The sequence below is a fragment of the Hymenobacter sp. YC55 genome, assembly GCF_029433095.1.
Taxonomy (GTDB): Bacteria; Bacteroidota; Bacteroidia; order Cytophagales; family Hymenobacteraceae; genus Hymenobacter.
Genome location: NZ_JARNTX010000001.1, coordinates 2,362,316 through 2,419,986, shown reverse-complemented (window position 1 = coordinate 2,419,986; position 57,671 = coordinate 2,362,316). Strand labels below are relative to the sequence as shown.

General features: G+C 56.9%; 42 protein-coding genes (1 of these 42 cut by a window edge). 22 read left to right on the top strand and 20 right to left on the bottom strand.

The features are described from left to right. The first annotated feature begins 185 nt into the window (after window positions 1-185). Complete coding sequence (locus P1X16_RS10255; RefSeq protein ID WP_277228368.1) at window positions 186-1,388, top strand: lactonase family protein; 1,203 nt, start codon at window positions 186-188, stop codon at window positions 1,386-1,388. 76 nt (window positions 1,389-1,464) lie between these two features. Here P1X16_RS10255 and P1X16_RS10250 read toward each other — a convergent pair whose 3' ends face one another. Next, window positions 1,465-1,968 carry a hypothetical protein gene (locus tag P1X16_RS10250; RefSeq protein ID WP_277228365.1) on the bottom strand — a complete coding sequence of 168 codons (504 nt, stop codon included), beginning with the start codon at window positions 1,966-1,968 and terminating at the stop codon, window positions 1,465-1,467. A 121-nt stretch (window positions 1,969-2,089) separates the two neighbouring features. On the opposite strand from P1X16_RS10250, the gene P1X16_RS10245 reads away from it, so the two are divergent. Both P1X16_RS10245 and P1X16_RS10240 read left to right on the top strand, forming a co-directional pair. After that, complete coding sequence (locus P1X16_RS10245; RefSeq protein WP_277228363.1) at window positions 2,090-3,067, top strand: NAD(P)H-quinone oxidoreductase; 978 nt, start codon at window positions 2,090-2,092, stop codon at window positions 3,065-3,067. Between the two features lie 190 nt (window positions 3,068-3,257). Then, on the top strand, window positions 3,258-3,917 hold the full coding sequence (locus P1X16_RS10240; protein ID WP_277228362.1) for an NAD(P)H-binding protein: 660 nt from the start codon (window positions 3,258-3,260) through the stop codon (window positions 3,915-3,917). 78 nt (window positions 3,918-3,995) lie between these two features. On the opposite strand, the gene P1X16_RS10235 is transcribed toward P1X16_RS10240, so the two are convergent. Both P1X16_RS10235 and P1X16_RS10230 read right to left on the bottom strand, forming a co-directional pair. Continuing rightward, the gene (locus P1X16_RS10235; RefSeq protein WP_277228359.1) at window positions 3,996-4,616 is read right to left on the bottom strand and encodes a thioredoxin family protein; all 621 of its coding nucleotides are present in this window, start codon (window positions 4,614-4,616) and stop codon (window positions 3,996-3,998) included. A gap of 50 nt (window positions 4,617-4,666) precedes the next feature. After that, on the bottom strand, window positions 4,667-5,146 hold the full coding sequence (locus tag P1X16_RS10230) for a TlpA disulfide reductase family protein (protein WP_277228356.1): 480 nt from the start codon (window positions 5,144-5,146) through the stop codon (window positions 4,667-4,669). Between the two features lie 184 nt (window positions 5,147-5,330). Here P1X16_RS10230 and ispG point away from each other — a divergent pair, with 184 nt between their 5' ends. The 3 genes from ispG to P1X16_RS10215 all read left to right on the top strand — a co-directional run bounded on the left by ispG (window position 5,331) and on the right by P1X16_RS10215 (window position 8,891). Further along, the gene (gene ispG / locus P1X16_RS10225; RefSeq protein ID WP_277228353.1) at window positions 5,331-7,322 is read left to right on the top strand and encodes a (E)-4-hydroxy-3-methylbut-2-enyl-diphosphate synthase; all 1,992 of its coding nucleotides are present in this window, start codon (window positions 5,331-5,333) and stop codon (window positions 7,320-7,322) included. A gap of 516 nt (window positions 7,323-7,838) precedes the next feature. After that, the gene (locus tag P1X16_RS10220; RefSeq protein WP_277228350.1) at window positions 7,839-8,522 is read left to right on the top strand and encodes an HAD family phosphatase; all 684 of its coding nucleotides are present in this window, start codon (window positions 7,839-7,841) and stop codon (window positions 8,520-8,522) included. Between the two features lie 48 nt (window positions 8,523-8,570). Next, a complete protein-coding gene (locus P1X16_RS10215) occupies window positions 8,571-8,891 on the top strand; it encodes a hypothetical protein (protein ID WP_277228347.1) in 321 nt (106 codons plus the stop codon). Between the two features lie 75 nt (window positions 8,892-8,966). On the opposite strand, the gene P1X16_RS10210 is transcribed toward P1X16_RS10215, so the two are convergent. Then, window positions 8,967-9,422, bottom strand: coding sequence for a nuclear transport factor 2 family protein (locus P1X16_RS10210; protein WP_277228344.1), 456 nt, complete (start codon window positions 9,420-9,422; stop codon window positions 8,967-8,969). 282 nt (window positions 9,423-9,704) lie between these two features. On the opposite strand from P1X16_RS10210, the gene P1X16_RS10205 reads away from it, so the two are divergent. The 3 genes from P1X16_RS10205 (at window position 9,705) to P1X16_RS10195 (ending at window position 12,232) form a co-directional block, all read left to right on the top strand. Next, the gene (locus P1X16_RS10205) at window positions 9,705-11,471 is read left to right on the top strand and encodes a long-chain fatty acid--CoA ligase (RefSeq protein WP_277228341.1); all 1,767 of its coding nucleotides are present in this window, start codon (window positions 9,705-9,707) and stop codon (window positions 11,469-11,471) included. Between the two features lie 87 nt (window positions 11,472-11,558). After that, window positions 11,559-11,729: a DUF6728 family protein gene (locus P1X16_RS10200; protein ID WP_277228338.1), complete on the top strand. Its 171-nt coding sequence runs from the start codon at window positions 11,559-11,561 to the stop codon at window positions 11,727-11,729. 134 nt (window positions 11,730-11,863) lie between these two features. Further along, a complete protein-coding gene (locus P1X16_RS10195) occupies window positions 11,864-12,232 on the top strand; it encodes an MmcQ/YjbR family DNA-binding protein (RefSeq protein WP_277228334.1) in 369 nt (122 codons plus the stop codon). A gap of 312 nt (window positions 12,233-12,544) precedes the next feature. On the opposite strand, the gene P1X16_RS10190 is transcribed toward P1X16_RS10195, so the two are convergent. Further along, window positions 12,545-13,402 carry a helix-turn-helix domain-containing protein gene (locus tag P1X16_RS10190; RefSeq protein WP_277228332.1) on the bottom strand — a complete coding sequence of 286 codons (858 nt, stop codon included), beginning with the start codon at window positions 13,400-13,402 and terminating at the stop codon, window positions 12,545-12,547. A gap of 404 nt (window positions 13,403-13,806) precedes the next feature. Between P1X16_RS10190 and P1X16_RS10185 the strand changes: the two genes are divergently transcribed. Both P1X16_RS10185 and P1X16_RS10180 read left to right on the top strand, forming a co-directional pair. Next, window positions 13,807-14,724, top strand: coding sequence for an SDR family oxidoreductase (locus P1X16_RS10185; RefSeq protein WP_277228329.1), 918 nt, complete (start codon window positions 13,807-13,809; stop codon window positions 14,722-14,724). A gap of 69 nt (window positions 14,725-14,793) precedes the next feature. After that, the gene (locus P1X16_RS10180) at window positions 14,794-16,041 is read left to right on the top strand and encodes a putative sensor domain DACNV-containing protein (protein WP_277228325.1); all 1,248 of its coding nucleotides are present in this window, start codon (window positions 14,794-14,796) and stop codon (window positions 16,039-16,041) included. Window positions 16,042-16,313: 272 nt separating this feature from the next. On the opposite strand, the gene leuS is transcribed toward P1X16_RS10180, so the two are convergent. Continuing rightward, complete coding sequence (gene leuS / locus P1X16_RS10175) at window positions 16,314-19,097, bottom strand: leucine--tRNA ligase (protein ID WP_277228322.1); 2,784 nt, start codon at window positions 19,095-19,097, stop codon at window positions 16,314-16,316. Between the two features lie 277 nt (window positions 19,098-19,374). Here leuS and P1X16_RS10170 point away from each other — a divergent pair, with 277 nt between their 5' ends. Together P1X16_RS10170 and P1X16_RS10165 are read left to right on the top strand one after the other, a co-directional pair. Beyond that, window positions 19,375-22,899, top strand: coding sequence for a PAS domain-containing protein (locus tag P1X16_RS10170; protein ID WP_277228318.1), 3,525 nt, complete (start codon window positions 19,375-19,377; stop codon window positions 22,897-22,899). Window positions 22,900-22,979: 80 nt separating this feature from the next. Continuing rightward, window positions 22,980-23,396, top strand: a complete 417-nt coding sequence (locus P1X16_RS10165) for a response regulator (protein ID WP_277228315.1) — start codon at window positions 22,980-22,982, stop codon at window positions 23,394-23,396. 292 nt (window positions 23,397-23,688) lie between these two features. Here P1X16_RS10165 and P1X16_RS10160 read toward each other — a convergent pair whose 3' ends face one another. Further along, window positions 23,689-25,467, bottom strand: a complete 1,779-nt coding sequence (locus tag P1X16_RS10160; RefSeq protein ID WP_277228313.1) for an ATP-binding protein — start codon at window positions 25,465-25,467, stop codon at window positions 23,689-23,691. Between the two features lie 215 nt (window positions 25,468-25,682). Continuing rightward, window positions 25,683-27,044 carry a sigma-54 dependent transcriptional regulator gene (locus tag P1X16_RS10155; protein ID WP_277228312.1) on the bottom strand — a complete coding sequence of 454 codons (1,362 nt, stop codon included), beginning with the start codon at window positions 27,042-27,044 and terminating at the stop codon, window positions 25,683-25,685. 475 nt (window positions 27,045-27,519) lie between these two features. On the opposite strand from P1X16_RS10155, the gene P1X16_RS10150 reads away from it, so the two are divergent. Further along, window positions 27,520-27,915, top strand: coding sequence for a YbbC/YhhH family protein (locus P1X16_RS10150; RefSeq protein WP_277228309.1), 396 nt, complete (start codon window positions 27,520-27,522; stop codon window positions 27,913-27,915). 5 nt (window positions 27,916-27,920) lie between these two features. Here the strand turns inward: P1X16_RS10150 and P1X16_RS10145 are convergent, their stop codons facing one another. The 7 genes from P1X16_RS10145 to P1X16_RS10115 all read right to left on the bottom strand — a co-directional run bounded on the left by P1X16_RS10145 (window position 27,921) and on the right by P1X16_RS10115 (window position 35,156). Beyond that, entirely contained in the window at window positions 27,921-28,754 is an 834-nt protein-coding gene (locus tag P1X16_RS10145; RefSeq protein ID WP_277228307.1) for an ATP-binding cassette domain-containing protein, read from the bottom strand. Window positions 28,755-28,978: 224 nt separating this feature from the next. Then, entirely contained in the window at window positions 28,979-29,755 is a 777-nt protein-coding gene (locus P1X16_RS10140) for a hypothetical protein (protein ID WP_277228305.1), read from the bottom strand. A 195-nt stretch (window positions 29,756-29,950) separates the two neighbouring features. Then, a complete protein-coding gene (locus P1X16_RS10135) occupies window positions 29,951-31,729 on the bottom strand; it encodes an OmpA family protein (RefSeq protein ID WP_277228302.1) in 1,779 nt (592 codons plus the stop codon). Between the two features lie 193 nt (window positions 31,730-31,922). Then, on the bottom strand, window positions 31,923-32,084 hold the full coding sequence (locus P1X16_RS10130; protein ID WP_277228299.1) for a hypothetical protein: 162 nt from the start codon (window positions 32,082-32,084) through the stop codon (window positions 31,923-31,925). A 10-nt stretch (window positions 32,085-32,094) separates the two neighbouring features. Next, on the bottom strand, window positions 32,095-33,084 hold the full coding sequence (locus P1X16_RS10125; protein ID WP_277228297.1) for a hypothetical protein: 990 nt from the start codon (window positions 33,082-33,084) through the stop codon (window positions 32,095-32,097). A gap of 554 nt (window positions 33,085-33,638) precedes the next feature. Then, complete coding sequence (locus tag P1X16_RS10120) at window positions 33,639-34,358, bottom strand: spheroidene monooxygenase (protein WP_277228294.1); 720 nt, start codon at window positions 34,356-34,358, stop codon at window positions 33,639-33,641. Window positions 34,359-34,649: 291 nt separating this feature from the next. Further along, the gene (locus P1X16_RS10115) at window positions 34,650-35,156 is read right to left on the bottom strand and encodes a pyridoxamine 5'-phosphate oxidase family protein (RefSeq protein ID WP_277228291.1); all 507 of its coding nucleotides are present in this window, start codon (window positions 35,154-35,156) and stop codon (window positions 34,650-34,652) included. Between the two features lie 151 nt (window positions 35,157-35,307). Between P1X16_RS10115 and P1X16_RS10110 the strand changes: the two genes are divergently transcribed. Further along, entirely contained in the window at window positions 35,308-35,946 is a 639-nt protein-coding gene (locus P1X16_RS10110) for an acyl carrier protein phosphodiesterase (RefSeq protein ID WP_277228289.1), read from the top strand. Window positions 35,947-35,999: 53 nt separating this feature from the next. On the opposite strand, the gene P1X16_RS10105 is transcribed toward P1X16_RS10110, so the two are convergent. Continuing rightward, on the bottom strand, window positions 36,000-36,515 hold the full coding sequence (locus P1X16_RS10105) for an FKBP-type peptidyl-prolyl cis-trans isomerase (RefSeq protein ID WP_277228286.1): 516 nt from the start codon (window positions 36,513-36,515) through the stop codon (window positions 36,000-36,002). Between the two features lie 216 nt (window positions 36,516-36,731). Between P1X16_RS10105 and P1X16_RS10100 the strand changes: the two genes are divergently transcribed. Together P1X16_RS10100 and P1X16_RS10095 are read left to right on the top strand one after the other, a co-directional pair. After that, window positions 36,732-37,871 (top strand): hypothetical protein, encoded by a 1,140-nt coding sequence (locus P1X16_RS10100; protein ID WP_277228283.1) that lies wholly within the window; start codon window positions 36,732-36,734, stop codon window positions 37,869-37,871. A gap of 315 nt (window positions 37,872-38,186) precedes the next feature. Then, entirely contained in the window at window positions 38,187-39,728 is a 1,542-nt protein-coding gene (locus tag P1X16_RS10095; protein WP_277228280.1) for a glycosyltransferase family 39 protein, read from the top strand. 112 nt (window positions 39,729-39,840) lie between these two features. Here the strand turns inward: P1X16_RS10095 and P1X16_RS10090 are convergent, their stop codons facing one another. From P1X16_RS10090 to P1X16_RS10080, 3 genes are all read right to left on the bottom strand, one after another. Next, window positions 39,841-41,841 (bottom strand): AAA domain-containing protein, encoded by a 2,001-nt coding sequence (locus P1X16_RS10090; RefSeq protein ID WP_277228277.1) that lies wholly within the window; start codon window positions 41,839-41,841, stop codon window positions 39,841-39,843. Between the two features lie 112 nt (window positions 41,842-41,953). Next, on the bottom strand, window positions 41,954-42,439 hold the full coding sequence (locus P1X16_RS10085; RefSeq protein ID WP_277228274.1) for an Imm51 family immunity protein: 486 nt from the start codon (window positions 42,437-42,439) through the stop codon (window positions 41,954-41,956). A gap of 158 nt (window positions 42,440-42,597) precedes the next feature. Then, window positions 42,598-43,443 (bottom strand): AraC family transcriptional regulator, encoded by an 846-nt coding sequence (locus P1X16_RS10080; protein WP_277228272.1) that lies wholly within the window; start codon window positions 43,441-43,443, stop codon window positions 42,598-42,600. 609 nt (window positions 43,444-44,052) lie between these two features. Between P1X16_RS10080 and P1X16_RS10075 the strand changes: the two genes are divergently transcribed. The 3 genes from P1X16_RS10075 (at window position 44,053) to P1X16_RS10065 (ending at window position 51,227) form a co-directional block, all read left to right on the top strand. Beyond that, window positions 44,053-47,136 carry a SusC/RagA family TonB-linked outer membrane protein gene (locus P1X16_RS10075; protein ID WP_277228269.1) on the top strand — a complete coding sequence of 1,028 codons (3,084 nt, stop codon included), beginning with the start codon at window positions 44,053-44,055 and terminating at the stop codon, window positions 47,134-47,136. Between the two features lie 24 nt (window positions 47,137-47,160). Beyond that, a complete protein-coding gene (locus tag P1X16_RS10070) occupies window positions 47,161-48,777 on the top strand; it encodes a RagB/SusD family nutrient uptake outer membrane protein (protein WP_277228266.1) in 1,617 nt (538 codons plus the stop codon). Window positions 48,778-49,085: 308 nt separating this feature from the next. Then, window positions 49,086-51,227 (top strand): glycoside hydrolase family 97 protein, encoded by a 2,142-nt coding sequence (locus P1X16_RS10065; protein WP_277228263.1) that lies wholly within the window; start codon window positions 49,086-49,088, stop codon window positions 51,225-51,227. 208 nt (window positions 51,228-51,435) lie between these two features. Here the strand turns inward: P1X16_RS10065 and P1X16_RS10060 are convergent, their stop codons facing one another. Further along, window positions 51,436-52,530 (bottom strand): glycoside hydrolase family 43 protein, encoded by a 1,095-nt coding sequence (locus P1X16_RS10060; RefSeq protein ID WP_277228260.1) that lies wholly within the window; start codon window positions 52,528-52,530, stop codon window positions 51,436-51,438. Between the two features lie 503 nt (window positions 52,531-53,033). On the opposite strand from P1X16_RS10060, the gene P1X16_RS10055 reads away from it, so the two are divergent. Together P1X16_RS10055 and P1X16_RS10050 are read left to right on the top strand one after the other, a co-directional pair. Next, on the top strand, window positions 53,034-56,180 hold the full coding sequence (locus P1X16_RS10055) for a TonB-dependent receptor (RefSeq protein WP_277228257.1): 3,147 nt from the start codon (window positions 53,034-53,036) through the stop codon (window positions 56,178-56,180). A 64-nt stretch (window positions 56,181-56,244) separates the two neighbouring features. Continuing rightward, window positions 56,245-57,671, top strand: partial view of a RagB/SusD family nutrient uptake outer membrane protein gene (locus P1X16_RS10050; RefSeq protein ID WP_277228254.1) — the 5' portion only. Its footprint extends 148 nt past the window's final position; 1,427 of the gene's 1,575 nt are visible here — the first part of the coding sequence; it begins with the start codon at window positions 56,245-56,247; the stop codon falls past the right edge of the window.

Genomic DNA, 57,671 nt, shown 5'->3' with positions numbered 1-57,671 from the left:
GGACAGGTAGTGCGGTAATGTGAGCAAGAGCGTTTCTTGGAATCCTAGCTGGATTTCAATGGTGATTTCAGGTGATAGGTGGGTAGGTTGGAGATTTTTGTAGTTTGCTTCCGTGTCACGAAAGCCCGGCTATTGCTTTTGCGCTTTGGTGGCAAGCCAACGTCCCATTCACTTCATTTGCTCTAATGACTCGACAATCGTACTCGCGCCGCAGTTTTCTTAGAAACACCGGGCTGGGCCTGGTGGTGGCTTCTTTCTCCGTTTTTGGTTGCGCCCGGGTTGCGCCTACTACCGACGCGTCGGGGTACCTGGTTTATATCGGTACCAACGTAAATTCAGAAACCGAGAATACGATTTTCCTGTACCGGCTCAACCCCACTACCGGCGCCTTAACGCCAGTAAGCGGCCTGAAAGGGGGCGCAAGCCCAACGTATCTGACCCTGGACGCCAAGCGGCAGCATCTGTATGCTGTTAACGAAACTAGTACGTTTCGGGGAGCACCGAGCGGGGCCGTCAGTGCCTTTGCTATTGACCCTAAGACCGGCAACCTCACGCTGCTAAGTCAGGAGCCTTCGCAAGGAGGCTCGCCGTGCTACATCAGCCTCGACCGTAGCGAAAAAGCGGTGCTGGTGGCCAACTATATGGGCGGCAACGTGAGCGTGCTGCCCGTGCAGGCCGATGGCCGAGTAGGAGCGCCTACTGCTATGGACCAGCACCAAGGCACTGGGCCGCATAAAAACCAGACCGCGCCGCACGCTCACTGCATTCTCCCTGACCCGGCCAATAAGTACAGCTTTGCTGTGGACCTCGGCACCGACAAGGTATACGGCTACCAACTAGACCCCGCGACGGGCAAGCTCACGAGCAACGCGGAACCCGCTTTTACTACTAAACCCGGTGCGGGACCTCGCCACCTCACGTTTCACCCCAACGGCCGCAATGCCTACCTCATCAACGAGCTTAATTCTACGGTAACTTCCCTGGCTTACGACGCAGGGAAAGGCACCTTCACTGAAATACAGACCGTCTCGACGTTGCCGACTGGCTTTGTGGGCGACAATTCTTGCGCCGACATTCACGTTTCGCCTGATGGTAAATTTCTGTATGCTTCCAACCGGGGGCACAACAGCATTGCCGTCTTCGCCATCGACAACAGCAGCAACCTAACCCTGATTCAGCATGAAAGCACGCAGGGCAAGACGCCCCGCAATTTCACGCTCGACCCGGCCGGCCGCTTGCTGCTGGTAGGCAACCAGAACTCCAACAACGTCTTCACGTACCACGTCGACCAGAAATCAGGCAAACTGCGCCCCACTGGCCAGTCTATCGAGATTCCCTCGCCGATGTTCTTGTTTGTTACGGCCGATTTCACGCAGGGCAGTAAGTAGCATACAGTAGGCGCGGCAAGACGAGCAGTAGTAGGCTGTAGCCCGTCTTGTTGCGCTAGCCGTAGGTTTCCCATCCTCAAACTGGTAGCTGACGGGGTGGCTCGACGTCGTCATCTTCCAGAACCTGGGCACCCGTGCCATGGTCGGGTACAAGGCGTTTCCAGACGGCTTCCTTTAACTCTTCAAGGCGAAGCAGGCTGTCCTGTACGGTAGGGTTGGCGCGGAGCTTGTCGAAGAGGCCGGTGCGCTGCCCAACTTTCACCATTTGTTCGAGCACGAAGGGCAAGATCCAGCCGATAACGTTGGAAGCCAAGGCGCCCCGCAAGCCTAAGCGTACCAGCAGCCGGGCCGTCATGCGTTCCAGCAGCAGAGCGCGGGCGGCGGGCAGGGCCTTGTCGGTGAGGAAGTCGGCGACGAGTTTGGCGTTGCCCTTCTTAACTTCTGCCCGCAGCACTTCCTGGATGGATTCCAGGGCCGAGGCAGCCGCTTTGCGAAACAGCCGGCCGGTCTGCCAGGCCGCCATACCGGTTAGTTGGCCGGCGGTGCGAAAGAGTTGGGGGAGTAGGGTCAGCTTCTTCATCGAAGACAAGAAACGGAAAATGCCGCAGGAAAGCAGCGCGGAGCTTTTGGTTCGCGTAGTAGTAGGTCATCCTGCAGTTGCCATAAGGCCTGGTCACCTATCTATTCGCCACTCCTTCCTTATGAATTCTATTATCATCAGCAAAGCCGGTGGCCCGGAAGTACTCCGTCTGGAAGCTCAACCCACACCAAAGCCATCAGCCCACGAAGTGCTGGTGCGCGTGCACGCCGCCGGGGTCAACCGCCCCGACGTGCTGCTTCGGCAAGGCAAATACGCCGGTTCCGGCGATGTCAGTGGCAGCATACCGGGCCTGGAAATAGCGGGCACTGTGGAGCTATGCGGTGCCAGCGTCACGCACTGGCAGCCCGGCGACCAGGTATGTGCCTTGCTAGCCGCTGGTGGCTACGCCGAATACGCCGTGGTAGATGCTCGGCACTGCCTGCCCGTACCAACCGGCTGGAGCTTTGTGGAAGCTGCCAGTTTACCGGAAACTGTGTTTACGGTGTGGCACAACGTATTTCAGCGGGGGCAGTTGCAACCCGGCGAAACGCTGCTGGTGCACGGGGGGAGCAGCGGTATTGGCGTCACGGCCGTGCAGTTAGCCCACGCGCTTGGTAGCCGCGTGGTGGCTACGGTAGGGAGTGCCGCCAAAGCCGAAGCCGTGCGGGCATTGGGGGCCGATGTAGTGGTCAACTACAAAGAGCAAGACTTCGAAGAAGCGGTGCAAGCCATGGGCGGGGCCGATGTGGTGCTGGATATGATAGGCGGCGACTACACTCCCAAAAACCTGCGGCTGCTACGCGACGACGGTCGCCTGGTGTTCATCAACGCCATGCGGGGCGGCACCGCCGACTTCAACGCGCTGGAGGTAATGCGCCGCCGCCTCACCATCACGGGCAGCACGTTGCGCCCCCGGTCCGCCGATTTCAAAGCCGCCTTGGCAACGGAAGTGGAGCGCCATGTGTGGCCGCTGCTTTACGCAGGCAAGTTTCGGCCGGTACTCTTTCGCACGTTCCCTTTGGAAGAAGCGGCGGCTGCCCACCAACTTCTGGAAAGCAGTGAGCACATTGGCAAGATTGTGCTGACTGTGGCCGAGTAGCATCAGGGCGAAGCGAGTGGCCGCGCACAGGTGGTCCTGAATGGGGGTTAGTAAGAAAAAGAGATTATAGATAAGTTATTGAATAACAGCCACCAATAGCCCATCTGCGTAGAAGCTCAACAGGAACAAGATTTTCTTTGTTTTATTTGAAATAAGCTCGCCCTTCCCGCTTCACACCTCTTTGCGCTTAATGAAAACTGCATTACTCATTGGGGCTACTGGCCTCGTAGGCGACTACTTACTCCGCCAATTGCTCTCCGACGCCCGTTTTGCTACCATCAAGGTATTCACTCGCCGGCCTACGGGCTATCAGAATCCTAGCAAGCTGGAAGAGCATTTGATAGATTTCGATGAGCCAGAGAAATGGCAGCACTTGTTGGTGGGAGACGTTTTGTTTTCGGCCTTAGGTACTACGCTCCATCAAGCAGGCAGCCAAAGCGCCCAATATAAAGTAGACTACACCTACCAATTTCGGACGGCCGAAGCTGCTGCCCAAAACGGCGTGGTAACCTACGTGCTGGTATCCGCCGCCTCGGCCGATCCTGACGCGTTTGTGTTTTATACTCGCATGAAAGGCGAGTTGGAGCGGTCAATCAAGCGGCTGCCGTTTCAGCGTATCCGCATCATTCAGCCCGGCATGCTGACCGGAAACCGCCGGGAGCCCCGGCTAGCCGAGCGAATTGCGCTGCCGCTGGCCGCGTTGGTAGCGCACGTGCCCGGCCTGGCTCCCTACCGCCCCATCCACGGCCGGGAAGTAGCGCAAGCCATGATCAACGCCGCCCTGGACGAAAAGCCGGGCATTCAAATCGATTCCCTAGAGGGGGTATTCAAGCGCGCCGGCAACCAGTAAGTTGGCAGCGTCAAAAAAAGAAGTGCCCGCTGGCAACGCGCTGCCAGCAGGCACTTCTTTGGCACTCAGGAGTCTAGTTTACGCCTTTCTCCACTTGATGCCGCAGCCTACAGCTTTCGTGGAACTAGTGGAGGCGGGTTTGCCGGCCAAGATTTCAGTCATGGCGTTTTCCAGGTATTTGGTTTTCACTTGCTTGGCATCCTCGGAGTTGTCGTCGATGGCGCCGATGTAGCTGATCTTGAACTCGTTGCCGGTGCCTTGGCGCGTGAGTACGTAGAGGTGGGGCGTGCGGGTGGCACCGTAGGTTTGAGCTACCTGCTGGGTTTCATCGACGAGGTAGGGGAAGGGGTAGTTTTTGCTTTTGGCCCGCGCCTGCATGGCAGCGAAAGATTCGCCGGGGGCAATACCGGCGTCGTTGGGGTTGATGGCCACGACAGGGTAGCCCTGGCTAGCATACTTCTGGTGCAGTGCAATAATGCGGCTTTCGTAGGCCTGGGCGTAAGGACAGGTGTTGCAGGTAAACACCACGATGTAGCCTTTGGTGGACTTATTGTCGGCCAACGAAACCATCTTGCCGTCCACGTTCTTGAGCTTGAAATCAGCGGCTTTGTCGCCCACCTGGTAGCCTGCCAGCGGACGGATGTAGCTGCTCAGCACCAGCAGGAAGCAGGCAGCCAGAAAAGGAACAAGCTTTTTCATAGCAGTGAAAGGTTAGAGTTTGAATAACAGCAACTTGTTGCTAGCTGAAGTTACTTAAGAAATTGCTGTAAAGCAGCTGTTAGCTCGGGCTGCGTGAATTCCTTTTCGTAGGCGGCGCGTTTCTGCTTGCCGTTGTTGATGATGAGCGTAAACGGCAGGGCGCCCGTCCATTTGCCGTCCACCTTGTCCATCCAGGTGTTGGGGTCGGTTTCGTTGAGCAGCACCACTTCCGATTTCAAGCCGCGCTTGAGCACAAACGGCTTTACTTTCTTGTCGAGCTGCGAGGCGTAGTCCATGCTTACCAGCAGCACTTTCACTTTCTGCTTGGCGTAGGTGGCATTTACCTGCTCGAAATACGGCAGCTCCTTGATGCAGGGCGCGCACCAGGTGGCCCAAAAATTGATGACGTAGGTGGTGTCGGTTTTGCGGTTGAGGCGCTTTTGCAGTTCTGGTAGCTTAATCAGGGCCACTTGCTGGGCTTGGCTAGGGAGCACCAGAAGCATGGCCGCGGCCAGAAGAAGGTATTTCACAGGATTCATGTAGAAGAAAAGAAGCGTGAGTTTTCTATAGACAGTCACTACTAGGCAGAAGTTGCGGCTACCGAATTGGCAGGCAATAGTAGTGAGTGAGCAGCCAGGAAGGCTTTTCAAATACGCAGTCAACAACGAACCTTCCGTACCTTTGTTATTACAAGAAACAGCTCCCCTTCGGGTTATGAACAAGACCTATTGCCCTAGCCTCACCGAATACAAGCGCCGCCTCTCCCGCGAAGTGAAGATTGGAGACCTGCCCATGGGCGGGCTCAACCCCATTCGGGTGCAGAGCATGACCACCGTTGATACCATGGACACCTTGGGATCGGTGGAGCAAACGCTGCGCATGGTAGAAGCGGGCTGCGAGTACGTGCGCATCACGGCACCGAGCGTGAAAGAGGCGCAAAACCTGCTCGAAATCAAGAAGGAGCTACGCAAGCGGGGTTGCAACGTGCCCCTCATTGCTGATATTCACTTCACGCCCAACGCCGCCGAGTTGGCTGCCCGCATCGTGGAGAAAGTGCGCGTAAACCCCGGCAACTACGCCGACAAAAAGAAGTTCGACTTCATCGAGTACACCGATGCCACCTACCAGGCCGAAGTAGACCGTATTCGGGAGCGGTTCCGGCCGCTGGTACAAATCTGCAAGCAGTACGGCACGGCCATGCGCATTGGCACCAACCACGGCTCCTTGTCCGACCGAATCCTGAGCCGCTACGGCGACACGCCCCTTGGCATGGTGGAATCGGCGCTGGAGTTCTTGCGCCTCTGCGAGGAAGAAAACTACTATGATGTGGTGCTGAGCATGAAGGCTTCCAACACGCAGGTGATGGTGCAAGCCTACCGCTTGCTGGTACAGAAGCTCGATGAAGAAGGCCTGCAACCCTACCCACTGCACCTTGGCGTAACGGAAGCCGGCGAAGCCGAAGACGGACGCATCAAGTCGGCCGTGGGTATTGGTACGCTGCTTGAAGATGGCCTCGGCGACACCGTGCGCGTAAGCCTCACCGAGGCACCCGAAGCGGAAGCCCCCGTTGCCAAAGCCCTGATTGATCGGTACACCAACCGCGCTGCCACCGCCGACCCCATTCGGCCGCTGCTGGAAGAGGAGCCGCTCGACCCGTTTCAGTATCACCGGCGCGTTACGCACGAAGTAATGAACTTCGGGGGCCTGAACGTGCCTCGCGTGGTGGCGGACCTCTCGCGCCTGCCGCGCCTCGAATACGCCGATCTGCGCGCGGCGGGCCACCTGTACTCGTCGTTTCTGGACAAGTTTCAGATGAGCGACTTGGGGGCCGACTACATCTACACCGGTGAGCGGCCCGTGCCGTTTATGCTGCCCAACGGCCTCAAGGAAATCGTGACGCACAGTGCGTGGGTGGACGGCGGCCAGCGCCTCGACCATTACCCTCTGCTCACGGCCGATACCTACTTGGCAGATTTCACGAAGCTCCACCCACAGCTCAACTTCCTGGTAGTTGAATTGGATACGCTGGATGCCGGGCTGCTAGAGCGCCTGCGCACCGAAACCCGCGTGGTACTCACCTTGAGTACCACCAACACCCACGCCATGCCCGAGTTGCGGCGGGCCTTCTTCGACTTGCTCGACTACGGCGTCACGTGCCCGGTAGTGGTTCGGCGCATGTACACGGCGCACAACATGCCCCAAACGCAGCTTGATGCGGCTACCGACGTGGGGGGCCTGCTGATTGATGGCCTCGGCGACGGTATTGCCCTCTGCACCGACCTGCTGCCCGAGCAAGAGCAGGACGCCTGGCTACACGACATCGACCAGTTCAACCAGCTTAGCTTCGGCATCCTGCAAGCGGCTCGCACGCGCATGTCCAAGACCGAGTACATCAGCTGCCCAAGCTGCGGCCGGACCCTGTTCGACCTCCAGGAAACCACGGCCATGATCCGCAAGCGCACCGACCACCTCAAGGGCGTGAAAATCGGCATTATGGGCTGCATCGTGAACGGTCCCGGCGAAATGGCCGACGCCGATTATGGCTATGTAGGCGTTGGCAAAGGCAAAATTGCCCTCTACCGCGGCCAGGAAGTCATTAAGAAGGCCGTACCCGAAGCTCAAGCCGTAGACGAACTCATCGAACTCATGCGCGAAGACGGCCGCTGGATCGAGAAAGAGGTACTGGAAGAGCCGGTAGGGGCGTAACAGTAAAGCGAAACGGGCAGGCCATATAAGCCTGCCCGTTTTATGTACAGAGCATGCTGGATTTCTTTCTGATTCACGATAGTCAAAACCCATCAAGCAAAGGGCTGGTCCAGGAGCGAGTAGGAGGCGCTGAGGATGATCTGTTTTTCCAGCTCCAGCACGAGGGTATACTAGAGCCGTGGTTCGACTACTATAGCAAATTCCGCTGGGGTAGCGAGGTGGTGGCTCGAATGCATCTGAAGCTACAACGGCAACCACACGCAACAGCTTTGCAGAAAGAACGGATGGCCTTCACAGAGATACTGCGGAAAGCCGTAGACACAAAATGCGGACTTATGGGATTTGGTGATTAGACGGACGGACTTCATACCTAATAGCGTGGTAGGTGTGCGAGCTTAGTCAATCGAAGCTTATACAGGCGTGCAATTCACCGGCTACTGGAATTCAAAGGATGAGGCGTGAAAACCGCGCAACTAGGTTCCTTACCTTTACCGCGTTCTTCACATCCGCTTCAGCATGATTCGCACTGTCATTTTCGATATGGACGGGGTCTTGGTTGACACCGAGCCGCTGCACCACGACGCCTTTTTTCGGCACTTCGCCGAGCTAGGCCTTACAGTATCCGACGAGCTATATGGCACGTTTCTGGGCGCTTCTACCCGCAACGTATACCAGCAGGTCAAGCAGCATTTCAATTTGCCGCAGGACCTAGACGAGTTGATGGACCGGAAGCGGGAGTTGTTTGCTAAGGCCTTCGACGAATCCAAGGAGCTGGACTTGCTGCCCGGTGCCCGCCAACTGGTGGAAGACCTACACGGGCAGGGTGTGCCGTTGGTGGTGGCGTCGTCGGCCTCCAGGGGTACTATCGACCGGGTGTTTACTCGTTTTGGGCTGTACCCGTTCTTCGCGCATATCGTTAGCGGCGAGGACTTCAAGAAGTCAAAACCGGATCCGGCCATCTTCTTGCGCGCGGCCGAGCTAACCAACACGCCGCCAGCGGAATGCCTGGTAATAGAAGATGCCGCCAACGGCGTGGCCGCGGCCAAAGCCGCGGGAATGTACTGCATCGGCTTCCTGAGCGAGCATTCACAAGGCCAGGATTTGCACCAGGCCGACCGTATTGTGGCCAAGCTGGAAGAACTGGATGCGGCCACAATTCTGGCGTTTCCAGGGCCTACTGATCTTGCCAGGGCCGTATAACGAGTTCGGCGCTTCCGCGGGTGACCTAGCTGCGGAGGCTCCTGCACTATGACCACTCGTTCACTTAAACTGCCGGAACTCGGCTTGCTTGTCTTCCTGCTCCGCGGTAAACCCGGTGCCGAACGCTTGCTGGCGTTGCTGCACACGGTGGAAGTAGCAGAGATAAAACCTGGGGAAATAGGTGGCTTGCGGTTCACCAGCGGCCAGCCACATCGGCGCCTAGGCGAGCGAATTGCCAACACCCAATTCCTGGACGAGGATGGCGTGCTGGTGTTTGCCTCGCTCTACCTAGACCAGGAAGGCGAGCTATATGAGCTGGATTATTGGAAAACAGACGACAGTCCGCTCAGGCGCATTCCTGCTTTCTAGGTAGTAAGCCGGGATGCGCCGCAAGGTCTCGTGAGAAGCAAAGAGAAACTCACCGAATACGTTGGTATTCAGCTCTTACTTACACTTTTCCTTGCGTCGGGTGTCAATTACATGCGCAATCTTCCAGCCGCCCGCCAGCTTCACCAACTGAAACGAGTTGTAGCCGCAGTGGCTGAAGGTACTGCCGAGGTAAAACTCGTAGGGCGTCCAGACGCTGGCCAGGTTGGCGTCAATCAGGACTTTGTCGAAGGTGATGCGCTCATCCCACACCTCCTTGTGCGGCTTGCCAACGGCCTTCACGAAGTCCGATGGATTTTCGGGCAGGAGCTGGGTGGTGCCGTTGCGGTTGGCAATGGTATGAAAAACGGCGCCGGGGGCGAAAGTGGAGCGCACCAGCGTGCTGTCGCCCTTGCGCATGCCTTCAAAAAATGTCTGGATGGTTTTCTTGACGGCTTCGGTTTCGGTGGTCGCAGTTTGCGCCGAGGCGTAGGTAGCAGGCAGCAGCAGGGCAGAGAGTAGCAGGTATTTCATGGGCAGGAAGTTAAGCGGAAGCAAGGACACCAACAGACCCGCGCCGTTGCGGCCGCTTTTAGGCGTTTGGGTAAAAAACTGTCCCGCTTGCTTGAAAGGCTATCGGCCGAGTTCCTGCGCTCTTATTGCAAACTGTAGCATTAGCCCCAGTACTCTCGTATGAAAATGTGTGCTGGTACGTACCTAGCTCCTACAGTAAGATTGTGGCTTGGCTCCGGTAGTAGCGCACGGTCAAGCTATTTTTGTTGTTGCAACTGATCTGATTGCTGCCTCTACCCATCCATGGAAATTCGTCGCACCTTTGATTTACTAACTCGCCTGGCCACTACCACGCCCCAAGCTGATTGCTTGGTGGAAAAAAAAGCGGGCACTTGGCAGCCGCTAAGTGCCGCACAGGTGCAAGAGCAAAGCAACCGCGTTAGCTTAGGGCTGCTGCAACTAGGCATCGGGCACGGCGACAAAGTGGCCATCATTTCCGCCAACCGTCCCGAGTGGATCATAGCCGATTTTGGCATTGCGCAGCTCGGGGCCGTGAGCGTGCCCATGTATCCCACCATCACCGTGCAGGATTATCGCCACATCTTTCAGGATGCGGGCGTACGGGTGGTGCTGGTGGAAAATAGAAAGCTGCTGAGCCGGGTACAGGAAGCAGTAGCAGTAATGCCCAACGGCCCCGAGCATATCTTCACGTTCGATAAACTGGAAGGTGTACGCTCTTTCGCTGACCTGCTGGCGCTAGGAGAAGCCGCCGATGCCACAGGCCTAGCGGCACTAAAAGCAGCCGTACAGCCCGATGATTTGCTGACGCTTATTTATACCTCGGGCACCACCGGGCAGCCCAAGGGCGTGATGCTCAGCCACCGCAATATCCTGTATAACTGCGAAAACCTGACCAGCTACCTTCCGCTGCCCGCCGGCCAAAAGGCGCTCAGCTTTCTGCCCCTAAGCCATATTTTCGAGCGTACTGCCACCTACCTGTACTTGCTGCTAGGCTTCAGCATTTGGTACGCCGAGGGCGTGGAGCGCATCTCCGACAACCTGCGGGAAGTGCAGCCACAGGTGTTCACAACGGTGCCGCGTCTGCTGGAAAAAATCTACGACAAGATTGTGGCCAAAGGCCAGGAGTTGACGGGCGCAAAGAAAAATCTGTTCTTCTGGGCCCTGAACTTGGGCTTGCGCTATGACACGCAAAAGGATCAGGGAATCTGGTACAACACGCAGTTGGCCTTGGCCAATAAGCTCATATTCAGTAAGTGGCGCGAAGCCTTGGGCGGGCAGGTGCGCTACATCGTGAGCGGGGGCGGGGCTTTGCAGCCGCGGCTGGCGCGCGTGTTCTGGGCAGCCGGTATCCGGGTGATGGAAGGCTACGGCATGACAGAAACTTCGCCCGTCATTGCTGCCAGTCGGCCCGAAGCCAGCGGCAATCTCATAGGGGCCGTAGGGCCCGTGATACCGGGAGTAGAAGTGAAGCTGGCCCCCGATGGCGAAATCCTGACTCGTTCGCCTTCCGTGATGCAAGGTTACTACAACCGCCCCGACCTCACAACCGACACCATCGATGCCGACGGCTGGCTGCACACCGGCGACATCGGGGAACTGGTGCAGGGGAAGTTCCTGAAAATTACGGACCGCAAAAAAGAGATGTTCAAGACGTCCAACGGCAAGTACATTGCCCCGCAGCCACTAGAGTCGCGGCTGGCGGAATCGCCGCTGGTAGAGCAGGTGATGGTGGTGGGCGAAGGGCAGAAATATGCGGCGTGCTTGCTGGTACCGGCCTTTGCGGAACTGCGCGCCTGGGCGCGAAACCACAACCTGCCCGCCGACCTCTCAGATGCGGCATTGGCTGCCCACGCACAGGTGCAGCACCTCTACGACCAGTTGGTGCACCAAGCCACTGCTGCCTTCGCGCAGTGGGAGCAAATCAAGAAAGTGGCCTTAGTACCAGCGCTTTGGAGCGTGGAATCGGGGGAGCTAACCCCCACTTTGAAGGTGAAGCGCAAGGTTGTCAGCCACAATTATCAGCAGCTGATTGAGGGATTGTATCGGTGATAAATAAATAAGAATATAGGCAGAAAAGTAAATCATTCCGGGGGTCGGAGTGTTATATAGGCACACTAGAAGACTTGTATTATGCGCATGAAAGGCTTGTTTAACCTGGGTCCTGTTTTCGGTTATTTCTTCCGCAAAAACGATCCGAACCGCACTTCTAATTTCAACTTGCGGACGATGCACTTCATTAATAAACTCTCCATGGCCATGTTCCTGGTGGGGTTTATCGTGCTACTCTACCGCTGGTTTCTTCGCTAGATAATCCCTTCTTTTGCAACGCCAACTGAGGAGTTGGTAGCTTTTTAGAGCAGGGCCGCAGGGCCTAGTTCTGGAAGCTGCTAGCTGCCGGTTGGCGTTGCCTTTTTTGCTATTATTTCTAGCTGTAGCGCTGCATGAACATCGAAGACTTCCGCGACTATTGCCTGCTGAAGGCCGGGGTAACCGAAGAAACCCCCTTTGGCCCCACTACCTTGGTTTTTAAAGTCGGTGGCAAAGTTTTCGCCCTTACCGATATCGATACGTTCGGTAGCGTCAACCTAAAGTGTGACCCGGAGCGCGCCGTAGAGTTGCGCGAGCAATACGACTACGTGCTGCCCGGCTATCACATGAACAAGAAGCACTGGAACACAGTGCTGATGGGCACCGGCATTTCGAACGGACAGTTCAGTGAGTTGATCGACCATTCCTATGACTTAGTGCGCGCCTCGCTGCCGAAAAAGCTGCGCGAAGAATTAGCCCAAAGCGAGCAGCTAGAGCGCTAGAATCCGTTGGTGTTCTGCTTCCATAAAAAGGGTGCAGCACAAGAAGGCTCATCAGCGTCTCTTCCTGTACATCAAATTGGTGGTGTCATGCTGAGCTTGCCGAGGCATCTCGCGTGCTGGCATTGTAATACTATTGTCATGCTGAGCGCAGCCGAAGCATCTCGCTCGACTCGTTGGGCAAGCGTTAGGGTTTACCACACTAGCGAGATGCTTCGGCTGCGCTCAGCATGACGGACTAAGTTGTACTCTCAACGTCTGGTCTGCATGCAAGCTGATTTGCTGTCCTCTGAATAACAGTCCTTGAAACGGAGTTTACTCCACTAGCTCGGTGCGTGTGAAGCAGATGGCGTCGCCTTGCAGCAGCTGCATTGATACTTTGGTGGGCGACTGCTGAAGGAAGTGCGTGAAATCGTGAATTAGATGACTTTGGTCGTAGTAGCCGTGCTGTTCTAGCAGAGCCAGCCAATCTTCTTTCTCACTTACTGCGCGCTGTTCCAGTTTGCCGAGCAGCCGGCGAAAGCGCATAAACCGGGACGCTTCTTTCACCGAGAACCCTAAGTATTTCTGGAACCGCAGCTGCCAAGTCCTTTCCGATACTTTGGTGGCAGCTGCCATGACTTTCAAGGGGTTCAGGTGCCGGCTCTCGGCAAGAAGCGGCAACTGAGCCATGAGTTCAGCTTGTGGTTTTTCCAAGGCCCGCAGGTAAGGCAGACTGAAATCAACAATGGCCTGTACCAGGTCGGTGGGGTTGTGAAGCAAGCGGAGCTGCTGCCAGAGCTGCGCGAATGGGCGGTGGGGTAGTAGGTCGTCGGGGTCGGTAAAATCGTCGGTGAGGTGTTCTACCGGAACTTGGAACAGGCGGAAGAACCCTTCGAGCGTGAAGTTTACGGCCAGCACGCGGCCATTTTCCGGCAAGCGGTACTGAAAGGCTTTTTTGAGCGGAGCCGTCACTACTATGCCATCTACCCGATGCACCTGCACGAGGGCGCCGCCCTCGTGCCATATTTCGGCCGTGGGACCGAGGTTGATTAGCATCACAATCTGGAACGTAGGCAGCAGCGTGCGCACGACGGGCGCGGCACCTTCTTCCACCGTCAAGAGCACAAAATACTGGAGCACCTGCTGCAAAGCGCGAGGGGGCACAATGAATTGCTCTTGTAACACACTCATCGGCATTAGCATCTTTAAGGTCAACAAAAGATAGCAGGTGCTAAGCTATTCGATATTCACACAAACCAGAAGCAGCTTACGCAGTTGCTAGCCTGTGCCTAGCGAGGCAAAACACTCAGCGTGACTTTGTGCCCATGAGGCAGACGCTTAGCAATAAACAGGGAAGGACAAGCTCTGTTGCGAGCAACGAAGTTGAACGGCTTATAAAGCAAACAGGAAAGGCTACGGCAAAGCTGTTTCGTTTTCTTACAATTTTCCAGAGAAGAAGGCCGGTAGGTTTGCATCAGTTCTACCAGGCAGGCGGACCAACGCGCTGGTATTCGGATGCTTCTTAAGGGCGAGAATTTGCCAGAAGCAGCGTGTGGGGCCTGCCGTAGCTACGCCACCTTACATTACTTCTTTCCATGGAAAACCTTCCTTCTTCCGCCTCCACTACCTCTGCTGGTCGTTCCGTGCCAACTATTCTGCTAACCGGTGCTACAGGTACTATTGGCACTGAAGTAAGCAAACTGCTGTCAGCCGCAGGTGTCCCGTTCCGCGCCTTGGTTCGTTCCCTACAAGACCCCAAAGCACAGCAACTACAGGCTCTGCCCGGCGCGGAGCTGATAGTCGGCGACTTAAATAAGCCGGAAACAGTGGCGTCGGCTCTGATTGGGGTCGAGCGGGCCTTCCTGCTAACCAACTCTTCCGAGCAAGCGGAAACGCAGCAACTGGCTTTCGTGGATTTGGCCCGGCAAGCAGGTGTGCGCCATCTGGTGAAGCTTTCGCAGTGGGCCGCCGACCGGAATTTGCCGGTGCGGTTTCTGCGCTATCACGCTGTGGTTGAGGAGGCTGTTCGGGCGAGCGGCATGACGTACACTTTCCTAAGGCCCAACCTGTTTATGCAGGGCCTGCTGGCCTTCCGGGATTCTATCAAAACCCAAGGCCAGTTTTTTGCAGCTATCGGCGAGGCCAAAGTAAGCGCTGTGGATGTCCGCGACATAGCCGCAGCCGCCGCTGCTGCCCTCACAGAACCCGGTCACGAAAACAAAATCTACAACCTGACCGGCCCCGAAGCCTTAACTCACGCCCAAATAGCCGCCAAACTCTCCACGGCCCTGGGTAAGCCTGTCCGGTTTCAGGATGTGCCACCGGAGGTGATGCACGCTGCCCTATTGGGGGTAGGGTTTCCGGTCTGGCAAGCCGATGGGTTACTGGAAGACTACGCCCATTATTCCCGCGAGGAAGCCGCCACCGTGACCAACGGCGTGCAAGAAGCCACGGGCCGTGCGCCCCGGCCCTTCGCAACTTTCGCGCACGACTATGCGCCGGCGTTTGCCTGAGGCGTCGGATGGGCTGTCACGCCAATTAAGTGTTGAGTTGTATTTCACGGCATTTTTGATTTCCGCTCGATGGCTACTCATTATTATCCAAGTGATTTAGCGGCAGCGCTGCAGCAACGCTGGCCCGAAACCGTGGCCATCAGCGCGCCGCTGCCCGAGCAACAGGTGCTAACGCAGCTGATTTCCACGCTCTACCAAGCGAGTATGCTGCAAGAGGAGGGGCGTCCGGTGGAGTGCCACGTAGTTTTTGCCCCGGCCCACCAACTAGAAGCCCACCCCGCAGCCGTGACGGGTTTTCATCTGATGACGTTCGACCCGCCGCGCGCCTGCAACGAGCAGGAAATTCGGCGACTGAGTCCGGCGGTGCAGCGGCAGTCGAGCTTGCTGGCTGTGAGCCTAGCAGCCGATGGTAATTTGCAATTGTGGGGCATGCTGTTCACTCACCACGAGTGGGACCGATTAGAGGAAACCCCGCGCTTGTCGTCGGCTAGTCCGCCATTGGCGCTGATGGTGCACGTTCGGGGACCTGGCAACCTGGTTTTTTATTGCGGCAACACCCGGGTGCTGACCCTGCAGCACGGCCGCATCGACGGCCACGGCTTCCTGCAGTTTCCCAACGCCTGGGGCCAGGGGCGTTTCAATGAGAACGGCCAGCTGTTGCAGCAAGCGCAAGGTCCATCAGTGGTTACGCCCAAGGAAGAAGAACTAGTTGTGATGCTTTCGCAACACCTACAGCGCCAGGCGCTGGGGCGGGTGCGGGCCCGTGCTCACGGGGGCATGGTGGTACTGGTGCCCACCCACAAAGTGGAGCCGCTAGTAGCGCCCGGCAGCATTTTGCAACCCAAGTACAAAGTGGAGTCCGGGAGCGCCGGGCCCCAGTTCCAGAAGTTGCTATTGGCCATAGTGCGCCGCCTTGGCGAGCTAGGCGAGGTGAGCTGGGCGCATTACTGCCGTTCGCACGATGCCACGTTGCTAGCCCTCGATGCCGAAATAACTCATTTCGCCGATCTGCTCGCCGACTTATCGGCAGTAGATGGTGCGCTGGTGCTAACCAAGCAATTGCAAATCGTGGGGTTTGGCGTCGAAATAAAAGCTTCGCAAACAACCGTTAACAACGTGTACCGGGCCCTAGATGTGGAAGGCAGCAGCCTGCAAACCGTTGCCGCCGACCATGGGGGTACCCGCCACCGCGCGGCGTACCGGCTGTGTTTGGCCGAGCCGGAATGCTTGGCTATTGTGGTGTCGCAGGACGGGGGTGTGCAGTTCGTGCATCAGGAGGCCAGAAAGGTGATTTTCTGGGACCAGCTTTCCTATTGAGCATAACCGATCAGGATACTAGTCGTTCAACATCGAGACGCAGTGTATTGCGTCTCTACAGATTGAAAGCACATTCCATTAATTTTTGGGTAGCGTTATACGAAAAAAGCCCGCTGGATATTCCAGCGGGCTTTTCCTTGCTTGATTATTTAAAAAAGACCGTCATGCTGAGCGGAGCCGAAGCATCTCGCTAGTGTGGTAAATGCCTTACGACCGCAACGATTCGAGCGAGATGCTTCGGCTGCGCTCAGCATGACGGTCTTTTGTAGCGCTTATACCACCACGTTCACCATGCGGCCGGGCACGACGATGACCTTCTTGGCGGTTTTGCCATCGCCGAAGCGGGCCAGGAAGTCGGAGCCTAATACGGCGGCTTCGATGTCGGCGGCGGTGGCGGTGGCAGCAAACTGGAGCTGCTCGCGCACCTTGCCGTTGATGGCTACCGGGTAGTTCACGGTGTCTTCCACCAGGAATTCTTCCTTGAACTCCGGGTACGTAGCCGAGCTGATGCTACCAGCCTCGTGGCCGAGCAGCTGCCATAGCTCCTCCGCCAAGTGCGGCGCGTAAGGCGAAAGGATGACCACCAACGGCTCCAGAATGGCGCGCTTGTGGCATTCGAGGGCCGTTAGCTCGTTCACCGTAATCATTAGGGCACTGACCGTGGTGTTGAAGCTGAACCGCTCGATGTCTTCTTCCACCTTCTTGATGGCCTTGTGCAGCGCCTTCAACTCGGCTGGTGTTGGAGCTTCATCGGTTACGGCAAAGGCACCGTCGGCAGGGTGGTAGAGGCGCCAGAACTTCTTGAGGAAGCCGCCTACACCGCTCATGCCGTTGGTATTCCACGGCTTGAACTGCTCCAGCGGCCCGAGGAACATCTCATAGACCCGCAACGCATCAGCACCGTACTGGCTTACCAGCACGTCAGGGTTGACCACGTTGAACTTGGCTTTCGACATCTTCTCGACTTCCCAACCACTCACGTAGCGGCCATCATCTTCGAGAATGAATTCAGCACTATTGTAGTCAGGGCGCGACTTTTTGAAGGCTTCGGTATCCAGCACATCGTTGTGCACGATGTTCACGTCCACGTGCAGGGCAGTGGTTTGGTGCTGGTCTTTCTTGCCAAGCGTCACGAACGTGTTGGTGCCGTTGATGCGGTACACGAAGTTCGAGCGGCCCAGGATCATGCCTTGGTTGATGAGCTTCTGAAACGGCTCGGGAGCCGATACGAGGCCCAAGTCCTTGAGGAAGAGGTGCCAGAAACGGGAGTAGAGCAAGTGGCCGGTGGCGTGTTCGGCGCCGCCGAGATAAAGGTCCACGTTCTGCCAGTACTTCTCGGCTTCTTCGCCCACGAAACGGTCGGCGTTGTGCGGGTCCATGTAGCGGAGGTAGTACCAGCTAGAGCCGGCCCAGCCGGGCATGGTGCTCAGCTCGTAGTCGTACTGGCCTTTGTACTTCCAGTCTTTGGCGCGGCCAAGCGGCGGCTCACCGGTTTCGGTGGGCTTGTACTCGTCGATTTCGGGCAGCACCAGCGGCAAATCGGCTTCCGCTACGCCGTAGGCTACGCCGTCTTTGTAGTAAATCGGAATTGGTTCGCCCCAATAGCGCTGACGACCGAAAATGGCGTCGCGGATGCGGAAGTTGGTTTTGCCTTTGCCGAGGCCTTTTTCTTCGAGGAAGGCAATGAGCTTGGCGGTGGCTTCTTTGTAGCCGAGCCCGTCGATGATGCCGGAGTTGATGTAGCGGCCTTCCTTGGTGGGGTCGGCTTGCTCGTCGAGGCCTTGCTGCGCGTCGGTTACCTGCACAATGGGCAGGTCGAAGTGCTTGGCAAACAGGTAGTCGCGCTGGTCGCCGGAAGGCACGGCCATGACGGCACCGGTACCATAACCGGCCAATACGTAGTCGGCAATCCAAATCGGCACGGGCTCACCCGACACGGGATTAACGGCGTACGCCCCGGTGAAAGCACCCGATACGGCCTTCACGTCGGCCATCCGGTCGCGCTCCGAGCGGCGCTTGGTGGCGTCGATGTAGTCGGTAATGGTCTGCTGCTGCTCGGGGGTGGTCAGCTCCTTTACCAGCTCATGCTCGGGCGCCAGCACCAGGAAGGTGGCCCCGTAAATGGTATCTACACGGGTAGTGTATACCTTGATTTGGGCACTGGCGTGGTTTTGCACCGGGAACGTCACTTCGGCCCCGATGCTGCGGCCGATCCAGTTGCGCTGCATTTCCTTCACGGCATCGGGCCAGTCGAGCGTGTCGAGGCCCTGGAGCAAACGGTCGGCGTAGGCGGTGATGCGCAGGTTCCACTGGGGCATCAGGCGGCGCTCCACCGGGAAGCCGCCGCGCTCCGACAGGCCATCTTTCACTTCGTCGTTGGAAAGCACCGTGCCCAGGCCGGCGCACCAGTTCACGAAGGTGTCTTGCTGGTAGGCGAGGCGGTAGGGATGCACGGCCGTGAGGCGCTGTTTTTCGCTCATCATCTGCCACTGACCGGCCGTGAAGCTATGGCGCTCCTCGTCGTCGCCGGCCGCCCAGATACCTTCGCTGCCGTTCTCGGCAAACTTGTCGAGCAAGGTTTTGAGGGGCTCGGCGCGGTTGGTGTCGAGGTTGTACCAGCTATTGAACAGCTTCAGGAAAATCCATTGCGTCCACTTGTAGTAGGCCGGGTCGGAGGTGCGGATTTCGCGGCTCCAATCGTAGCTGAACCCCAAGGAGCTAAGCTGCCGGATGTAGGTATCGATGTTCTTTTCGGTGGTAACGGCCGGGTGCTGCCCAGTCTGGATGGCGTACTGCTCGGCGGGCAAGCCAAACGAGTCGAAGCCCATGGGGTGCAGCACGTTGTAGCCGCGCAGCCGCTTGTAGCGCGACACGATGTCGGAGGCAATGTAGCCGAGCGGGTGCCCAACGTGCAGACCCGCGCCGCTGGGGTACGGAAACATGTCCAGCGCGTAGAATTTCGGCTTGTCGGAACTGTTATCCGCCTTAAACGTATGGTGCGCTTGCCAGTGGGCCTGCCACTTCTTCTCGATTTCCTGGGGACTGTAACCGGGCATGAGTTGTTGGTTGTTATTTGCTGGTCGTTGATTGGTAGTTGATTGCCAGATGTTGATGTCCGCATGTGGCTATCAAGCCTCCATCAACAAATAACAAGCAACCGGCAACAATCAACAGGCGGCGAAATTACAGCGAAATGCCGGGAAGGGCTAATTCCAAACACTGAAGCCCACTGCTCGGTTGTATATCTTCATCTCGATATTGCATTTACACCGGTATCTTTCTCGCCCGTACGTCGTCTGCCGAGCCTGTTAGCTGGCTTTCTGTGTTCCCGCTATGCCCGATTCTAGTACCCCGCTGTCCTCCGAATTATCTGCGCCCGACGAGTTGCTACACGTTCTAATGGAGGTGTCTTTGACGGGGTTTATCTTGTTCCGGCCCGTGTACGCACCCGATGGCCAGACCATTACGGACTTAACTTACGTGCGCCTCAACCCGGCCGCCCAGCGGATGCTGCAGCTGCCCGAGCAACCCGAGCAGACGTTTCTGACCTTGTATCCAAACGCGAAGGACGCTGGTATTTTCGATTTCTACCGGTCCAGCTTTGAAACCGGCAAAGCGGGCCGATACAACGTCAACTACCAGCACGATAAACTCGATAATTATTTTCATCTGGCGGCCCAGCGCAGCGGTTCCCTGCTAGTGGTCAGCTTTTCCGACACGGCCGACCAAGACCGGTCGGCCGTAGAGCAGGCGCTTCGCGAAAGCCAGGCTCGTGAGCAAATGGCCCGCGCCGACGCTGAATTGCAGCGCCAGCAGCTGTACAGCATTTTGATGCAGGCCCCGGCCATGATTTGCATTTTCGAAGGGCCGGAGCACGTCTTCAAGCTGGTGAATCCGCTTTATCAGCAACTGGTGGGGGAGCGGCCGTTGCTGGGCATGCCCATTGCGGAAGCCATGCCCGAACTAGCTGGACAGCCCATTTTCGACCTGCTCGACAACGTGTACCGCACGGGCGAAACATTCTATGCCCACGAAATGCTGGTGCAGCTCGACCACGACAACTCTGGCGGCCTGGGCGAGAACTACTACAACTTCATCTATCAGGCCACCCGCAGCCTAGATGGGGCTATTAATGGAATCTTGGTGCTTGCCTACGAAGTAACGGCGCAGGTACGAGCTCGGCGCAGTATCGAGCACAACGAGGCGCAGCTTCAGCGGCTAAACCAGCAGCTAGAAGCCGCCAACCGAGCGCTGATAACTGCGGCCGACAGCGCAGAAGCTGCGCAAGCCGAAGCTGAAGCGCAGCGCCAGCGCCTCTACCATATTTTGGATGAGCTGCCCGCCAGTATTGCCATCTTTCAGGGGCCCGACCATACGTATCAGTTGGTCAATCCGCGTTACCAGCAGCTGTTCCCGGAGCGTACTCTTCAGGGCCGGACTTTCCGTGAAGCCATGCCCGAGCTGGAAGGGCAACAGTTCTTCGAATTGTTTGATCATGTATACCAGACGGGGGAGCCGTTTACCGGTTTTGAGGTCGAAACGTGGGTGGACACCACCAATACCGGCCAGCTCGAGCAGCGCTACTTCAACGTGTTTCTGCAAGCTTTGCGCAATACCGAAGGTGGTGTCAATGGCCTCCTCAACTTTGCCTACGACGTGACCGAACAGGTGCAGGCCCGGCGGCAGGTCGAGCAGAGCCGCCAGCAGGTGGAACAGCTAAACACCGAGTTGGCCAGTGCCAACGAAGAGTTGTCTGCGGCCAATGAAGAAATCAGAGCCACTGTAACCGAATTGCAGCTTACCGAGCAGGCCTTGCTTGAACTCAACTCCGATCTGGAGAACCGCGTGGCAAGGCGGACCCAGGAAGTGCGACAGGCGCAGGAAGAAGCGGAGCGGCAGCGTGCCCGCCTAGAGCGCTTCTTTATGCAAGCGCCCGCTGCTATCTGCGTGTTGGACGGGCCCGACCTGGTCTTTGAATTAGTTAATACGGAGTATCAGCAGCTATTTCCGGGGCGAAAACTGATGGGCAGGCCCATATTGGAGGCCATGCCGGAAATCCGGGACCATGCGGCGTACCAAACACTCCAGCAGGTATACCAAACCGGCGAAACGCACCAAGAGCCGGCGCTGCTTGTTCCCATGCAGCGCTCCACGGATGGGGTTCTGGAAGACCGGTATTTCAACTACATTCAGCAGGCCCGCTACAACGAGCAGGGCCAAATTGATGGGATTCTGGTGTTTGCCTTTGAAGTAACGGAGCAGGTGCTGGACCGCCATCGGGCCGATGCCTTGCAAGCCGAAGTGCTAGCCTCGGCGCAACGCATGGCCGAGGAGCGCGAAACGTTCTACCAAGTATTCGAGCAGACGCCAGCCTGTATCGTGTTGCTGCGCGGCCCGCACCACCGCGTCGAATACTACAACGAAGCCTACCAGCAGCTGTTTCCGGGCCGCCAGATGCGGGGCCGTACCATTGCCGAAATTCAGCCTGATGCGCTTGCCCAGGGGTTTGTGGCGTTGCTCGACAAGGTGTATGACACCGGCGAAACCTTTTATGGCAACGAGCTACGGCTCGTCATCGACCAGCCGGGCGGGCTTCCTCCTAAGGTCAACTACTTCAACTTCACGTACCAAGCCTACCGCGAAAACGGGCAGATAGTGGGCATCTCCGTGTTTGCCTACGAAGTAGGAGAGCAAGTGCGTGCGCGCCAGCAACGCGAGCAGAATCAGCGGCGGCTCCAACTCATTACCGATGCTTTACCCGTACTGATTGGGTACATCGACCAGGAAGAGAAATATCAGTTTGTAAACCAGGGATATAAGGTCTGGTTTAAGCGGGAGCTAGAGGAGTTTCTAGGCCGGTCGGCCCGCGAGGTGCTCGGCGAGAAAGCCTACCGAGGCGTTCAACCATACGTTGCCCGGGCCCTGGCCGGAGAGCGGCTCGATTTCGAAGCGCGGATGCCCTACCGCGACGATTTTATTCGCTACATCCGCACCAGCTACGTGCCCGAAATCGAGGACGGGCAGGTAGTAGGGTTCTATTCTATGGTGGCCGACATCACCGACCAAGTGCTTGGGCGGCAGCAGGTGCAGGAGCTAAACGAGGAGCTGGCTGCCATCAACGAGGAACTGCACGCCGCCAACGAAGAGCTGTTGGATACCAACCAGCAACTCACCCGCACCAACGTCGACCTCGACAACTTCATCTACACCGCTTCGCACGACCTGCGGGCCCCCATTGCCAACATCGAAGGGTTGTTGCACGCCCTCACGCAGCAATTGCCCGAGTCCAGCGCCACCGATACGCAGGTGCTGCCCATCCTACAAATGATGCAAGGATCGGTGGAGCGTTTCCAGAAAACCATCGACCACCTAACCGACGTCACGAAGCTGCAAAAAGAGCACGTGCAGCCCCGCCAAACCGTGGATCTGGCATCTATAGTGGAGGAAGTGCGTTTGGACCTGGCCCCGTTGCTGGAATCAACCAATGCGCAACTCGAAGTGGATTTAGAACAATGCCCCACCATTTCGTTTTCGCAGAAAAACCTGCGTAGCGTAGTCTACAACCTGCTTAGTAACGCCCTCAAGTATCGGCACCCCGGCCGCCAGCCTAAGGTGCGCATACGCTGCCAGCAAACCGAACATTTTGCTGTGCTGGAAGTGCAAGACAATGGCCTCGGGCTTGAGGCCACCCAGCAAGTGCGGCTTTTTGGCATGTTTCAGCGCCTCCACGACCACGTAGAAGGCACCGGTATCGGCCTCTACATGGTCAAGCGCATGGTCGAGAATGCCGGCGGGCATATCCAAGTGGAAAGTCAGCCGGGCGTTGGTTCAACCTTCACTGTCTCTTTTCCCCGTTAAGCACGTATATCGTTCCGTGTGCCGCTCGGCTCGGTTTGTAGTGAGCTGATGATTTCTACTTTCGGTGCAGTTGCTTTTATATGAATAAGCTTCCTAGTATTCTTTTAGTTGATGACGATTCAACAACCAACTTTCTTAACGAGCTATTGCTGAAAAGTTTAGGCGTTGCCGACCAGTTGCTCATTGCCCAGAACGGCCGGGAAGCGCTAACTGCCCTCGATCAATTCTGCGAAAACATCGGCTCTGCCTGCCCCTCCCTGATTCTGCTCGACGTGAACATGCCCGTCATGAACGGCATCGAATTCCTGGAGGCATACGTTCAGCTGCCCCAGGCGCAGCGGCAGGCCATTGTGGTAGTAATGCTCACAACTTCCCTGCATTCCCGCGACCTGGAACGCGTACAGCAACTGCCCATTGCCGGTTTAGTCAACAAGCCTCTCACCAAAGAAAAGGTCGATACTATTCTGCAAATGCACTTCCAGCGGCAGTTAGAGTAAGAAAAGAGTAACTGAGCAGTGGAGTAACTGAGTAAAAATAACGACTGTGTATAATGAACAGTCATGCTGAGCTTGCCGAAGCATCTCGCTAGTGTGGTAAACCAATGGCAACACAATGTCAGCACGCGAGATGCTTCGACTCCGGCTACGCCTGCGCTCAGCATGACGGATAGTTTTACGGGTACGTAGACAATGTCAGCACGCCGGGCCGGATACTCTGACAAGTGGACGGCAGATGAAGCAGGACAAGGCATCTGGCGTTCTTGAGTTACTCCCTTACTCCGCTACTCAGTTACTCTCCCGAAGGGAGCGTGAACAGGAAACGGCTGCCGGTGCCGGGGGCGCTTTCCACCCAAAGGCGGCCGCCTTGGGTGCTGATAAACTCGCGGGAAATGCTTAGGCCGAGGCCGGAACCGCCTTTGTGGCCGGCGGGGTTGGGCACTTCAGCGAAGCGTTGAAAAATTCGCTCGTGGTATTCGGGTGGGATGCCAGGGCCGTAGTCCTGCACGCTCACTTGCAGTTCGTGGCCGGGAAGCTGAGTGGCTTGCACCGTGAGGCGGGCGCCGCGCGGCGAGTAGCGGATGGCGTTGGCGAGCAGGTTGATAAGTACCCAAGTGGTTTTTTCGAGGTCGGCGCGGGCGGCAGGCAGGGTGGGCGGCAGGTTGGTTTCCAGGCATAGCTCTTTATCCTGAAGCTGCGGCTGCACGGTGTCCACGGCATATTCCACCACGTCGGCTAGGGCTACGGAGCGTACATCAAGCTTGATACCCGCTCCGGCATCGAGCCGCGAAACGTCGATGAGTTGGCCCACCATGCCGAGCAGGCGGGTGGTTTCCTCCCGGATGCCGTCGGCGATGCGCAGGCGTTCTTCGGGGTCGGTACGCTCGTCTTGCAGCAGCATCAGGCTCAGGTTGATGCTGGCCAGCGGTGTTTTCAGCTCGTGCGATACGGTAGCTAGGAAGTTGGACTTTATTTCATCCAGCTTCTTGAACTCCGATACGTTGCGCAACGATAAAATGTGCCCCGCAAACTCGGTCTGCCGCAATTCCTTGTTGAACGACACGATATGGCTGGCCGTGAGTCGGTAGTACACGTCCTCGCCCTGCTGCCGAAACGTGAGCAACGGTGGTTGCGCCCCACCATCATCGGACTTAGCAGCTGGCTCCAGCAGCGGCCGGAACAGCGTGTGCAGCAACTCCGATTCGCGGCTGAGGTCTTCGGCCTTGCGGCCCACCAGGTCGGCAGCGGACCGGTCGAGCAGGCGGCGGGCGGTAGGATTGGCTAGTAGTACGCACCCGCTTTCATCGAGCAGCAGCAACCCTTCATCGAGGTGCTCGACCAGGCTTTCCAGGCGGTTGCGCTCGGTGGCCAGGGCTACACGGGTGGCGCTGCGCTGGTCTTGCATGTAGCCAAAGGCGCGGTTTAGGGCCAGGGCCACGGCGCCTACTTCGTCGTTTTTGGCAATGGGCACAAGGTTGGTAGGGCCGGGGCTAGCTACGTCTTCCACATCGGCGGTGAGGCGGCGCAGAGGCCGCAGCACTTCCCGCGGTAGCCGCACAATTAGCGCCAAGCCAACGGCGGCACTCAGGCTGATAAAGATTAGCACCAGCTGCCGGGCACGCGCGGCGTCGGCGGTTACCCGGTGCGTATCCGCGTTGAAAGAGCGAGTGTTGAGGTCAATGGCGCGGTGAATTTCGGCCTGCAATTGGCGCAGCTTGCGTTGCTGTTGCGCCAACGGGGCCTGCTCGTCCACTAGGGTTTGGTAGTCGGCCAGGTGCTGTGTGAGTGTGTCAACCAGCTCCAGCTCGCCCGACTCGGTGATGTTGGCCGCCTCGCGAGTCAGGGCCCGCCGAAACAACTCTAGCGGCGCGGCAGCCGCGGGTTGTTGCTCTAGCTGTTCCACAGCTTGCAGCATTTGGAGGCCATATTCCACCGAGCTGAAGTTGGCCTGCTGCACCCCGCGCGCTCCGCCTTCCAGCCGCTGAATCGCTTGAAATGCGTACCCGCCCAAGGCTAGCAGCAACACCAACATGGTTAGGATGCTAAGGCGGATTTTGGTTTTTAAGGTCATGGAATGAAAGTAACCCTAGCTTTAAAGTGGCGTTCGGCCGAACAAGTGTACGTTAAGTGACTTTACCTAACACGTTAATGGAACGTCATGCTGAGCGCAGCCGAAGCATCTCGCCCGAATCGTTGAGTTAGCACCACAACGTCAGCACGCGAGATGCTTCGACTGCGCTCAGCATGACACACGTAGATAGAGCTATGTCGGGCGTTGACTGTGCATTACAACCCGTACTCCTGCACTTTGCGGTAGAGGGTAGTGAGGCCGATGCCGAGCTGGCGGGCGGCTTCGGTTTTATTGCCTTGGGTGCGGTGCAGCAGCAGTTGAATGTGGCGGGCTTCTAGGGTGCGGAGGCTGTTGTCGTCGGGGTTGGCGTCGGTGAGGCTGAGCGGGGCGGCGGGGGCGTGGAACTCGTCGGGGAGGTAGGCGGCGGCCAGAGGCTGGTCGGCGGGGGCGAGGATGGCGGCGCGTTCCAGCACGTTTTTCAGTTCGCGCACATTGCCGGGCCAGGGGTATTGCTGCAGCAGGCGCAAACACTCCGTATCGAGGCCGGGGAGGCGCTTACAGAGCTTGGCGGCAAAGTATTGCAGGAAGTAGTCGGCCAGGGCGGGCACGTCGGCGGGCCGGTCTTTGAGCGGCGGCACGTTGATGGTAAACACCGACAGCCGGTAGTACAAATCGGGGCGGAAACGGCCTTCGGCGGCTTCCTGCTTGAGGTTGCGGTTGGTGGCCGCTACCAGGCGCACGTTCACGTTGGTGGGCTTGGTGTCGCCGAGCTTGGTGAACTGCTGCAACTCCAGCACCCGCAGGAACTTGGCTTGCACGTTCAGCTCCAACTCCCCGATTTCATCCAGAAACAAGGTGCCGCCGTTGGCTTCTTCCAGCAAGCCTTTCTTATCGGCCAGTGCCCCCGTAAACGCACCTTTCTTGTAGCCAAACAGCTCCGATTCCAGCAATTCCCGCGGAAACGCGCTGCAATTCACCGCCACAAAGGCCTTCGCCCGGCGCGGACTCGCCTCGTGGATGGCCTGCGCAAACAACTCCTTGCCCGACCCCGTGGGGCCTTCCAGCAGCACGGTGCTATCCGTCACGGCCACCTGCTCGCCCATGATTTGCGCCCGCCGCAGCGCCCCCGATGAGCCAATCATGGAGCTGAAGCTGTGTCGCTGGCCCATCTTGCGCTCCAGCTCAGCCACGCGGCGGCGCAGGCGGGACTTTTCAGCGGCGCGGTCTACTACCACCACCAGTTGCTGCTCGAAGTCGCCTTTGGTGAGGTAGTCGAAAGCGCCTTGCTTCATGGCCTTCACGCCGTCGGGGATGGTGCCGAAGGCAGTGAGCAGGATGACTTCCATATCCGGCGCTTTGGCCTTGAGGCGCGGCAGCAGCTCGACGCCGTTGGCATCCGGCAGCTTCACGTCGGACACCACTACCAGCACGTCGGCGGCGTGCTGCTCCAGCAATTCCAACCCGCGCCGCGCATCGGGCGCTTGCAGAATCGTGTAGCCTTCCAGCTCCAGTACCCGCGCCAAAAGCTGGCGCAAGCGCGGTTCGTCGTCAATGAGTAAGAGTGTTCCGGAAGGCATTATTAAGAAAAAAGGAATTGCTGAGTTGAAGAATGATGAGCTTGGGTATCTATTTTTAAGCAAGATTATCTGCTAACACCAATTTTTACAAAGTCAACCTGATGAGCGGAGAGAGCAACATAGTAGAATGCTGCACACATGGCAACAGATACCCTGCTTATGTTTGCCAGCACTTGAATACACACAATCCAGTCGGCTTCTGGGAACCGTTCGATTCTGACCCAAGCTTAGTTTATACCAACGATGAGCTCAACGCTTGGTGCGACGCTTGCGACGAAGTCTTAATTCGAGTAGGTGAATGGAATGAAGAGTCTGAAGCTTTTGCAAAAATTAAGCTAGTCTGTGATTCATGTTATTTCGAAATAAAGCAACTGAATCTAGGCTATAGGGCTGATTAGTATAAGGGGGTATTACTAGTATTCAAATGTTGAATCAATACCTATTTTGTATCGATACTAATTATATTAAGCTGTAAATGCGGGTTACAACAGAATTGATTTGTGGGATGTGCTTAATTGTATCGAGTACAATAGCCTGCGCCCAAAGAAAAGAAACCCATGTGATGCTCGGACGTCAGTTGGCGGTTCAAGCGCTACAAGAAGCATTAAAAAATCCATTAAAGCCTGTTGCTGAACAGAGCAAGAGCAAGCCGCTGCCCGATAGTATATCTGCTCTGCGTGCAGCTGAGCCGATTTTATTTCATGCCTATGGGAAGCAGCAGGTTCTTGAACAAAAGCCGTACGAGGTTTATCTTGTTAATCAATATTGGGTAATCATAGGAACGTTGTCTGAGAATGTAGACGGCGGTACATTTCGTATTATTTTAGATTCTAGAAATAGTCAGATAGTTGAACTAACTCACGGTAAATAATCTGCTTAAGCCCTTCCTCGAATCTCGCTTTTAATCTCCTCCACGAACTGCGCGAATTCGGGTTCGGCTTCTACGTTGGGGTGCCAGGCCAATCCCATTTCAGCTAGGTTATACTGGTGTTGTTGAGTGATGGTGGCGCCGGGGATGAGCTGGCCGGCGGCGTCCCGCTCGTAGCCGAGCAGCCACAGCCGGTCGGCGAGGGCGGTGGTGGTGGCAATGTCGTGGGAGACGATGACGACAGTGTTAAGCTCGTTCATGGTCGTGACTTCGAGGATGATTTTCTTGACCTCGTCGATCATAGCTACGTCGAGGCCGGAGAAGGGCTCGTCGAGGAGGATGAGGTGCTCGGAGCAGAGCAGCTGTTGGGCAATGGCGGCGCGCTGGCGCTGGCCACCGGAGAGGTGGGCGGGGTACTTTTTGCGGTGCGGCGTGAGGCAAAATCGGTCCAGATACGACGCTACCTGGCGTTGGGCTTCGTCGGGGTCGTACTTGCGGAGGGCGGCCACCAGCAGGTTGTCGTGCAGGGTGCGGTGGTCGAAGAGGGGGTAGCGCTGCTGCACGAGGCCCACCATGCCCGGTTTCACCGGCAACTGCTCGACGCCCACTTGCACCGTGCCGCTACTCGGGGCCAGCAGTCCGGCCATGATGCGGCACAGCACCGATTTACCGATGCCGGAGCGACCGTAGAACCCGACGACCTGCCCCTGGTTCATGCCCGGCCGCACTACGTCGAGCACCTGCGCATTGATGTCGCGCAGCACGACTTCCCCGTTGAACGTCATGGATACGTTTTGCAGCGTGAGGACTGGTTCTTTGTAGTTGTGCGGGAGAGGAGTCACGGATGGTGAATTTGTGAAGTGGTGAAATTGTGAGGAGAGGATAATCGTACTGAGCTTCTTTGCAGCTGCTATTAATCCTTCCCATCTGTCATCCTGAGCTTGCGAAGGACCTTATACCCGCAGAACAAGCCGTAGTAGCACCTGCCGTTTTACCGAGAAAAGGTCCTTCGCAAGCTCAGGATGACAGATGGAGAGAGGATAGAGGTGGGGGCTCTGTTACCGTTTTAGCGCGCAGTGCTAAGACTTGAATAGGGGAAGAACACGCGGCGCAGGAGCACGAAGAGGTAGTCTTGCAGGGCGCCGACGGCCAGGATAACCAGTTGGATGGACACCACGCCGGCTAGATGCAGGTAGCGGTTTTGCTTGTAGAGTAGTAGGCCAATACCGCCTTCCGACTGGTAGAGCGTCTCGACCAGCGTAATCATGGTCCAGATGATAGCGAAGTTCTGGCGGACTACTTCCAGCATGTCGTCGAGCTTTCCGAGTACAATCACCTCGAAAAAGCTGCGCCATTCGCTCATGCCAAGAGTGCGGGCGTGGTCCATTTCCTCTTGCGTGGTGGTCAGAATCACGCTGGTCATGCCCGTCACGAAGTACACTGTGGCCCCGAACACCAGCACCGAGAGCTTCACTTGGTGGCCCGAGCTAAGCATGAGGGCCATAAAGAAGGTGAGGCCCGTTAAGGTAAGGTAGCGTAGCTTGGTGGCGGCGTAGGCCAGGGGCCGGAAGAACGGCAGCGCCGTGAGGTAGGAGATGAATAGGGCCAGCACCGTTGCCATAGCCACCGCCTGAATGGCTGTTGTCAAGCTGGCCCACAGCTCCTGAATCAAGCCCTGCGTGCTCACCAGGTCCTGGAAGGCAGTCAGTACTTCGCCGAGCGTTGGGAACAGCTTGAGCGGATACAGTAGCCACAGCATCAGCAGCACCAGTACCTGGCAAGCCACCATGGTCAGGAAAACCGACTGGCGCGGTTGGGCATTCGGGATAAATAGATTTTTCATGAGCAGAGAATAAACAAGGAAAGAAGAACGTCATGCTGAGCTTGTCGAAGTATCTCGCGTGCTGACGTTGTGAGGCTAACTGATTATACCACACTAGCGAGATGCTTCGGCTGCGCTCAGCATGACGGGGAGTTTGGCAACGTCAGCACGCGAGATGCTTCGACAAGCTCAGCATGACGTTCTTGTGCCTTCCTTTTAGTTGCCGAGGACCACTTCCACGCGGCGGTTTTTGGCTTTGCCGGTGGGGGTGGCGTTGCTCACCACGGGTTCGGTGGCGCCGTGGGCGTAGACTTGCACGCGGCCTTCGGGGAAAGTACTGCTGCTTTTTTGTTGCAGCCACTCGCGCACGGCCATGGCGCGGTCTTCGGAGAGTTGCTGGTTTTTTTGCGGGTCGCCGACGTTGTCGGTGTGGCCGTGCACGGCTACTTTCAGGTTACCGGCCACTACCAGGTCGTCGAAGAGCTGGTTGAGCTCACGCTCGGCGGCGGGGGTGAAGGAGCTTTGGCCGGTATTGAACTCGATGTTCCAGGCCCGCTTGCTTACGTTGCGGCGGATTTCGTCGTCGGCAAACTTCTGCTGGTCGGCGGGGGCTACGGCTTTGCCTTTGTACTGCGCCTGCATGTTCTTCAGCAAGCTGAGGTCCAGCATCTGGTCGAGGGGGACGTAGCTTGGCAGCTCCTTGGGGTAAAGGCGGCTTTGCACGTCGCCGAAGGTTTTGTAGACGGAGGCGTAGATGTTGGTGCCACCTTCTTCGAGGCCGAACAAGGCCAGGTTGTCGGCGAAGTTGGAGGCCTTGCTACCGCCAAGCTCCACCACTTCACCGGTGCGGTCGGCTTCGCTCACGCCTTTGTAGTACTTCAGCCAGTACGCGCCGTTTTTGTCTTTGTCGGCGTACACGTCGGCCGAAATATCAGCGGCCCGCTTCAGCGCTTCGGGGTGGCTTTTCACTTGGTCGCCGGCCACAGCGAAGGCAGTCATCAGGCCAGCTACTTCCTTCTGGTGGGCATCGTACCAGCGCTTGGTGGTCACCATGATGTTGGGCATCTGGTTGGAGTAGTCTTTGGTGGACACGATGCTAACCAGGCCGCCTTTTTGCTTGGCAATGTTCACGTCGCCGGGCGTCCAGGTGGCTACGGCGTCGGCTACCACGTCGATTTTCACGCCGGTGTTTTTGCCGTTTACCACTTTGGTGCGCTGCTCAGGCTTGCCGACGATGTACTTTTCGGCGGCTACCAGGAAGTCAGAGGCCGACATAAAGTTCACGGCTTCGGGGTCGTAGGTGGTTTCGTCGGGGTTGACTTTGAGGCCGTTGTCGGCGCACCATTTCAGGGCAATGTTTTGGTCACCGTCGCGCAGGTAGCAGGCAATGGTTTTGCCCACGGCCAGCTTGGGGTTGTCGAGCCACTCTTTCGGGCCCATCAGCTTGTCTTCGCCGAACGATTTACCTACCGAGTAAGGGATGATTTGGAGCTGCGTACCGGCTTTTTTAAGTTGTTCCTGCACCGCCGAGAAGCCGGGCAATCCGTCGCCCATGATGCTCACAATCAGGCCCGGCGTGTTGGGGTTGGCGTCGAGGTCAGCGGCGTTCTTCACCAGGTCGGCTTGCATTTTGGCTACGTCGTCCTGGCGTACAATCTGCAGGTCGAGACCGTTGGCGGCCATGGCCGAGCCTTGGGTGGTGCGGGGGCCGCCGTTGGCCAGCATACCGGCCATTTGCGAGTTCCAGGCCATTACTTCCCACGTGATGGGCGTGCCCTTTTCGGCGGGCGTGGTGCCGGGCAAGGCCGCCAGCGGCACCGCAATGTTGGCCCGGTTGCCGTTGCTGGCGGCGGTGGGCAGCTCAATGGAGTTGAGCAGCACCGACTGCGTGTCGGCTTTCTTGAACACAGCACCACTGGAAACCACCTTGTTGATGCCGAAATAGAGGGCCACTACGATGAGCAGGCCAATTACAATTTTACCGCGAGTAGTCATGATATGGAAGAAGCTAGAAGTCAGGAGTTAGGAGGTAAGCGGGTGTAGCACCTTTTTAATTAGGTCGTCATGCTGAGCGGAGCTGCAGGCAAAGTCGAAGCATCTCGCTGGTGTGGTAACCTCATTTAGTGCTCCGGCATCAGCACGCGAGATGCTTCGGCAAGCTCAGCATGACCGTTCCTTTTTAACTTTATTAGAATTGGGGAAAAGTGGGACGCCACGCTGCTACGGGGGCTGCTTTAGATGCTGTGGCGAAGACAAGCTGCGTGTGAGGCGCCACCGTGGGCGCGGAGCGAAGCTGGCTGAGGGGCGCTACGGGGAAGAAGGTATTCAGGCCCGCTAGCACCAGGGTCATTAGCAAAAAGCTAGTCAAGCAGGCTAGAATAGGCATCATTGGAGGCTTTGCGGATTTGGTTGGGTGACTGTGGGGCTTGGGGCTTTTCGTCCATGATGGCGCTGAACTCGCCTTTCTGGTACATGCCGAGCAGGCGCTGGCCTTTCTCGCTCATGACGCCGTTCTGGATGTCCATTTCCTTGACGAACTCCTGCGAGTAGCGCATGGCTTGCTTGATCTGGCCGAGCTGCGCGGCCATGTCCTGCGCCACTCGGTCGGTGGCGAGGTCGAAGAAGTACTTCTTGTCGGGGTCGCCGCGCAGGATGTTCATGGCGGCCCGCATACCGGAGCTGGTGCGCTTCACCAGGGCGTATTCGTCTTTCAGCAACCCGACCTTGAACTTGCTGTTGTCGATTTGGCGCAGGGCGGCTTTCAGGATCTGGCGCATCACCAAACTCACGTTGGCCGTGGTGGTGAGCATGGGCGTGAGGCGCTGGTTGTAGTCCTGGAGTTGGGCGGCGCGGGAGGCGTAGCTGTCGGCGGCGTCTTTTTCGCCCTGGCGGGTAGCCGAGGCAGCCAAGGCCAGGTACTCCTGCATCTGGTTCTGATTGTCGGTCAGCTTGCGCTTCACCAGTTCATGAGCGCCTTCGATGTGGCCGACCTCACCCTCCATGTTGCGGGCTTCCTTCTCGGTGTTCCGGATGTAGTCTTCCATGATACCGATAGGGTCGGTATTGACGAAGATGCCCGCCGCCGTACGGAAGATGCGCTGCCCGGCGTACCAGAGACCCGCCTTAATCCGCTTGTTGGTAACCAGCAGAAACAGGGCAAACAGCACCCCAAGCCCAATCCCGAGCTTCACGGTGTCGAACACAATGTCGACGAGATAGGGCACGATGACGCCCCAACTGTACACGCCGGCCCCTACAAGGCCAGCCAGAAAGACCCACCCCGCCACTTTTTCGGGCTGCTGCCACTTCGGCAAGTCGGTGGGTTGGTCGGTAGGTAGTAGAGTGTTCATGGGAGTGTTGGTGAATTGGTGATGGATGCCAGAATCCAAGACCAATGCCGCGTCCCATTTTCTCTGATTTTATTTAGTTAAATATTTGATAACAAGTGTTATAAAATAAATTAGCCTTCGAATCTAACATTCGAAGGCTCAGTAAACCCTACCAAAACGGTAGGGTGGTTTTCCAGAACGGAGGGGTAGAAGAGGAATACAGAAGTATTTCTCAGTACACCATACCCCACCTTTTGTGGCTAAAAAAGCTAGTTCCCTCCTCAGCCGAGGAGGGGCCAGGGGTGGTTGATATTCGTTGCTGACATTGTAATAGTATTGTCATGCTGAGCGGAGTCGAAGCATCTCGCGTGCTGACGTTGTGGTGCTAGCTCAACGATTCGGGCGAGATGCTTCGACTCCGCTCAGCATGACGTTCCGCTAGGGCTGCTCTGGCGTCAGTCACCCCCCCAAACCCATCCTCGGCTGAGAAGGGAAACTAGTTCTCTAACTTTCTAGCTCTAAAGTGCCTCATGGTAAGGCGAAATAGTTGGTAATCAATAAGAAGGATGGTCTGTTTAAACTGGTGGCGTTGCTTCCAGAACTTCCAGCGGGTTAATGCCGTCCAATGTTCCTTCGCTGCGCAGGACCTGGAAGCGGGCGAAGAGTTCTTCGCCGTACCAGTTTTCCTGGCGGGTTAGCTTGATGACTTCGCGGTGGGTAGCGTCGCGGTAGGCGTATTGCTGCATCTTTCGGGCGGATTCCCACACGCTGAACGTGGCTTGCCGGATGATGGGCAACTCGCCGAGGCCGATGGCTGCGCGCACCCCATCGGCGTGGGCTACGGCGGCGCTGGTGGGGGCTACGTATTGCCAAAAGCGCCAGGTTTTCTGCCACCGGATAGAGGCGCGGGTTAGCACGGCCACGGGGGCATCGTCGGGCACGGTAGTTTCCGAGGTAGGATAGTTGAACGGGTTGACTCCGTCCCAAAAGCCGTGCGACTTCAAAGGCAATAAATCCACTGCCCACATTTCGGTGCTTCGCTGGCGATACTCTTGCCAGAGCGGGTGTGAGGCAAAGAAGGCGGCTGCGGCCTCTGCGGATTCCCAAACGGCCAAGAAGCCGTAGCGGTGCAGATTGGGCCACAACCCGAAACCGTTGTCCGCCCCACTGCCCGCTAGCTTAAAAAATAGCAGACCCGTCACCCGCTGCAACTGCGGCGGCGAGGTGCCCATTTGGGCCAGTCCCCACCGCTTCTGATTGGGGCGGAGCGTAAATAGAGTAACAGTGGTAAGCAAGTAAAGCAGCGTTAAGGTAACGTAAGCCTAGAGGTAAAAGCCTGTTCTAAACAATCAAGGCAAGGTAGCATGGGGCGCAACAGTATAGTTTAGCCTGCACTATGCATGTCACTAATCAACAATAAAGGGGCGGAATTGCTTCCGCCCCTTCGTAGATAGCTCAGAAAGACATTAGGGTATTGGTTGTTTGGGTAGCTAAACGAAACGCTGCTTAGCTAGCATCGGCCCGACTGTCGAACGTAAATCGTGCAGGGGCTAGCTCAGCAGCGCTTCGCGGTAAGGGTAGGTTTACTAGGGTTTTACTTGTGCGTGCTCGTCGCCGGTGGGTTGGTAACGCTCGCCAGTGGTTACGGCTTTCACGTAGCCAAAGGCCCGTACCAGTACGTTGCTTGGCTGGTCCCAATACTCGCCCCGCACGATGTTGATGCGCAATAAGGCAATGTTAGGATCTTCGGGGCCTTTTGGGAACCAAGCCCGCAAGCCTTCCGACCAGTATTTCTTGATAAGCTCGGAGTTGGTGGTAACTGTTGCGGTGCCGGAAACCGACACGTACAGGTTATCATTGGGCTTGGAGTAGTTTAAGCTTACGTGCTGGTCTTCTTTGACCTCGTAAATCTTAGCGGAGTCCTTTTCGGTGTAAAACCACAGCGTGCCGTCGTTTTCCGGCTCTTGGGTGTACATAGGACGGCTGTGGAGGGTGCCATCTTGCTCGGCAGTAGTCAGCATGGCAATCTTGATGTCCTTGATGCGCTTGATCAGCTCAGTTACATCGTGACTAACGGCAACTTGCTCGGCCATAATTTCAGGGTTTTGGTAGTGTAGGTTGGAGCTTAGGGATACGGCTCTGCTCCGCGAAGGTTATTTTGGTAGCCGATTGTTGGCTGTTGCTTGTTAATGGCAGCGGGTAAGCAAGCCGTTCACCTTCAACCACCAATCAGAGAAACTTCCTATGAACTTCCTGGCCCACTTGCTGCTCTCCGGTTCGCCCGCCACTACACCTGACTACGCCGACATAGTAGTCGGTAATTTCGCGGCCGAAGCCGTGCGGGGCCGCGCTGCTCTGGAAGCATATCCGGCGGCGGTGCAGCGCGGCATCCGCCTGCACCGGTTCATCGACTCGTTTACCGATGCCCACCCACTCGTGCGCCGCACCACGGCCCGCCTGCGTGCCGCTGGCCTCGGCAAATGGGCCGGCGTCGTCTCCGATGTCGGTTTTGACCACCTGCTGGCCCGCGACTTCTCGCGTTACCACCACGACCCCACCGAGCCGCTGGCAGCCTTTGCCGAACGCCACTACTCCTTGCTCCATGCCCGCCGGCAGGAGCTACCGGAGCGCCTGCAGCAAACCCTCCACTACATGCGCCGCGACAATTGGCTTAGCGCCTACGCGCACCCCTATGGTCTGGAGCGTGCACTGTTAGGGCTGAGCCGCCGTGCGCCCTCGGGTGCTGTGCTGGCTACGGGCGCCGCTGCGTTTCTGGCCGAACTGCCCGCTTATGAGGCTGATTTTCGGGAGTTCTGGCCGGAGTTGCAGGAAGCAGTCCAAGCAGAGAGTAGCGACAGTAGGCTAAAAAGTACAATGCAGTAACAAAAAAACGGGGCCATACAGCCCCGTTTTCATTATCAATAAGAAGCACTAGCCTAATGCGCGTGCCCGCCTTCGCCGTGCACGTGGCCGTGGTCTAGCTCTTCTTGGGTGGCTTCGCGCACCTCGGCTACTTTGCCGTCGAAGTGCATTACCATACCGGCTAGCGGGTGGTTGAAGTCCATTTTCACGCTGTCGGGGCCGATGTCTACCACCTTGCCTTGCATGTGGTGGCCTTGGTTGTCGGCCATAGGCAAGAAGTTGCCGACTTGCAGCATTTCCTGGTCCACTTGGCCGTCGATTTCAAATACGTTTTTCGGGATGTCGACTACGGCTTGCTCGTCGTATTCGCCGTAGGCTTGCTCGGGAGTCAGGGAGAAGGCAAACGAGTCGCCGGCCTGCTTGCCATCGAGTTGGCGCTCGAACTCTTCCGGTAAGCCGCTCTGGCCGAATAGGAACACCATGGGCGCATCGGCTTCGGCTGATTCTACGAGCACTTTTTGCTGGTTGTCGTCGGTCACGCTCAGATCGTAGGTGATCGTAACGACTTTGTTTTCGCTGATTTGAGCCATACTGCAGGGGACGGGTGAGTCCTGGTGTGGTTGGAAAATGGGGTTCAGACGGCTAGTTACGGAAATGAACGGTAATTCTAGCCTTAAGAGAGTGATACTCGAACCTGAAGGCATGGGTTGTGAGATGTAAAATTTTGGCATCCACTATCAAGCTTATCAGTAGCCCGTTAGGCTTAGTATTGAAATCGTTCTAGTCTGTAGTCTGCCTCGCTTCTTATGAAAACCAACTTCTTCCCGCTGCTCCTAAGTGGCGCTCTGCTGGCTGCCTGCCAGTCCAACACCAACACCGAAACGCCAACCACGCCCGAATTGCCCGCCATGCCCGTCGACTCTACCACCGCGCCCACCGCCACCGATACCATCGCCAAAATCGGTAGCCCCAAGCTGCTGCACACCCTCGACGACGCCCACAACACGCCCGACGGTCTGGCGCTAGCCCCTAATGGCAGCCTTATCCTATCGGTACCCAACCTCGCCGATAATTCCAAGCCGGCGGTGCTGATGGAAATGACTGATTCCGGCCTCAAGCCTTACCTGAGCAACCTGCCCGTTGAACCTACCACCAAGAAAGCGGCGCCCATGGACTTGGCATTTGGCCCCGATGGTAACCTCTACTACGCCGAAAACCAGTACGAAAACAGCAAGGATTTCAAATCCCGGCTGATGCGGGTACGCGTAACGAACGGTAAGCCGGGCGCCGTAGAAACGGTAGTCGACAACTTTGCGCTAGCCAACGCGGTGGTTTGGAAAGGCGACAAAATCTACGTGACCGACAGCCAGTGGGACTTGCCCGACAACGACAAAGGCAGCGCTGTGCTGGCTTTCACGTTAGCCGAACTCAACAAAGGCATCGTGCACCTGAAGCCCAAAACCATGGACCCGCACGTGCTGACCACCTTTACCACCCAAGTCAACGAAACTGGCGTCGACAATGGCGCCGACGGCCTCGACTACGACAGCAAGGGCAACTTCTACACCGGCTCGTTCGGCGACGGTACCTTCTACAAGATGACGATGAAGCCCGACGGCACCCTCGACAAAAAAGAAGTTCTCACCCTCACCGGCAAGAAAATTCCTTGCATCGACGGCCTCATCATCGACCGCAAAACCGACAAAGCCTACCTCTGCAACTCCCGCGAAAATTCAATTGAAGTTGTCAACCTCAAAGACAATTCCGTCACGACCCTTGCCCAAAACGGCGACACCAACGGCACCAACGGCCTCCTCGACCAACCCGCCGAAGTGCTCCTCAAAGGCAACCGCCTCTACATCTCCGACTTCGACAAGCCCGAAAAGAACTTCGTCAACAAGAAGTCCGATGCCCCACACACCATGTCGGTGATTGATCTGCAATAAGTAGCAGACCAGTTCGGTGGTGTTCTGATTGTTCTTTAACTGAAACGCTTGCTTTTCAATCACCTGCTACATGGTGGTTGGAAAGCAGGCGTTTTGATTTACAGGTTACTGCTATGCCTCTGTGTGGGTAGATTAAGAAGTAGAAGTTGATAAGCCCAAACTGGGTATCCTGTGTGATATACTAGGACTGTACATCCTATTGCGTAACATTTGCACCACGTGAACGACGGGGCTATGCAAATTGCTCGAGCACTTGTTCCGTTTGCTGACCTTGTAAAGCGAGGTGTGATGTAGTTTACTTATAGAATTAGCCAGATGTTGTCTACCGATACTCAGCAGCGCGCGCTGCCTTCAACTGAAAGACAGCAGGGCCGATGGTTGCCTTACCTGATTGGCATAGGGCTGTTGCCTTTGTTGTACATGATGCTCGTGCACAAAGTAGGTTCCTCGCCTATTTTAATTTGGGACGAGGGACGGCTAGCCGTCAATGCAGCCGAAATGGAACAGAACGGCAACTGGTTGGTAACCTATTTCGACGGCAAGCCCGACATGTGGAACACCAAACCGCCCTTGCTGATTTGGCTGGAGGTGTTGTCGTTGCGCTTGCTTGGCTATTCTGAAACTGCGTTTCGGCTACCTACTATGATAGCCTCCGTTGTTACTACTGGTCTGGTATACTTCTTTTCGTATCGGCAGTTGAAAAACCTATGGGGAGCAGTTTTTGCTGTGCTAATACTGGTTACCGCAACCGGCTACAACGACCTGCATACCGCCCGCACCGGCGACTATGATACGATGCTTACGTTTTGGGTGACCATAGCGGCTCTCGCCTTTTTTCGCTACCTGGAGCGCCAACGGCCAGTTGATTTCATTTGGACCGCAACGGCACTCGCGCTAGCGACCCTGACCAAAGGTGTGGCGGGCTTGTTTTGGGCACCGGCTTTTTTGCTATATGCTATTTACCGGCGGCGCTTGCTGTGGCTGTTGCGGCGGCCAGAGGTCTACGGGGGCGTTGTAGCGTTTCTAGCAGCTGTATTAGGGTATTACTTTGCCCGCGAACAGTACAATCCGGGCTATATCGCAGCCGTGTCGGAAAATGAACTAGGTGGTCGGATGCTGGCCACGCTCGAGGACCATCTGCACCCGTGGCATTGGTATCTCGAGAGCATGTATGACGGAGAGTTTATGCCGTGGGTGGTACTGTTTCCGGTTAGCTTGCTTCTTGTCTGGCGCTTTTCCACTCTTTCTGTCCAGCGGCATTTCACCATGTTTGCAGGGCTGATTGTGGTTCTGCACATGCTGATTATATCTAGCTCCAGCACCAAACTAGAATGGTACGACATGCCGATGTATCCGCTGGCGGCTATGGTTATCGGGCTGAGCTTGGGAATCTTGCTTGAGGCTATTCTCGCCTGGCAGTACAAGCAGGGCGATGTACAAGCAGCAGCGTTTGTAGCTGTTTTTTTTACAATGGGTTTGTTTACTGTGCCCGTTGTGCGAATGTATCAGCGGGTTACCGAATTATTTGAAGGACGGCGTGAGGATCCTACGCTCAGCTATGGTTTTCAAATCAAGGCCATGGCCACCCAAAAACCCGACCTCACAACCTACACCCTGTATTCGAATACCGGCTATAATGCTTCCATGATGTATTACCGTATGGCGGCTCAGGCTAAATACAAGCATACGGTGGCCTTGAAATGGAATCAGCAGCTCGCAGAGTTGAAAACAGGGGATGTGGTGGTGCTTTGCGGAAAAGAGGACAGCAGCGCCGTCAACAAAAGATTTCATACGTCCATTCTCGTGACGGAACCCGAAAGCACCTGCGCAACGGTGCTGCTGCTACAACCGCGTTAGACAGTGCGTAGCACTCTCAAGTAGCTGCTAGGAGTACCAACAAGAAGGCCTGCTCGATATCGAGCAGGCCTTCTTGCTGGTACTATGAAAAGAAGTAAAAACTTGACTTAGTCTACTGCAATTCCCAAGCGGTTCTATAGGCTCCAATGCTTTCTGTATAGTCCAAGAAGGCTTTGTAGAACGGGTGTGAGCCAAGTGTAGACGAGTCACCAACGATAAGAAGCTTCTTGCGGGCGCGGGTCATACCCACGTTCATGCGGCGAATGTCGCTCAGGAAGCCGATGTCACCTTGGGTATTACTGCGGGTGAGGCTGATGGCAATGATGTCGCGCTCCTGGCCTTGAAACGAATCGACAGTGCCGACGCTCAGCATGCGGTGCTCCATGAGGCCGGCTAGCTCGTTGTTTTCTTCGATGGCATCCTTGAGGTAGTTGATTTGGGCGCGGTAGGGGGCTATGACACCGATGGTCAACAGGTCCTCGGTATGGTCGGCGGCATCGTAGGGTTCTAGGAGCTGCGCCAGGCGCTTGAGCAGCAAGTCGGCTTCTTCGGGGTTGGCAATAGAGCGGCTTTCGGCAATGCCTAGCTCCTGGAAGCCAAAGCCGGCAGTGTCCAAAAACTCCACGGCTTGGTCGGGGGCAAAGCGAATGTCGTAGTCGGGCAGGTCGGCATGGGCCACGGTGGGTGCAGCTTGCAGCTTGCCCTCGTAGAACTGCTCGGAGCTGAACTCCATGATTTGCTCGTGCATCCGGTACTGCACCTGCAGCATGCGGGCCGTTTCGGGCTGGCGCAGAATGCACTTCTCGAACAAGGTTTCGCGCAACCCATCCTTGGCGGCTTTCTCGCTCTTAACAGTGGGCGGCAGCTGCTGGTGGTCGCCGGCTAATACTACGCGGTTGCCTTTGGTTATCGGAATCCAGCAGCCCGGCTCTAGTGCTTGCGCAGCTTCGTCGATAAAGATGGTTTCATAGGTGAGGTGGCGAATGGCGCGGTTGCTGGCACCTACCAGCGTGCAGGTAATAACTTGCACCTTGTCCAGCAAGTCTTCGGTGATGTAGCGCTCCAGGTTGTCGGAATCCTGGAGCAGCAGGTGAGCTTGCTCTTTGAGGGCGCGGCGCTCTTCCCGCTCTTCCCAACCGAAATGGCGCTTGAACTTACCAGCCGCTTCGCGGTACTGCTCGGCCGTCTGGCGCATGCTTTTCAGCTCGGGGTAGCTCTTGTGCTCCATAATCTGCGCCTCCAGCGTGTGGTGCAGCAGCAAATCCGAGACCCTGGACGGGTTACCCATCCGAATCACGTTCACGCCTCGCTCGGCCAGCTTTTCCGTCAGCAAATCCACGGCTGTGTTGCTTGGTGCACACACCAGCACCCGCCGCTCCCGCCGGATGGTTTCCAGAATGGCCTGTACCAGCGTAGTGGTTTTGCCGGTGCCGGGCGGGCCGTGAATAATGGCCACGTCCTTGGCCGCCAGTACGTGCCGCACCGCCGCTAGCTGCGACTCGTTGAGCGGGCTCGGGTAGTAGAGCGTGGCTTCATTTTCGGGGCGGAACTGCGCAGGTTTGGCGCCTAGCAGCACGTCGCGCAACTCGGCCAAACGGCCATCGAAGGCGCCCATCACCTTGCCCAAAGCGTATTCCATCTCACGGTAGCTGACCTCGTCGAAGGTCAAATCCACGCCGAGTTTGCCTTCGTCCACCCAATCGGGGAGGTCTTCTTTGGTGGTGGCAAGGACGATTTTATTGCGCTTCACGGCCGTAATCACGCCGTTGAGCGTGGGACGGTCGGAGCCGGAGCGGCCGGGAATGTTGCCAAACAAGGCCGCGTTCTTGCCCACCTGAAACAGGTGCAAGCCGTTTTGCGAAGCCGGCCGTTCCAGTTCAATCACCAGCTTACCGCCGAAGCCGATATCTTCCTTGGTGATCTTGACCGGGTACCAGGTCAGGCCGCGCTGTTGGCGTTCGGCAATGCTGGCCTTGGCATTTTTAATTTTGAATTGCTCTAGGTCCTCCTGCTGTTCCAGCTTCATGAGGGCCTGCACCTTACGCAGTTCTTTCTCGATGGCGTAAGGGTCGGTATAAGTAGGTTGTTCAGTCAACAGAGTGGTCTTGTGCATTCGTTGATAACAACGAAAACGGGAAATTGGTGGCCGAAGGTCGGAAAGAAAAAACGTTGCTTTTACCTGTGTATAGAGCTAAAGCAACAGACAAAGAGGCCAAGGTGCAGAACTACTCCGTGAACTTGTCGGAGTCAACGTGCTCGAAATAGTGCTCCAATGATTTCAGTGAACCAAAAATAGGCAGGACACTAGTCATAAAACGAGAAACTGTTTCTTCACTATCGGCATATACCAAAAAGGTATCGGCCTCTTCGTCAAACTCGAGATGATCGAGAAGAGCCGCGTCTTTTTCCTCTAATATGAAATGAATGTGTTCTACCCATGAGGGGCCATTGCCACCGTATCCGTGTTTGGCGAAAAGATTATAATAGCCTTCTACTTCCCCCACTGGGACTTGAATGCTAAAACGCCGATTAGGATTGGCTAAGTGGCTAGATAAAGTGGGGGTAACTTGGAAAGGAAACAATTTCTTTAAGGTGTAGTGGCTACTTGCAGCAGGCTTTAAGGGCTCCTTATGTGTTAAGTTGCTCCTTTGATTGTGATTACAGTATAGGAGGAGTAAAACAAATGGCAAGTAGATAAGCTTTTGCAACATAAGTAGTTTGCTACAGCAATAATTTCGTAAAAGTCTGAAGAGAGCTTATTGTGTAAGGATGTTGGTGCTGCTCGACAACATGTCCGCTGGAATAGCAAATTGGTAGTTGAAACTTAGATAAATTGCTAATGAGCCTTCAGGTAATCTGTCTGTTTGCCTCAGGCTTGTAGGCGCTTTTTAAATTGCAAGGGATTCTCGCCAGTTACCCGTTTAAAGGTTTTGGTGAAGTACGACAGATTCTCGAAGCCGCAGGCAAAACAGGCTTCCGAAACGGTGGTGTCTTGCAGAAGGAGCTTTTGGGCCTGGTGCACCCGGTATTGATTTAGAAACTGCGTGAAAGTTAGCCGGGTAATACGCTTGAAATAGCGGCAAAATGCAGCTTCCGTCAGGTTGGTGAGGGCGGCTACTTCCCGAATTTCAATCTTGCGGGGGTAGTGCTCTGCTACTACTTCACTCACGCGTTGGATGCGCTGCTGCTCCTGTAAGTTGTAGGAACTCGTGACGGCAGAGCCGTGCAGCAGCGTGTGGTCGGTGCTGGTGGCCAGCTGTTGGAATATGCGCAACAGGGTGAGTAGCCGCTCGAAAGGAGGGAGGTCGGGCAATTGCGCCAATTGTCGGCCAATCAGGTCTTTGGTGTGGCCGTGGAAAGAAACGCCGAATCGGGCCCGCTCGAACAGTTGCGTGATGGCCGCAAACTCAGGAGTTTGTTTGAACGCATCACCGAGGAAATGGTCCTTGAGCTGAACCACCACTTTTTTAGGCTCCGTCGCGACGCCGTAGTCGAAGTTCAGGTGAGGAATATTCGGGCCGATAAAGACCAAGTCGCTGCCCTCATAGCGCGAAATATGGTCCCCGACGTGGCGCGTGCCATTGGCGCCCTCGATGTATACCAGCTCGTATTCGGGGTGGTAGTGCCAGAAGAAAATGTCAGTTATGCAGGGAGTAAACAGGAGGCGAAACGAGCTTTCTGCGTCAGGCTCAATGTGTTCACGGACAATCTTCATCGGCACTTTTTGGTGAAACTGTAAGCTGATAAATCGTTTTAGGCTAACGCGACAACAATTTAGTGCTAAAAACGGCAATTTATGTTCTAACTGTCGGGTGACCGGGTGGGCTTTATTTGTATCCCCACTCACCTCTAGAATCATGAATGCCCCGAATGCAACTGTACCAGTATTGCTGGCCTGACTAATGTCTTGCCGTCAACGCCTGGTAATGAAGACTCTACCACGTAGGCCGAGCTTCACAGCTTAGCTTCCCTTGGCGGCGCGCTTCCGCAATCCACTTCACGCCAGCAAGCCAAGTTCGTGCTCTGCACCACACAGGCGGCCTCAAACCTACTGATTCAGTTAAGCCACTGCTTGTAAGCAGCACCGTCGCAATCCTTTGCACAAGCTCTACCGAAGGCAGTTCTCGCTTGATCTGGTCGGTTCTATGCCTCTGGTTGCAAGGCTTACTGCTTGGCTTACAATGGCTTGATAGGCCTGATATAACTGGTTGCAAGGCTCACTGCTCGTCTTAGCTCGATGCATACCCGTCCAGCACTTGGGCTTGGTTTCATGGGCTTCAAGTGAAAGTCACTTTTCAAATCACTCACCTAATTCCCTCAGTGCATGCCTTTTTCCTTACTAGTACCCCGGCGGCCTAGGCCGTTCCAGTGGGCGCTGCTGCCTACGCTTGGCATCGTATTTCTGCCTGGCCTAGCGGCCGCGAATCCAGCTGGCTTGGCAACCAACGTGTCACTTCTTACAGTGGAGCCACTTGCAGGTGGCACCATTACGGGCCGCGTGGTTGATGCCAACGGCGAAGGGCTGCCGGGCGTGACGGTGGTGCTGGAAGGCACTTCCCTCGGCGCCAGCACCGACGCTATCGGGGCCTATTCGATTTCCAACGTGCCGGCCGGTTCTTATACCCTCGTAACTTCCTACGTGGGCTTCAAGGCCAACCGCACGCCCATCACGGTTACGGAAGGAGGCACCACCACGGTACCCGTGGCTACCCTGGCCGAAAATACCACACTGCTCAACGAAGCTGTGGTAATTGGCTACGGCTCGCAGCGCCGGCAAGACGTAACGGGTTCCGTTGAGCAGATCGACGAAAAGCAGTTTGTGAAAGGGCAGGTAACCACCCCCGAGCAGCTGATTCAGGGCAAAGTGGCCGGGGTGCAAATCACGACGGCCAGTGGTGCGCCCGGCGCAACCACCGACATCCGCATTCGGGGGGGCTCGTCGTTGAATGCTTCCAACTCGCCGCTGATTGTGATTGACGGCGTGCCCGTGGACAACACCAGCCTGGCTGGCAACAGCAACCCGTTGTCGTTGATCAACCCCAACGACATCGAGAGCATTACGGTGCTGAAAGACGCTTCTTCGACCGCCATTTATGGTTCGCGGGCTTCCAACGGCGTGATTATCGTGACCACCAAGCGCGGCTTGCAGGGCGAGGCGCTGCGGGTGAACGTATCCACGCAGCACTCGTTGGCGAAGGCAGCTGATTTTGTACCCGTGCTGTCGGCCAGTGAGTTCCGTTCGACGGTAGCCCAATACGGCAACGATCAGCAGAAAGCTACGCTCGGCACAGCCAGCACCGATTGGCAGAAAGAGATTTTCCGCACTGCCTACACCACCGACAACACCGTGAGTTTGATTGGCTCGGCGGGCAAGGTGCCGTTCCGCGTATCGGGGGGCTACCTCAACCAGCAGGGCCTGTTGCTCGACAACAGCCTGAAGCGCTATTCCGGGTCGGTGGGCGTGACGCCGTTGCTGCTCGATGACAACTTGCGCATTGACATCAACATCAAAGGCTCGCTCATCAAAAACAACTTCTCGGCGCAGGATGCCGTGAACCGGGCCGTGTACTTCGACCCAACGCAGCCGGTGTACGCAGCCGATTCCAAGTTTGGCGGCTTTTTCGAATTCACCGACAACGGCAACATCCGCACGCTGGCTCCGCGCAACCCCGTGGGCCTCATCAAGCAGCGGGACGATTTGAGCACCGTGAAGCGCAGCGTCGGCAACATTCAGCTGGATTATAAGCTGCCGTTTGTGGCGGGGCTGTCGGCCAACGTCAATCTGGGCTATGATGTGCAGCGCAGCGACGGAACCTTGTTTGTGCCCGCCACGGCTGGTTCCGATTTCCTGCGCGGGGGCATCAACCGCGAGTACAAGCAGGGACTCAATAACACGCTGCTGGAAACCTATGCCAAGTACAACCGCGACTTCGGCAAAACCAAGCTGGAAGTGCTAGGAGGCTACTCGTGGCAGCAATTCCAAAACGAGCAATACCGCTTCGACGACAACCGGGCCGATGGCACCGTGTACGTAGCCGCCGAGCGCACCTACGACAACCAGCTCAGCTTCACCGACCAGTACAACCTGCTTTCGTACTACGGTCGCGCCAACCTGAACATCAACGACCGGTACTTGGTGACGGGTACACTGAGGGCCGACGGTTCGTCGCGCTTCTCGCCCGACAACCGTTGGGGCTATTTCCCGTCCGGTGCCGTGGCTTGGCGCATCAAGGGTGAAGATTTCCTGAAAGAGTCGAATGCCATTTCTGACCTGAAAATCCGCTTTGGCGTGGGACAGACCGGCCAGCAGGACATTGGAACCGGCAGCGGCAACCTCTACGGCTACCTGCCTTTCTACTCGCTCAGTTCCAACCTCTCGCAGTACCCGCAGGGCGGCAACTACTACCGCACCTTGCGGGCCGAGTTCTACGATTTGAACCGCAAGTGGGAAACCACCACCACCTACAACGCGGGTATCGACTACGGCTTCTTCGGAGGCCGCGTCTACGGCTCGGTGGACGTGTACAAGCGCGACACCAAGGACCTGCTCAACACCGTGTTCCTGGCGGCCCTGACCAACCAAACCAACGCCGGCACCATCAACGTGGGCTCGTTGACCAACAAAGGCGTGGAAGTGGCTGTGAACGTGGACGCGGTGAAAGGCGACCAGCTGAATTTGAGCTTGAACGCCAACGCCACCTTCAACCGCAATGAACTCACCAAGCTTACCAACTCCGACTCGCCGAACGCGGTAGGGGTGGTAGTCAGCAACAGCGCCATCTATAACTTCGATGGCGAGCCCAACCAGAATGCCCAAATCAACACGGTGGGCTACCAGGAAGGTGCCTTCTACGTGTATGAACAGAAATACGGCGCCGACGGCAAGCCGCTGATCAACGAGTTTGTTGACCGCAACAACGACGGTACCGTGGACAGCCGCGACCTGTACCGCTATAAGTCGCCGCGCCCGAAGGCCATCCTCGGTTTCGGGGGCAACCTGACGTATAAAAAAGCTAGCTTGGCCTTCACGTTCCGCTCGAACTTAGGGGGTTACCTCTACAACAACCTGCGTTCCCGCTCGCTGTTCTCGCAGAACTCCAACGGCTTTATCCGCAACTCGGGCGAGGAGCTGCTGTACTCCGGCTTCACGCAGAACGCCAGCAACCAATTCCTGTCCGACTACTACGTGGAAAGCGCTTCGTTCTTGCGCCTGCAAAACGTAACCGTGGGCTACGATTTCGGCGAGCTGGTGCGCAAAGGCACCACCTTCAACGTGTCGATGGCGGCGCAGAACCTGTTCCTGATTACCGATTACAAAGGGCTGGATCCGGAAATCAATACCGGTGTCGACAACACCATCTACCCCCGGGCCCGCACCATCACGGTCGGTCTGAACCTGGGCTTCTAATTCCCACCTTCTTTTCGTATCTCCATGTTACCTACGTATATAAATAGTCGTCTGCGCGTGCTGGCTTTGGCCGCCGTGCTGGCCCCGGTTGCGTTTTCCTGCTCCAAAGACCTCGATCAGTCGCCGAGCTACCTGGCTAGCCCCGAGGTAGTATACCGCGACCCCGAGCAGATTCAGCAGGTGCTGGCCCGCCTCTACGGCACGCTCTCGGTGAGCGGGCAAAATGGCGGCATCGACCGCAGTGACCTGTCGTTTATTCCGGCCGATTACGCCAACTACCTGCGTGCTTACTGGAAAATGCAGGAGCTAACCAGCGACGAAGCCATCATTGCCTGGGGCGACGCGGGCTTGCCCGAACTCAATACCAACACCTGGAATGCCGACAACCAGTTTATCCGGGGCATGTATGAGAAGATTTTCTTCCAGGTGTCGGGCTGCAACGATTTCCTGCGCAACACCACCGACGAGCAGCTAGCCAGCCGCGGCATCACCGGGGCCAGCGCCGACCAAGTGCGCCAGTATCGGGCCGAGGTGCGGTTTCTGCGGGCCCTGAGCTACTACCACGCCCTCGACCTGTTTGGCAGCGTGCCCTTCGCCGACGAAACGTTCCAAGTGGGTAGCGGGGCGCTGCCCACGCAAATATCCCGCGCCGACTTGTTTGCTTTCATTGAATCCGAGCTGAAAGCCATTGAAGGCTCACTTGGTGCCCCGCGCCAGCCCGGTTATGCCCGCGCCGACCAGGCATGCTGCTGGACGCTGCTCACCAAGCTGTATCTGAACGCCCAAGTGTACACCGGCACCGCCCGCAACACCGAAGCCGTAACGTACGCCAACAAAGTGCTGGCGCCCTCGTCGGGCTACCAATTGTCGTCTACCTACCGGTTCCTGTTCTTGGCCGACAACAACACGTCGGCTGCGCGCAATGAAATCATTTTGCCCGTCGTCAACGACGGATTGCGCACGCAGAGCTTCGGCAACACCACGTTCCTGGTGCACGCTTCGGTGGGCGGGAGCATGTCGGCCACGGAGGCTGGCGTGAACGGCGGCTGGTTCGGCATCCGGGCCAAAAGCAACCTCGTGGACCTGTTCCCCGCTGGCGGCACCAGCACCGACGCGCGGGCTTTGTTCTACACGGCTGGCCAAACCAAGCAAATCAACAGCATCTCGTCGTTCAACGATGGGTACGCCTCCACCAAGTGGCGCAACGTCACCTCGACCGGGCTGCCCGGTTCCGGCTTCCCACCCGCTGGCAACGGCGACTTCGTGGATACCGATTACCCGCTGTTCCGTTTGGCCGATGTGCAGCTGATGTACGCTGAAGCCGTACTGCGCGGTGGTACGGGCGGCACCGCCGGCACGGCCCTCTCGCAGGTAAATGCAGTGCGCGCCCGCGCGAATGCAACGCCCCTGGTCGCCGTAAGCTTGCAAGATATTTTGGATGAGCGGGGCCGCGAGCTGTATTGGGAAGGCCACCGCCGCACCGACCTTATCCGCTTCGGCAAGTTCGCAACTGGCTACAACTGGCCCTTCAAAGGGGGCGTAGCCGCCGGCAAAGACATCGAACCATTCCGCACGGTGTTCCCTCTGCCCAATACCGACTTGGTTGCCAACCCCAATCTGAAGCAGAACACTGGCTACTAAAGCCAGCCCGAACAGCATAGCCGCTGGACGCTACAGAACACGTAGTGTCCGGCGGCTACTGTGCTTGAGAATGTGCTGAAAGGCGCTTTTTGGCCGGCGTGGCCCTCCTGTTTCAGTCTTTAGGTAACGCAAGAGTTGTGGTGGAAAGCAGATAGGCGCAACTGCTGTTCTTTGTGTGAAAGAAGCGGTAAGTTTCTGTACTGGTGCAGCAACGCCAAGAGCCGCTATTTCATCCTCAGCTACCAGACGCCTAGTACGTTGCGCGCCGTTTGCCTGTCGTCACTCTATTACTTCATTTCTTTTCCCACATGAAGCACTCTTCCTTTTCTCTGCTTGCTTTTTCATTTAGCCAGGCCAGCCGTACGCTGCTGTTTCTGAGCTTGTGTTTGCTCTGGCAAACCAGCCAAGCCCAAAGCGTTAAGTCGCCTAACGGCCAGCTGACGCTGACGTTCGCCTTGCAGGCCGACGGCGTGCCCACCTACCAGCTTACCTACAAAGGCCGCCCGGTGCTGAAGACCAGCACGCTAGGCTTGGAACTGAAAACCTCGCCTTCTCTCACCAACGGCTTTGCCGTAGCTGGCACCAAAACTGCCACCTTCAACGAAACCTGGCAGCCGGTGTGGGGCGAGGTCAAAACCATTCGCAACCACTACAACGAGCTGGCCGTGACTCTGACGCAGGCCGCCAGCAGCCGCACCATGCTGGTGCGCTTCCGGGTGTTCGATGACGGTTTGGGTTTCCGCTACGAATTTCCCCGCCAGCCTAAGCTCGATTACTTCGTCATCAAGGAAGAGAAAACGCAGTTTGCCCTGGCTGGAGACCACAAAGCCTTCTGGCTGCCCGGCGACTACGACACGCAGGAGTACAGCACCGTCACCTCCAATTTGTCGGAGGTCCGCGGCAAGATGAAAGCGGCCGTCACGCCGAATGCCTCGCAGACCACGTTCTCGGAAACCGGCCTCCAGACGCCGCTGATGCTGAAAAGCAAAGACGGCCTCTACATTAACATCCACGAGGCGGCCCTGATCGACTACTCCACCATGTCGTTGGAGCTCGACGACAAGAACTTCGTGCTGGCCTCGCACCTGACGCCCGACGCCCGCGGCGACAAAGGCTACCTGCAAACGCCCGCCTTATCGCCCTGGCGCACGGTTATCGTCAGCGACCGGGCCGGCGACATTCTCGAATCCAAGCTGGTGCTCAACCTCAACGAGCCCACTAAGTACAAAGACACGTCTTGGATCAAGCCCGTTAAGTACGTGGGCGTGTGGTGGGAGATGATTACGGGCAAGAGCACCTGGTCGTACACCAACCAGGAAAACATCAAGCTTGACTCTATCGACTACGCTAAGGTGAAGCCCAACGGCACGCACGGCGCCAATACGGCGCACGTGAAGGAGTATATCGACTTTGCCGCCAAACACGGGTTCGATGCTGTGCTGGTGGAAGGCTGGAACACGGGTTGGGAAGACTGGTTCGGCAAAAGCAAAGACTACGTTTTCGATTTCGTGACGCCCTACCCGGATTTCGACGTGCAGGAACTGCACCGCTACGCTGCCAGCAAAAACGTGAAGATCATCATGCACCACGAAACGTCGGGTTCGGTGCGCAACTACGAGCGGCACCTCGATCAGGCCTACAAGTTCATGGTTGATAATGGCTACAATGCCGTGAAAAGCGGCTACGTGGGCGACATTATTCCGCGCGGCGAGCACCACTACGGGCAGTGGCTCAACAACCACTACCTCTACACCATCACTAAAGCCGCCGACTACAAAATCATGGTGAATGCGCACGAAGCCGTGCGCCCAACCGGCCTGGCGCGCACCTACCCCAACCTGATTGGCAACGAAGCCGCCCGCGGCACCGAGTACGAATCGTTTGGTGGCAACAACGCCGACCACACCACCATTCTGCCCTTCACGCGCCTCATCGGCGGCCCGATGGACTACACGCCGGGCATTTTCCAAACCAAGGTTAGCGCCTATAATCCGCAGAATACGTCGTTTGTGCACAGCACCCTGGCCCGGCAACTGGCCTTGTACGTGACCATGTACAGCCCCCTGCAAATGGCCGCCGACCTGCCCGAGACCTACAACAAATTCCTCGACGCCTTTCAGTTCATCAAGGACGTGGCCGTGGATTGGGACGACACCAAGGTGCTGGAAGCCGAGCCCGGCGACTACATCACCTACGCCCGCAAAGCCAAAGGCCAAGACAAGTGGTTTGTGGGCAGCACCTGCGACGAGCAGGGCCGCACTTCTAAAATCAACCTGAGCTTCCTGCCCGCGGGCAAGAAATACACGGCCACCATCTACGCCGACGCGAAAAACGCCCACTACGAAAAGAACCCGCAGGCCTACCAGATCCGCAAAGTATCCGTCACCAACAAGACCAAACTCTCGCAACTCTGTGCCCCCGGTGGCGGCTATGCTATCAGCATCATGTAGCTACTTACGGCGGTAACCTTGCCCGTGAGCTAGATTACGCCAGTTGCTGCAACCTCCGGGCCTAAGACCTTAATGGCTCCCATCGAGCTGGCTACTATGCCGGCTTGATGGGAGCCATTGAGTTTCTAAGCTAGAAGCAGACAGTAGTTTCTAAGACAAAAACTGCTTCGACACTAAATACGGGGAGGACCGTGCTTACCGAGTCCCGCTACGGGCGCGGTTGCGGCGTGTAGGTGGGGCCCACGGCGCGGGGGCCTTGCGCCGTCCAATCCAGCCGGTCGATGCAGAGTTGCCGCTCTTTCATGCCCTTGTCCCAGGCGTGGTAAACCAAGAACTCGGTTTTGCCGTCGGGGCCCATGGTGTGGGAGTGGTGGCCGGGGCCGCGCACTTTGCCAGGCACTTGGTGCAGCACCCGGGCACCGTTTTCGGCGCCAGCATCGGAGTAAGGGCCGAGGATAGAATCGGCCACGCAGTAATCGACGCCGTACCGGTCGGTGAGGAAATTGGCGCCGCTATAGAAACAGTAATATTTGCCTTCGTGGCGGCGCAGAAAGGGCCCTTCCAGGGTATGCCACTCCGCAAAGGTGCGGTTATCATAAAGCGGCATGGTGCGGTTCTTCTCGAACACCGTCCAGGGGTGGCGGGCCCGCATAACGGTGCGGCTCTCGCCGGCCAAGCGCGTCATACCAACGAGCTTGTCTACGGCAAGGCCAGTGCCGGGGAGGTAGCCGTTGTCGGTGTCGATGAAGTCGCGGGCGTAGAACAGGTACCACTGGCCGTCGGTGTCACGGAAGGGATGGGCGTCGATGGTGAACTTGCTTTCGGGCACATCGAGCAACGCGGCCATTTCATAAGGGCCCGCCGGGCTTTTGCTGGTAGCCACGTGCAGGCGGTGGCCTACGGTGGCGGCAATGGCCCCGCCGCCCATGGAGTAATACATGTAGAACGTACCCTCATGAAAAACGACTTCCGGGGCCCAAAAGTCGGCACCTTCGGCGCCAGGCGGTGGCACCAAGGCCCCGCCGGCTGGTTTCCAGTCCACTAGGTTAGGCGAGCTGAGGACCGTGAAAATCCGGTTGTCGGGGCTGGTGCGGCCTTGGCCGGTGGTGCCGAAGGCGTAGTACATGCCCTCGTGTTGCAGCACAAAAGGATCGGGGAAGGAGTGCGGGTACACCGGGTTGGTGTAGGTGCCTTGTTTGGTAGATTCGGTGGTGCAGGCTTCTAAAACCAGGGGCAAGGAGGCTAAGCCTAAGGCCGTGGTTCGTAGAAACGACCGGCGGGAGGGAGATACAGCAGAGGGCATAGTAGCTACAGGAGTGATACCACAGGCAAAGGTGCGCACTAATATGACAAGACCAATAGCAATTATAAAAGCTGCCTATAACATGGAGAAATAATAAATGTTTAAATGCAAAGGTTTGCATCCGAATAAATTTTCATTAATAGGAGATATTTAATAAATACTGTTTAAGGATGGCGCAAAAAATTTAGTAGTTGGAAATCTTGGAAGGAGAATGCCAACTCAAATTTCTCCGGGGAAGGAGTATTGTTGATCAATGATTAATAAGGGCAATACGTTGCCTGAACACAAGTTTTAATTAGAATACCACTACCTTGGGCCCGTATCGGCCGGTAATCGCAAGCAAGCTCATCAGTAGAGGCGTTAAGTAGTGTGCGGAGCTAAGTAGATAAACACGAATTGTCTTTTTCCAGCCTCGTCATAAACAATAGCCTTCTAAGCGTGTGATTCGCAAACGTTTGTGGTTAAATGCTGATTTCTTTCCTAAACCCAATACCCAAATTCCCATGAAGTACCCTGTACCTAAACCTGGACGCTATGCTTTTCCGGCCTTGCTGCTTTGTCTGCCTATGGTAGCCGGAACACCTGTAGCCCTTGGCGCCGAACTGCCAGTTCTTCGCTCTAACACTGCTCCCAACCCCGATATAACCGTAACGGGCCGGGTAACCGACGAGAAAGGGGAGGGCATACCCGGCGTAAACGTGCTGGTTAAAGGCACCTCCAACGGCACCCAAACCGACGTAGAAGGCCGCTATACCCTCTCCGGCGTAGCCGACAATGCCACGCTGGTGTTTTCGTACGTAGGCTATACGGCCAAGGAAGTGCCAGTGAGTGGCCGTACCACCATCGACACGCCGTTGGCCCCCGACGCCAAAGCCCTCAACGAGGTAGTGGTAGTGGGCTACCTCACTCAGGAGCGCCAAAATGTAACCGGCTCTGTAGCCACTGTAAGCGCCCAGGACGTGCGTCGGGCCCCAGTTGCCTCGGTAGGTGAGGCCATTCAGGGCCGTATGCCGGGCGTGACGGTAACCAATTCCGGGCAGCCAGGGCAGGCGCCTAACATCAACATCCGGGGCTTAGGCACTATTGCCAGCGGCAGCGGTCCGCTCTATGTGATAGACGGGCTGTGGGTACAAAACCAAGGCGGCCAGCGCGACTTCAACCCCGCCGATGTAGAGTCGGTGCAGGTGCTGAAAGATGCCGCCGCGTTGGCACCCTACGGAGCCTCGGGCGCCAACGGCGTGATTATCATCACCACCAAAAAAGGCAAATCCGGAACTACGGCCGTCAACTTCAATGCCACGGCCGGGGTGCAAAACCTGGTTAAGCGCCTCGACTTGATGAACGCTGCCGAGTGGGCAACCATCAACAACCAAGCGTATGAAAATGCCGGCCTGACGCGCCAGCCCTACGCCGCCACCCTGCCCGGCATCGACACCGACTGGCAAGAGGAGTTTTTCAAGCAGGGCGCGATTCAGGATTACAACCTGGGCTTTTCGGGCGGGGGGCCGAACTCGAACTTCAACGTATCGGGGGGCTACTTCAACCAGAAGGGTACGGTGCAGGGGCCGAAGTTTGAGCGCTACAGCTTCCGGGTGAACACGGGTTTCACCCGCGGGCGGTTCCGGTTTGGCGAAAACGCCATGCTCTCGCGCACCAACCAAACGCGCCTCAACGTAATTCCGAATTACGGCTCGCCTTTCTACAACGTGGTGCAGATGCTGCCCGTCAACCCCGTGTACGACCCCACGGTAGCCGGCGGCTTCGGCATCGGCAATGGCAACGCTAGCACGTTCGGACTCAACCCCATTGCCTCCCAAAACCTGCTAAACGATACGGGCACCTCCAACCGCTTACAGGGCAACGTGTACGGCGAAGTGGATATTTTCAGTTTCCTGCGCTACCGCCTCAACCTGGCCACGGAATTTCACGCTTTCCACGACCAGCAGAAGCGGAAGTACGGCATCTGGCGGCAAAACGACATCACCCAGCTGTCGAACTTCGGCGAAAACCAAGGCAACGAGTTCTTCGGCATGGCCGAACACACGCTGACCTTTGATAAGAGCTTCGGCGACCACAACCTGACGGTGGTAGGCGGCTATAGCCAGCAGCGCTTTCAGCAGGATTTTACGCGGGGCGTGAACTTCGGCTACGGCACCGGGCCAAACTATTTCTGGGAGCTAAGTGCCGGTACCACCACGCCACAGGCCATTGGTTCGTCGTACGTGTGGGGCAAGCAGTCGTTTTTCGCGCAAGCTACCTACGACTACAAACAGCGCTATCTAGTAACGGCCGCCTTCCGCCGCGACGGCTCGTCGCGCTTCGAGGAAGGTAGGCGCTGGGGCAACTTCGGCGCGGCTTCCGTGGGTTGGCGGGTGTCGAATGAAAGCTTCTTTGAGGGCGTTACGGCTATTTCCGACCTCAAACTCCGGGCTTCCTACGGCCGCCTTGGCAACGATTTGCTTAGTGGCGCCTACGGAGGATCTTATGTTTCGCAGGGCTTTCTGAATAACAACGCCAACTACGTGTTGGGCGGTGTTATTCAAAACGGAGCCATCCAAACCAACTACGCCAGTACAGGTATCCGGTGGGAAGACCGCCGCACCACCAACGTGGGCTTCGACATTGGGTTCCTGGAAAATCGACTTACATTATCGGCCGACTACTATGTGTCGCAAACCAATAATGCGCTGATTAACCCGCCCGTGCCACTGCTGCTGGGCAATGCCGGCGACAACCCCTACCGCAATCTGGGCAAGCTCGAAAACAAGGGTTTGGAAGCTGTGCTGGGCTACAGCGACAACCGCCAACCCTTCCGCTACGGCGCCACGGCTAACCTGACCACGCTGAAAAATACAGTGCTCGACCTGGGCACCACCGGTGCGGAAGGAAGTGGCGCGCCCAACTTCTTCAATGGCGGCCCTCGTGACATCACCCGCACCGAAGTGGGCTACGAAATCGGTTCGTTCTACCTCTACCAGTTCGACGGTATTTATCAGACCGGCGAAACCAACATCCCGGCTGGCCGGGCCCCAGGCGACGTGCGCTACAAGGACCTCGACGGCGACGGCGCCATCACCGACAAGGACCGAGCCCACGTGGGCCGGGTGTTCCCCAAATTGCAGTACGGCCTGAACCTGAATGTGGGCTACGGCGCCTTCGACCTGACGGCCTTCTTTCAGGGCGTGCAGGGCAACGACGTAATGAACCTGTCGCGCTTCCTGACCGACAACACCGCCGACAACAGCAACTACCGCGCAGACTTCAGTCCCTGGACGCCTACCAACCCCTCCACCACCACGCCGCGGGCCATCAAGTCGGGAGGGCCGCAGAACGGTGATGCCGCCGGTAGCAACGCCCGCTTCAACTCTACGCGCTGGCTGGAAGACGGTTCGTACCTGCGCCTGAAAAACCTGCAACTGAGCTTCTCGGTGCCCAAGGCAGCACTGGAGCGCACCAAATACCTGGCCTCGCTGCGCCTTGTAGCTACCGCTCAAAACTTGTTCACGATAACCGATTACACGGGCTACGACCCCGAAACTGTGGGCAGCGGCGCTTTCAACACCATCGGCAACAACTTGGCCCGCGGTGTAGATGAGGGCTCTTACCCCAACCTGCGCTCGTTTACGCTGGGCATTCAGGCGGGCTTCTAAGCCAACTAAAAGGTAGGCGCTGCAATCCAAGCGCTACACTCATACTTTTTAATCAGTCATTGACATGAAAAATACTTTTCTGACGCGGCTAAGCATGGCGGGTGCTTTGCTGCTGAGCGCTACGGCCTGCGAGAAAGACCTGCTCGATCAGTCCAACCCTAATTTGCCCCTCACCGAACTGTCGTGGAACACTTCCGATGATGCCGTGAAAGGCTCTGTAGCTTGCTACGCGGGCCTGCAAGGCTTGGGCATGTACCGCCGCTGGCTCAATTTTGCCTTCGATTTACGCGATGATACCGGCTTCAGCCAAAGCCCCTGGGGCGAACTAGCCGATTTCACCCACTTCATTCAGGTGAACTACGACTTCGAGGTGTCGAACAACATCTGGCGCGACCACTACCGCACTATTTTCCGTTGCAACCAGGTAATCGACCGGGTGCCTACCATTCAAGGTATGGATGCGGGGCTGCAGAAGCGGATTGTTGCGGAGGCCAAGTTCCTGCGGGCATTGTCGTACTTCAACCTGGTGTCACTCTACGGCAAAGTGCCGCTGGCGCTGCAATATTCCACCGGACTGAATCAGTCGTTTCCGCAGGGCACCGAAGCGCAAGTGTGGGACCAAATCATCAGCGACCTGCAAGCCGCCCAAACCGACCTGCCCGCTACGTATCCGGCAACCGATGCTGGGCGGGCCACCAAAGGCGCGGCCACTACGCTGCTTGGCAAAGCCTACATGCAAAACAAGCGCTGGGCCGACGCGCAGGCACAGTTTGCGCAGGTGATAAATTCGGGGCTTTATAAAGTAGAGGATGTCCCGTACACCAGCAACTTCCGCCATACCACCGAGAACAACCCGGAATCCATTTTCGAGGTACAGTTTTCAGACGAGAGAAAGGGCGGTAACGACGCTGGTGGCGGCCCCGATGCCACTTCTTCGCAGGGTGGGCAACGCTCTCAGTTTTGGGGCGTGCCGGGCTACGGCTTCAACGATGGCGAAGTACGGCCTTGGGTGGTGCGCGAGTTTTTGCAGGAGCCCGCGGCCAACGGTCAGCGCGACCCGCGCCTGGCCGCTACCGTGTTCTACAACCGCCTCGACCAAACTCAGTTCCCGAGCGCCCTACCCGCCGATGCCGACACCTTGGTCTACGGCACCGGCTTTCTGACCCGCTACGGCAAAGATGCCCGCAACCGGGCCCGCGTGTACTGGCGCAAGTATCAAACCGACTACTACCGCACGTTCGAGGACTTTGATTCGCCTATCAACCAGCGTGTGCTGCGCTTTGCCGATGTGCTGTTGCAGCAAGCCGAAGCCCTCAACGAACAAGGCCAGACGGCTGCAGCCATTCCGCTCATCAACCGGGTGCGCCAGCGTGCCGGCTTAGCCCCTCTGACGGCCAGCTTCACCCGCGAAAGCCTGCGGATGCAGATCATGCATGAGCGCGTGACCGAACTGACGGGTGAGGGAGTACGCTGGTTTGACTTGCAGCGCTG

Excerpts from the sequence above, each read along its gene's own strand:
- P1X16_RS10170 (WP_277228318.1), top strand. The coding sequence starts at position 19,375 with ATGCCCGATTCTAGTACCCCGCTGTCCTCCGAATTATCTGCGCCCGAC.
- P1X16_RS10190 (WP_277228332.1), bottom strand. The coding sequence starts at position 13,402 with ATGAGTGTGTTACAAGAGCAATTCATTGTGCCCCCTCGCGCTTTGCAG.
- P1X16_RS10060 (WP_277228260.1), bottom strand. The coding sequence starts at position 52,530 with ATGCCCTCTGCTGTATCTCCCTCCCGCCGGTCGTTTCTACGAACCACG.
- P1X16_RS10080 (WP_277228272.1), bottom strand. The coding sequence starts at position 43,443 with ATGAAGATTGTCCGTGAACACATTGAGCCTGACGCAGAAAGCTCGTTT.
- P1X16_RS10095 (WP_277228280.1), top strand. The coding sequence starts at position 38,187 with ATGTTGTCTACCGATACTCAGCAGCGCGCGCTGCCTTCAACTGAAAGA.
- P1X16_RS10245 (WP_277228363.1), top strand. The coding sequence starts at position 2,090 with ATGAATTCTATTATCATCAGCAAAGCCGGTGGCCCGGAAGTACTCCGT.
- ispG (WP_277228353.1), top strand. The coding sequence starts at position 5,331 with ATGAACAAGACCTATTGCCCTAGCCTCACCGAATACAAGCGCCGCCTC.
- P1X16_RS10065 (WP_277228263.1), top strand. The coding sequence starts at position 49,086 with ATGAAGCACTCTTCCTTTTCTCTGCTTGCTTTTTCATTTAGCCAGGCC.
- P1X16_RS10150 (WP_277228309.1), top strand. The coding sequence starts at position 27,520 with ATGCGGGTTACAACAGAATTGATTTGTGGGATGTGCTTAATTGTATCG.
- P1X16_RS10220 (WP_277228350.1), top strand. The coding sequence starts at position 7,839 with ATGATTCGCACTGTCATTTTCGATATGGACGGGGTCTTGGTTGACACC.
- P1X16_RS10100 (WP_277228283.1), top strand. The coding sequence starts at position 36,732 with ATGAAAACCAACTTCTTCCCGCTGCTCCTAAGTGGCGCTCTGCTGGCT.
- P1X16_RS10110 (WP_277228289.1), top strand. The coding sequence starts at position 35,308 with ATGAACTTCCTGGCCCACTTGCTGCTCTCCGGTTCGCCCGCCACTACA.
- P1X16_RS10255 (WP_277228368.1), top strand. The coding sequence starts at position 186 with ATGACTCGACAATCGTACTCGCGCCGCAGTTTTCTTAGAAACACCGGG.
- P1X16_RS10115 (WP_277228291.1), bottom strand. The coding sequence starts at position 35,156 with ATGGCCGAGCAAGTTGCCGTTAGTCACGATGTAACTGAGCTGATCAAG.
- P1X16_RS10215 (WP_277228347.1), top strand. The coding sequence starts at position 8,571 with ATGACCACTCGTTCACTTAAACTGCCGGAACTCGGCTTGCTTGTCTTC.
- P1X16_RS10155 (WP_277228312.1), bottom strand. The coding sequence starts at position 27,044 with ATGCCTTCCGGAACACTCTTACTCATTGACGACGAACCGCGCTTGCGC.
- P1X16_RS10130 (WP_277228299.1), bottom strand. The coding sequence starts at position 32,084 with ATGACCCTGGTGCTAGCGGGCCTGAATACCTTCTTCCCCGTAGCGCCC.
- P1X16_RS10055 (WP_277228257.1), top strand. The coding sequence starts at position 53,034 with ATGAAGTACCCTGTACCTAAACCTGGACGCTATGCTTTTCCGGCCTTG.
- P1X16_RS10070 (WP_277228266.1), top strand. The coding sequence starts at position 47,161 with ATGTTACCTACGTATATAAATAGTCGTCTGCGCGTGCTGGCTTTGGCC.
- P1X16_RS10165 (WP_277228315.1), top strand. The coding sequence starts at position 22,980 with ATGAATAAGCTTCCTAGTATTCTTTTAGTTGATGACGATTCAACAACC.
- P1X16_RS10200 (WP_277228338.1), top strand. The coding sequence starts at position 11,559 with ATGAAAGGCTTGTTTAACCTGGGTCCTGTTTTCGGTTATTTCTTCCGC.
- leuS (WP_277228322.1), bottom strand. The coding sequence starts at position 19,097 with ATGCCCGGTTACAGTCCCCAGGAAATCGAGAAGAAGTGGCAGGCCCAC.
- P1X16_RS10205 (WP_277228341.1), top strand. The coding sequence starts at position 9,705 with ATGGAAATTCGTCGCACCTTTGATTTACTAACTCGCCTGGCCACTACC.
- P1X16_RS10105 (WP_277228286.1), bottom strand. The coding sequence starts at position 36,515 with ATGGCTCAAATCAGCGAAAACAAAGTCGTTACGATCACCTACGATCTG.
- P1X16_RS10135 (WP_277228302.1), bottom strand. The coding sequence starts at position 31,729 with ATGACTACTCGCGGTAAAATTGTAATTGGCCTGCTCATCGTAGTGGCC.
- P1X16_RS10195 (WP_277228334.1), top strand. The coding sequence starts at position 11,864 with ATGAACATCGAAGACTTCCGCGACTATTGCCTGCTGAAGGCCGGGGTA.
- P1X16_RS10075 (WP_277228269.1), top strand. The coding sequence starts at position 44,053 with ATGCCTTTTTCCTTACTAGTACCCCGGCGGCCTAGGCCGTTCCAGTGG.
- P1X16_RS10085 (WP_277228274.1), bottom strand. The coding sequence starts at position 42,439 with ATGTTGCAAAAGCTTATCTACTTGCCATTTGTTTTACTCCTCCTATAC.
- P1X16_RS10235 (WP_277228359.1), bottom strand. The coding sequence starts at position 4,616 with ATGAAAAAGCTTGTTCCTTTTCTGGCTGCCTGCTTCCTGCTGGTGCTG.
- P1X16_RS10125 (WP_277228297.1), bottom strand. The coding sequence starts at position 33,084 with ATGAACACTCTACTACCTACCGACCAACCCACCGACTTGCCGAAGTGG.
- P1X16_RS10185 (WP_277228329.1), top strand. The coding sequence starts at position 13,807 with ATGGAAAACCTTCCTTCTTCCGCCTCCACTACCTCTGCTGGTCGTTCC.
- P1X16_RS10160 (WP_277228313.1), bottom strand. The coding sequence starts at position 25,467 with ATGACCTTAAAAACCAAAATCCGCCTTAGCATCCTAACCATGTTGGTG.
- P1X16_RS10180 (WP_277228325.1), top strand. The coding sequence starts at position 14,794 with ATGGCTACTCATTATTATCCAAGTGATTTAGCGGCAGCGCTGCAGCAA.
- P1X16_RS10210 (WP_277228344.1), bottom strand. The coding sequence starts at position 9,422 with ATGAAATACCTGCTACTCTCTGCCCTGCTGCTGCCTGCTACCTACGCC.
- P1X16_RS10250 (WP_277228365.1), bottom strand. The coding sequence starts at position 1,968 with ATGAAGAAGCTGACCCTACTCCCCCAACTCTTTCGCACCGCCGGCCAA.
- P1X16_RS10240 (WP_277228362.1), top strand. The coding sequence starts at position 3,258 with ATGAAAACTGCATTACTCATTGGGGCTACTGGCCTCGTAGGCGACTAC.
- P1X16_RS10140 (WP_277228305.1), bottom strand. The coding sequence starts at position 29,755 with ATGAAAAATCTATTTATCCCGAATGCCCAACCGCGCCAGTCGGTTTTC.
- P1X16_RS10090 (WP_277228277.1), bottom strand. The coding sequence starts at position 41,841 with ATGCACAAGACCACTCTGTTGACTGAACAACCTACTTATACCGACCCT.